Annotated in this window: 38 protein-coding genes (2 of these 38 cut by a window edge); 27 read left to right on the top strand and 11 right to left on the bottom strand. The window is 26.9% G+C overall.

The features are described from left to right. The 3 genes from ACXYRR_RS01550 to ACXYRR_RS01540 all read left to right on the top strand — a co-directional run. On the top strand, nucleotides 1-779 hold the 3' portion of the coding sequence (locus ACXYRR_RS01550) for a hypothetical protein (RefSeq protein WP_458597491.1). The gene continues 532 nt to the left of window position 1, outside the view; the window shows 779 of its 1,311 coding nt (coding positions 533-1,311); the start codon falls outside the window, past its left edge; its stop codon occupies nucleotides 777-779. 458 nt (nucleotides 780-1,237) lie between these two features. Beyond that, on the top strand, nucleotides 1,238-3,226 hold the full coding sequence (locus ACXYRR_RS01545; protein WP_458597489.1) for a S8 family serine peptidase: 1,989 nt from the start codon (nucleotides 1,238-1,240) through the stop codon (nucleotides 3,224-3,226). Then, nucleotides 3,210-4,499, top strand: a complete 1,290-nt coding sequence (locus tag ACXYRR_RS01540) for a hypothetical protein (RefSeq protein ID WP_458597488.1) — start codon at nucleotides 3,210-3,212, stop codon at nucleotides 4,497-4,499. Before ACXYRR_RS01545 ends, ACXYRR_RS01540 begins: the two co-directional genes overlap by 17 nt. A gap of 156 nt (nucleotides 4,500-4,655) precedes the next feature. Here ACXYRR_RS01540 and ACXYRR_RS01535 read toward each other — a convergent pair whose 3' ends face one another. Continuing rightward, nucleotides 4,656-6,533, bottom strand: a complete 1,878-nt coding sequence (locus ACXYRR_RS01535) for a ribonuclease J (protein ID WP_458597487.1) — start codon at nucleotides 6,531-6,533, stop codon at nucleotides 4,656-4,658. A 189-nt stretch (nucleotides 6,534-6,722) separates the two neighbouring features. Here ACXYRR_RS01535 and ACXYRR_RS01530 point away from each other — a divergent pair, with 189 nt between their 5' ends. The 17 genes from ACXYRR_RS01530 (at nucleotide 6,723) to ACXYRR_RS01450 (ending at nucleotide 26,533) form a co-directional block, all read left to right on the top strand. Beyond that, the gene (locus tag ACXYRR_RS01530; protein ID WP_458597485.1) at nucleotides 6,723-7,424 is read left to right on the top strand and encodes a hypothetical protein; all 702 of its coding nucleotides are present in this window, start codon (nucleotides 6,723-6,725) and stop codon (nucleotides 7,422-7,424) included. Between the two features lie 208 nt (nucleotides 7,425-7,632). Beyond that, a complete protein-coding gene (gene rpmF / locus ACXYRR_RS01525) occupies nucleotides 7,633-7,836 on the top strand; it encodes a 50S ribosomal protein L32 (protein ID WP_435128492.1) in 204 nt (67 codons plus the stop codon). Nucleotides 7,837-7,910: 74 nt separating this feature from the next. Then, the gene (gene ruvA, locus ACXYRR_RS01520; protein WP_435128490.1) at nucleotides 7,911-8,504 is read left to right on the top strand and encodes a Holliday junction branch migration protein RuvA; all 594 of its coding nucleotides are present in this window, start codon (nucleotides 7,911-7,913) and stop codon (nucleotides 8,502-8,504) included. Next, complete coding sequence (gene ruvB, locus ACXYRR_RS01515; RefSeq protein WP_458597482.1) at nucleotides 8,485-9,438, top strand: Holliday junction branch migration DNA helicase RuvB; 954 nt, start codon at nucleotides 8,485-8,487, stop codon at nucleotides 9,436-9,438. The genes ruvA and ruvB overlap by 20 nt, the downstream gene beginning before the upstream one ends. Before the next feature lie 60 nt (nucleotides 9,439-9,498). Next, the gene (secDF, locus tag ACXYRR_RS01510; RefSeq protein WP_458597480.1) at nucleotides 9,499-11,991 is read left to right on the top strand and encodes a protein translocase subunit SecDF; all 2,493 of its coding nucleotides are present in this window, start codon (nucleotides 9,499-9,501) and stop codon (nucleotides 11,989-11,991) included. Between the two features lie 89 nt (nucleotides 11,992-12,080). Next, complete coding sequence (locus ACXYRR_RS01505) at nucleotides 12,081-13,106, top strand: glycosyltransferase family A protein (RefSeq protein ID WP_458597478.1); 1,026 nt, start codon at nucleotides 12,081-12,083, stop codon at nucleotides 13,104-13,106. Continuing rightward, nucleotides 13,106-13,759: an RDD family protein gene (locus ACXYRR_RS01500; RefSeq protein WP_458597476.1), complete on the top strand. Its 654-nt coding sequence runs from the start codon at nucleotides 13,106-13,108 to the stop codon at nucleotides 13,757-13,759. The genes ACXYRR_RS01505 and ACXYRR_RS01500 overlap by 1 nt, the downstream gene beginning before the upstream one ends. Before the next feature lie 9 nt (nucleotides 13,760-13,768). Continuing rightward, nucleotides 13,769-15,946: an ATP-dependent helicase gene (locus ACXYRR_RS01495; protein WP_458597474.1), complete on the top strand. Its 2,178-nt coding sequence runs from the start codon at nucleotides 13,769-13,771 to the stop codon at nucleotides 15,944-15,946. 1 nt (nucleotide 15,947) lies between these two features. Next, nucleotides 15,948-17,561 (top strand): MHO_4530 family protein, encoded by a 1,614-nt coding sequence (locus tag ACXYRR_RS01490; protein WP_458597472.1) that lies wholly within the window; start codon nucleotides 15,948-15,950, stop codon nucleotides 17,559-17,561. A 130-nt stretch (nucleotides 17,562-17,691) separates the two neighbouring features. Then, nucleotides 17,692-20,646, top strand: coding sequence for a DNA polymerase III subunit alpha (gene dnaE / locus ACXYRR_RS01485; protein ID WP_458597470.1), 2,955 nt, complete (start codon nucleotides 17,692-17,694; stop codon nucleotides 20,644-20,646). Continuing rightward, nucleotides 20,639-21,526: a 5'-3' exonuclease gene (locus ACXYRR_RS01480; protein WP_458597468.1), complete on the top strand. Its 888-nt coding sequence runs from the start codon at nucleotides 20,639-20,641 to the stop codon at nucleotides 21,524-21,526. Before dnaE ends, ACXYRR_RS01480 begins: the two co-directional genes overlap by 8 nt. Further along, complete coding sequence (locus ACXYRR_RS01475) at nucleotides 21,502-22,083, top strand: dephospho-CoA kinase (protein ID WP_458597466.1); 582 nt, start codon at nucleotides 21,502-21,504, stop codon at nucleotides 22,081-22,083. The genes ACXYRR_RS01480 and ACXYRR_RS01475 overlap by 25 nt, the downstream gene beginning before the upstream one ends. Before the next feature lie 45 nt (nucleotides 22,084-22,128). Next, complete coding sequence (locus ACXYRR_RS01470) at nucleotides 22,129-23,118, top strand: replication initiation and membrane attachment family protein (protein ID WP_458597464.1); 990 nt, start codon at nucleotides 22,129-22,131, stop codon at nucleotides 23,116-23,118. Then, the gene (locus ACXYRR_RS01465; RefSeq protein ID WP_435128458.1) at nucleotides 23,118-24,047 is read left to right on the top strand and encodes a hypothetical protein; all 930 of its coding nucleotides are present in this window, start codon (nucleotides 23,118-23,120) and stop codon (nucleotides 24,045-24,047) included. The genes ACXYRR_RS01470 and ACXYRR_RS01465 overlap by 1 nt, the downstream gene beginning before the upstream one ends. Continuing rightward, nucleotides 24,047-24,883 carry a methionyl-tRNA formyltransferase gene (gene fmt / locus ACXYRR_RS01460; RefSeq protein WP_435128455.1) on the top strand — a complete coding sequence of 279 codons (837 nt, stop codon included), beginning with the start codon at nucleotides 24,047-24,049 and terminating at the stop codon, nucleotides 24,881-24,883. The genes ACXYRR_RS01465 and fmt overlap by 1 nt, the downstream gene beginning before the upstream one ends. 17 nt (nucleotides 24,884-24,900) lie before the next feature. Then, nucleotides 24,901-25,281 (top strand): S1 domain-containing protein, encoded by a 381-nt coding sequence (locus ACXYRR_RS01455; protein ID WP_435128452.1) that lies wholly within the window; start codon nucleotides 24,901-24,903, stop codon nucleotides 25,279-25,281. Beyond that, nucleotides 25,268-26,533: a hypothetical protein gene (locus tag ACXYRR_RS01450; RefSeq protein ID WP_458597461.1), complete on the top strand. Its 1,266-nt coding sequence runs from the start codon at nucleotides 25,268-25,270 to the stop codon at nucleotides 26,531-26,533. The genes ACXYRR_RS01455 and ACXYRR_RS01450 overlap by 14 nt, the downstream gene beginning before the upstream one ends. A gap of 26 nt (nucleotides 26,534-26,559) precedes the next feature. On the opposite strand, the gene pgsA is transcribed toward ACXYRR_RS01450, so the two are convergent. From pgsA to ACXYRR_RS01420, 6 genes are read right to left on the bottom strand one after another with little or no spacing between them, the layout of a single operon-like run. Continuing rightward, the gene (gene pgsA, locus ACXYRR_RS01445; RefSeq protein ID WP_458597459.1) at nucleotides 26,560-27,210 is read right to left on the bottom strand and encodes a CDP-diacylglycerol--glycerol-3-phosphate 3-phosphatidyltransferase; all 651 of its coding nucleotides are present in this window, start codon (nucleotides 27,208-27,210) and stop codon (nucleotides 26,560-26,562) included. Further along, a complete protein-coding gene (locus tag ACXYRR_RS01440; protein ID WP_458597457.1) occupies nucleotides 27,197-27,841 on the bottom strand; it encodes an MHJ_0274 family protein in 645 nt (214 codons plus the stop codon). The genes pgsA and ACXYRR_RS01440 overlap by 14 nt, the downstream gene beginning before the upstream one ends. An 8-nt stretch (nucleotides 27,842-27,849) precedes the next feature. Then, nucleotides 27,850-28,200: a hypothetical protein gene (locus ACXYRR_RS01435; protein ID WP_458597455.1), complete on the bottom strand. Its 351-nt coding sequence runs from the start codon at nucleotides 28,198-28,200 to the stop codon at nucleotides 27,850-27,852. A gap of 2 nt (nucleotides 28,201-28,202) precedes the next feature. Next, the gene (gene mgtE, locus ACXYRR_RS01430) at nucleotides 28,203-29,789 is read right to left on the bottom strand and encodes a magnesium transporter (protein WP_458597453.1); all 1,587 of its coding nucleotides are present in this window, start codon (nucleotides 29,787-29,789) and stop codon (nucleotides 28,203-28,205) included. Between the two features lie 2 nt (nucleotides 29,790-29,791). Further along, nucleotides 29,792-30,373, bottom strand: a complete 582-nt coding sequence (locus tag ACXYRR_RS01425) for a diadenylate cyclase (RefSeq protein WP_458597450.1) — start codon at nucleotides 30,371-30,373, stop codon at nucleotides 29,792-29,794. 9 nt (nucleotides 30,374-30,382) lie between these two features. Then, nucleotides 30,383-30,604: a hypothetical protein gene (locus ACXYRR_RS01420; protein ID WP_458597448.1), complete on the bottom strand. Its 222-nt coding sequence runs from the start codon at nucleotides 30,602-30,604 to the stop codon at nucleotides 30,383-30,385. Nucleotides 30,605-30,919: 315 nt separating this feature from the next. On the opposite strand from ACXYRR_RS01420, the gene ACXYRR_RS01415 reads away from it, so the two are divergent. The 5 genes from ACXYRR_RS01415 (at nucleotide 30,920) to ACXYRR_RS01395 (ending at nucleotide 36,616) form a co-directional block, all read left to right on the top strand. Then, entirely contained in the window at nucleotides 30,920-32,128 is a 1,209-nt protein-coding gene (locus ACXYRR_RS01415) for a hypothetical protein (protein ID WP_458597447.1), read from the top strand. Further along, nucleotides 32,115-33,086 carry a DHH family phosphoesterase gene (locus ACXYRR_RS01410; protein WP_458597445.1) on the top strand — a complete coding sequence of 324 codons (972 nt, stop codon included), beginning with the start codon at nucleotides 32,115-32,117 and terminating at the stop codon, nucleotides 33,084-33,086. Before ACXYRR_RS01415 ends, ACXYRR_RS01410 begins: the two co-directional genes overlap by 14 nt. Then, on the top strand, nucleotides 33,077-34,051 hold the full coding sequence (locus ACXYRR_RS01405) for a DHH family phosphoesterase (RefSeq protein WP_435128423.1): 975 nt from the start codon (nucleotides 33,077-33,079) through the stop codon (nucleotides 34,049-34,051). Before ACXYRR_RS01410 ends, ACXYRR_RS01405 begins: the two co-directional genes overlap by 10 nt. A gap of 73 nt (nucleotides 34,052-34,124) precedes the next feature. Continuing rightward, nucleotides 34,125-36,110 carry an excinuclease ABC subunit UvrB gene (gene uvrB, locus ACXYRR_RS01400; protein WP_458597444.1) on the top strand — a complete coding sequence of 662 codons (1,986 nt, stop codon included), beginning with the start codon at nucleotides 34,125-34,127 and terminating at the stop codon, nucleotides 36,108-36,110. After that, nucleotides 36,110-36,616: a hypothetical protein gene (locus tag ACXYRR_RS01395; protein WP_458597442.1), complete on the top strand. Its 507-nt coding sequence runs from the start codon at nucleotides 36,110-36,112 to the stop codon at nucleotides 36,614-36,616. Before uvrB ends, ACXYRR_RS01395 begins: the two co-directional genes overlap by 1 nt. Before the next feature lie 13 nt (nucleotides 36,617-36,629). On the opposite strand, the gene ACXYRR_RS01390 is transcribed toward ACXYRR_RS01395, so the two are convergent. From ACXYRR_RS01390 to trpS, 3 genes are read right to left on the bottom strand one after another with little or no spacing between them, the layout of a single operon-like run. Then, nucleotides 36,630-37,079 carry a hypothetical protein gene (locus ACXYRR_RS01390; protein WP_458597440.1) on the bottom strand — a complete coding sequence of 150 codons (450 nt, stop codon included), beginning with the start codon at nucleotides 37,077-37,079 and terminating at the stop codon, nucleotides 36,630-36,632. Then, complete coding sequence (thrS, locus tag ACXYRR_RS01385; RefSeq protein ID WP_458597438.1) at nucleotides 37,072-38,820, bottom strand: threonine--tRNA ligase; 1,749 nt, start codon at nucleotides 38,818-38,820, stop codon at nucleotides 37,072-37,074. The genes ACXYRR_RS01390 and thrS overlap by 8 nt, the downstream gene beginning before the upstream one ends. Then, entirely contained in the window at nucleotides 38,807-39,820 is a 1,014-nt protein-coding gene (gene trpS / locus ACXYRR_RS01380) for a tryptophan--tRNA ligase (protein ID WP_458597436.1), read from the bottom strand. Before trpS ends, thrS begins: the two co-directional genes overlap by 14 nt. Nucleotides 39,821-40,218: 398 nt before the next feature. On the opposite strand from trpS, the gene ACXYRR_RS01375 reads away from it, so the two are divergent. Then, nucleotides 40,219-52,638: a beta-N-acetylglucosaminidase domain-containing protein gene (locus ACXYRR_RS01375; RefSeq protein ID WP_458597434.1), complete on the top strand. Its 12,420-nt coding sequence runs from the start codon at nucleotides 40,219-40,221 to the stop codon at nucleotides 52,636-52,638. Nucleotides 52,639-52,670: 32 nt separating this feature from the next. On the opposite strand, the gene ACXYRR_RS01370 is transcribed toward ACXYRR_RS01375, so the two are convergent. Beyond that, the gene (locus tag ACXYRR_RS01370) at nucleotides 52,671-54,998 is read right to left on the bottom strand and encodes an HsdM family class I SAM-dependent methyltransferase (protein ID WP_458597432.1); all 2,328 of its coding nucleotides are present in this window, start codon (nucleotides 54,996-54,998) and stop codon (nucleotides 52,671-52,673) included. 266 nt (nucleotides 54,999-55,264) lie between these two features. Here ACXYRR_RS01370 and ACXYRR_RS01365 point away from each other — a divergent pair, with 266 nt between their 5' ends. Further along, nucleotides 55,265-57,671, top strand: the 5' portion of a protein-coding gene (locus tag ACXYRR_RS01365; RefSeq protein ID WP_458597430.1) for an exonuclease/endonuclease/phosphatase family protein. The gene runs 365 nt beyond the window's last position; the window shows 2,407 of its 2,772 coding nt (coding positions 1-2,407); it begins with the start codon at nucleotides 55,265-55,267; its stop codon lies beyond the right edge, outside the window.

The raw sequence follows: 57,671 nt of genomic DNA, 5'->3' as shown, positions 1-57,671 counted from the left end.
AAATTCTACCTGGTTATTATTTAGATGTTAAACACCTTTATATTTATTATACAAGAAAGATATTTACAATCTTTAAGTTACCTAAAAACAAGGATTATGAAATTAAAGAATTTCCTAATGACCAAATAGATCAGTATATTAACAATTTATCTAATGAATTGCATTACAAAAAAGACGATTTTATTCTAGGGGACAAACAAATTGACATAAAGTCACTTATAAATAAGGCACAAATTAGACAAGATATAATATATAAACCTGTAGCATTTTTAGGTGATTTAACAAATGATATACTTGCTCTAATACCATCAACTACTGAGTATCTGAAAATAACCAATGAATTAGAATTTAACAATCAGTTTTTAGACAATATATATAATATTTCACAAAACTTACATCTTAATCTGTCTAAACAAGAAATTAAAAATATTTTTCAATCTCAATATTTAAAAGCAAAAGACCTTTCAGATATACTTACTAATAATAATTTATATATTCGTATTATAAAAGAAAAAGGTAATATATATCATTTTACTTATCCGTATCAAACAATTAAATATGATATTAATAGCAGAAATAAGGAAATGACATTAGCTAAAATATCAGAAAGAGTGTTTGAATTTAATTCAAGAAGAAGTGATGATCAAAATAAGGAAGCAAGTGATGTTAAAGTAAATCTTATTTTAGAAGTTTTTCAAGCACCAAAAGATTATAGTATTAAATTTAAAGGTGTGTTAAATTTTAAAGAAACTAATGACTTTTTGGTAAAGCAAAGATAAAATAACAAGAAAACCTTGTTATTTTAAATTTCATCATCTTCGTCATAGTCATCAGCGGAGCAAACATCAACAAAAATTTCTTATCTCAAATAATTAAGCATTTTTTGTGTTTTTTTGTTATTTTTAATGATTCCTGCTTTATTATCTCCTTTGCATTGTCTATTTTCATTTTTAGTGTTTGTGAAACTAATCCTGATTTTCTAAAACAAAACATTTTTTGTCAGCAAATGATCTAGGTATGATGAATTAACATCTGATAATTTATAGTTAAAAAGAATAAAAACAGGAAGCGAAATTTTCTTGGTTTTTTTAACGAATATAAAAAATTTTGTAATTTTACTTTTTATGCTAATATAATTATAGATAAGGTTAAAAAAGGATGAAAATCTTATATGGTATTTAATTGTTTTGTTATAAGAAAAAATGCCTTATCAATTTAAAATTAAAAAAGGAGCATAATGAAACATAAAAGAAAGTTCTTATGTGTACTAGGTATAGCATCTACTGTTGTTTTTCCTATAACCATTGTATCAACACCAAGGAATGTAACTAATGTTCAATGATATGAAAATTCAACAAATCCAAAACTACAAATAAGAGAATCTTTTGCTAGAAATTATAGTATTAATTCTTCAACACCACAACCTGATAATCATTTTGAATTAAAGGTTCTATTAAATCATAATTACAAAAATCAAAATCAAATCAATGATGAAGATTTTATAAAAACAGAAAATCAAAAATTTCTTGAGCATATGAAAATGTTGAAAATAGATTTTTTAAATTCTGTTATTAGCAGAATATCACCTATTGTATGATTTTATTTCAAAAGCGAAACAGATCGCAAAGAATTTATTTCAAAAATAAAGGATAACAAACAAGTAAATAGATTTATATTGTATAAAAATAATCCAGAATCAAATATGATGCTGATGACAAAATTTAGTGAAATTGATACTAGAATATTAGGTGGTGGATCTTATTATAATCACCATAATTATGATATTAAGAATATAAATGATGTTTATAAAACCGTTAATTTTCTAAAACAAAACGAAAAAGATCTTAATAGTCATGGTGGATATAATTTAAATAAAATAGGTATTTTGGAAGCAAATAGAGCACTACAAAAATGAAAAACTAATAATTTCGACAAAAACAAAGTTGAAATACTTAACGAATATAATGTGAACAATGATCATGGTTTAATTTCGACAATAATAGCAGCAGGAAAAGAAGGTTTTGACAAAAAAGCTAGCATATATTTTTCATCATTTTATAATACAAATTCTGATTGACAAACAAGATTAGAAGAAATGGTAATTGACAAAAAAATAAAAATCATAAATCACAGTTACGGAAGTTTTAATGAAGAAAAATATAAGTATTATGATGAAGAAAGTTATATTCTTGATTATTTATCAAGAAAATATGGTGTATTGAATGTAATTTCAGCTGGAAATGGAAATGATAATCAGAAAATGATGAAGTGAATAAATCAATTTGGTTTATCATATAATTCAATAGTTGTTGGTGCACTAGATAAAAATTTAAACGATAACATAAAAGATAATAAAATAGCATCATATTCTAATGTTTTAATTGATTCGAGTCACGGTGATATAGCTAAGCCTTTTATAGCTGCACCAGGCTCATATACATTAGCTAACGGACAAACCTGACAAGGAACAAGTTTTTCATCTCCTGTTGTTGCGGGTATGCTATCAACATTATTACGAGAAAAACCTTTATTAGACAATGATTTATATAGAATACCAGCATTAAAAAGCATCCTTAGTGCATCTGCTGTTTCAACAAATGATAGTGATCAAAAAATAAAGACTAGCGGTTTTTCAAATAAATATGGAGCCGGAATTCCTGATTATGAAAATATGATAAAAGCATCAAATCATATTAATTATGCAACAGTTAAATATAATAATTCAGCTGGTGTAATAAAATCTACTAATTCTTTTTTTACTTCAAAAGGAAAAACAATAAAAGCATCTTTATCATGGATGTTTAATGCAGGTTTATTAAAAAACAAAGAAAATCAACCAGCATATAATCCTAATGTTAATTGATGATGATTTTTAGGACCTATTGGTGGAATAGTTGCTAATTCTATTGAAGTTGACAGATTAAATAAAGAAAGTGAAAAATGAAGCATTGAGCATCGTTCTAATGATTGATTAAAACATAAAGTGGTATTGAATAGACAATCAGAAAAGTTTTCTGATTATGATTTGTATTTAGAAAAATATGATAAAATTCAAGGTTGAATAACAGTAGCATCTTCTAAGTCTATTTCATCAAATGATGAATTAATAGAATATCATACAACAGAAGATGGTGAATATAGATTAGTAGTGAAGAAATGAAAATCAGCTTTGTTTGAAAATTCTGTTGATGATGTTTTAGCGTTTACATATGTCATTCAAGAGTAAATTATTAAAATCACTACTTATCTCTACACCAATATTCACTGCTATTGCAGTTTCATGTTCAAATAAAAAAGATTATTCAGAAACTGTTTCTACTGATACACCATATTTAATGGATTTGCTACGACTTAAGCAAGTTCAACAAGGAATTGTTATGAATAATTCTGAGCTTTTTGATCAATTTATAGATAAAAATAAGATTTCAACTACTCCGATTTATTTTAGCAAGCCTACATTAATTAAATCTAAATCCGAATTTAATGATACTGTTATAAATGTTATCAATCAAACATACCAAAAATTTCATATGCAAAAATTATTGTCGGACAATGATATTTTGCAAATTTTTGAAAAAGATTTTTTAAATAACCAAAGCTTAGAAAATGTATTAAATGATAATAATATCCTTATATATCAAGATGGTGATTTATTTGGCACTGAATATTTAGAATATCTAATTTTTGATCATATCAGCAGCAACAAAGTAAGTATACTAAAAACAACTACAGGTATGGATTTACCTGTTTGAACTGCTCTTTCACCTTACTTACCTATATTTACTGTGTTAAAAATACCAAAAAACAAAGATTACACAATAACTGAACTTGATAAAACACAACAAAAAGTGTTAAAAAAAAGATTGTATTATGAACTTAATTATAAATTTACAGATTTTATAGTTCGTGAATCGTTTGAAAGTTTAACAAATCTGATAAATAATATTCAGATAAAACAAAGTATAAATTCTAAAAAAATATTATTTTTAGGAGATTTAACAAATCGATCATTATCTAATATCGAGCAAACAAAGCAGCCATTGATAATTAACACAACAGAAGAATTTAATCAAAAAATTCTTCTACCACTATTAAATACAGCAAAAGAACAGTCATCTAATTTAACTCCATTAAATATAAAAAATAATTTTGAAGAATTATTTTTATCTGGGAAGAAAATAGAGAATGTTTTGAGAAAAAATAAACTCATAGTTCATATAAGTAAATCACTTGGTCAAATATTAAACTGAAATTTTCCTAATCATCTAGTGATAAATAAGGAGAAGAATAATAAAGTCCATATTTCATATGTAAGTCAACGAACCTTTAATTTCAATTTTTCAAAATATGATTTTTTTAGTATACCAAATGCTTCTGAACAAAAGGCAAGTCTAGTTTATGAAGTATTTTTTGTTCCAAAAGATAATGAAGTGCTATTTGATGGAGAAATGAATTATAAACAAGCAAATGATTTCCTAGTTTTACAAAAAAAATATTAATGTTAGAATAAATTAATCAAATATTTGATTTAAAAATTCTAAAAAATATAAAAATAAATATTGATAAACATAAAGAATTGCGAAAAAGATTAATATAATTGGTTATTAATCTTTTAGTCCAACTCCAAGATAAAATAACAAGAAAACCTTGTTATTTTAAATTTCATCATCTTCGTCATGATCATCATCTGCACAAACATCACCAAAAATTTCTTGCTTTAAATCATCAAGCATTTGTTTTTGTTTTTTGTTGTTTTTTATTATCTGTGTTTTGTTTTCGATATGGCAAAGTTGTGTATCTGATTTAGAATTAGTAAAATTAATTTTACATTCTTTTATCCTTTCATCAGCTGTTTCTTCGGTAAATATAATTGTAGGAATAATAATTGGTTTACGACGTTTTTCTTTATAAAACAAATTAGATAATCTATCGATAATAACTTTTTCTAAATCCTTGGTGGTTCAATTATTCGAGTTTTTGATTTGATGTAAGATTGCTCCGTGACTAATACGTCGAGCTTCATCTACTAATTCTTTGGATGTTTTAACAAAGAAACTTCCACGAGTGATAATATTAGGTCTACCAATAATCATATTTTTTTCTTTATCTATTAAAAATACTATATTTACAAAACCAGATTCTTTCAGCATCTCCCTTTGTTTAATAATATTTGCATTAATTGTTAATACTTTATTACCATCAATATAAACTGGTCCAAAATCAACTTTCTCATTGGTTTTATAGATATTTTGATTCAACATATGATATACATCACCTTTTTCTAAAATCAAAACATTCTTTGGATTTATACCATTTGATATGGCTGTTTTTCCATGTGCAACACACATTCGGTATTCACCATGATAAGGAAGAAAGTATTTGGGTTTAGTTAGTCTAAAAATTTTGTCATGCTCTCATTGATATGCATGACCAGACGTATGTAAATAACCATCAATACCATTTTCTTTGATTATTGCTCCTAGTTTATAAAGTCGGTTAATAAGTAATTCTACAACCATACGATTTCCAGGAATTGGACTTGAGGAAAATATAATTACATCACCTTTGGTTATTTTTATAGTAGCATGTTTACCATAACTCATCCTTGATAAAGCTGCTAATTGTTCTCCTTGTGATCCGGTGGTTAAAATTAGTAAATCCTTATTAGGTGTGCTTGCAAGTTGTTTTTTATCGATTAAAACATCATCGCTAACATTTATATAACCTAACTTGCGGCCAATTTTCACTCCTTGTATCATTGATCTTCCGAATGTAATGACCTTTCTACCTAACTTTTGAGCTAGTTCGATAATAACTTTAACTCTTGTAAGGTTTGATGCAAAAGTTGTAACAACAATTTTGTGTTTTGCATCAGTAATAATACGTTCAATGTCAGTCAAAATATCACTTTCACTTGGTGAGTGATTAGGACGCATTGCATTAGTAGAATCGGATAAAAGTGCTGTAAGTCCTTGTTTTCCGATTTCATCGAGGCGGGCAAAATCTGTGTAATTACCAATTGGAGTATAATCAAAACGAAAATCTCCAGTACACATTATTGAACCATTTGGAGTTGTAATTCTGATACCAAAAGCATCTGGAATTGAGTGTTGTGCAGTTCAAAAATCAACTTTACAATTATTATCAAAGTAATGTACATCTGATTTATTTATCTCGATAAATTCGATATTTTTATTAATTTTATGTTCATCAAATTTTAATTTTAAATATTGAATTGCAATTCTTGGGGCAAAGATTTTTTTAATATTAACTTGTTTTGCTAAATATACAACTCCACCAATATGATCTTCATGCCCATGAGTGATAAAAACACCTTCAATTATTTTATTAGATTGCTTTAAATATTCATATCTAGGTACAATCCCTTTGATACCAGTATTATAAGTATCAGCGAATTTAATTCCTGAATCAATGATAAAAATATGATTTAAATGTTCTATTATAAGGGTAGATTTACCTATTTCAAGTAAACCACCTAAACCTAAAATTTTAGTAGGAATAGTATTGTTCATTTATGCTCCTGCATTAATTTGATAAGTTATTTTTAAGGAAATATTATAATTTTGTAAATAAGAATAATAATTATTAATATTTATATCATAAGATTTATAAAATAAAAGTAATTAGACTAAAAATATCAAAAATTTAGTGAATTTATATCAAATGATATAATTATAAAAACAAAAAGATTAAGGAAGAATATGATAGGTATAATTTATTCGATGATTTGATTTCTGATACCTTATAACAAATTTGTATCAGATTATATTAGTTTTAGTTTATATCGACTTAAGAATGCTAAAGCAAAGATTGATAACAAAGTTTTTGATTTCTTGTATCAAAGAATTAAATTATATATTAAAATTCTAATTTTTATAACAATAATCAGTGTAATTTCGTTTATTTCTATTTTGCTCTTATTTATACTGTTAAAACAAAAGATTAACACAAATTCATACGATACTTTTAATGCAGTTATGATAACTTTATTGATGCTTTTTGGAATTGATTTGTTTTTATACACGAATTCATTTTTTACCTTTAAAAGAATGCAAAAAGACTTAAAAAAATATCGTGATTATAATAATAAATTAGGAAAGAGCAATCTTTTATATCATAAAATACTAGATAAAAGAGAGAACACACAACTTAATTTCCGAAGCAACGGAATATTTGTTTATGCAAAAGATTATGATATGCAACAGAAAAAGTCAGATTATTTTTACAAGATACCATTATCTAGGCATTTTCATTATCCAGCCAAAATATTAACAAAAATCAAAGATATTCAAACCCGAAATTATGTGTTTATTTCACAAGATTATAAAACTTTATTTTATAAAAACCAACCCGTTGTCTCAGGGATGTTTTACGATTTATATCAAGATACATTAAAATACTAACTATAATTATCTTCCAGTTGTATTTTTACAACTGTAATATAGTTAAAAAAGTAAAAGTTAATGTTTTTGAAAGAATCTATTAAGTATAAATTTCATTAGATAAAAAACATAATTTTTTATTTCTATTTATAATCTTTTTTAATATAATTAAAAAGCTTTCAATTATTAAGATAATTTTTATTAAAAAAAACCACAAAGGAGGAAAACCATGGCTATTGTACCAAAACGTAAAACATCTAAACAACGTAAACACAAAAGACAAACACACAGTGCTTTAACATTACCTAATTTAGTAAAATGCAGTAACTGTTCAGAAGCAATTGAACAACATGTTGTATGCTGAAATTGTGGTTTTTACAAAGGTGTAAAAGTTAAACACTATGTTGCACAAAGTGACAGAATTCAGAAATAGTAGCATTTGCTATTTTTTTTCGCCTTTTTTAGTTTGTAATTAGTTCTTTTTTTATATATATTGTGGAGGAAAAAATGATACTTTATAAAATTGGTGAAATAGTTCACAAAAATAAAAATAACTTGATATTTGAAAACAAAGGAGATGGCTACATTGTAACTGTTCCAAGTATAAATCGCTTTGAATTAGGACAAAAATTGAAAATATACATTTATGAACATTCAACAGATTATCTACATAATTTCTATGGGTTTAAGGAATTTAAAGAAAGAATCCTATTTATGGATTTACTAAATGTAGATAAAGTAGGACCAAAAGTAGCGATTATCATCTTAGATAAAGGTTGAGAATTAATAGCAAATGCAATTGCACAAAATAATTGAGAAGAAATTGCAAAATGTCAATTTGTAAGTGAAAAAACAGCACGACTTATATGCTTAGAATTAGGTGATAAATGAAGAAAAATGGTTGATAAAAGCATTCAAACTAATTCTGAATCAACTGCAATGATTAATGAATTATCAAACACATTATCAACATTAGGATTCAAGAAAAAACAAATTGATTATGCGCTTTTAAATATTACTGAGAAAAAAGACTTTGATAAGATGCTTGAAGAAAGCATTGGTTTAATTACTGGAAATAAAGATGGAGAAATTAGAGCTTAGACCTCAAAATTTTGATGATTTTATAGGACAAAATCATTTAAAAAATACACTAAAAACAATTATAGAAAGTTCAAAAGTCCAAGACAAAGTACTTCCACATATACTTTTTTATGGTTCACCCGGTATGGGTAAAACAACATTAGCTACAATTATAGCAAATGAATATGGCAAAAGCATTCATTATGTTCAGGGAGCAAATATTGAGAAGAAATCTGATTTAATCAGTATGCTTTCTGTAATTAACGAAGGAGATATATTATTTATTGATGAAATCCATAGTATTAATAAAGCAGTGATTGAATTTTTATATAATGCAATGGAAGATTTTGTTTTTGACTTAATCATAGGTGTAGATGGTAATTCTCGATCGATGCGTATGAAGATAAAACCATTCACTTTGATTGGAGCAACTACTAAAATTAATGAAATAATCCAACCACTTAAGGATCGTTTTGGCTATATTGGTAGAATTATTAATTACACAAAAGATGATATTATACGAATTCTTGAGAATACATGTACCAAATTGAATATAAAAGTTGCAACTGAAATTTTAGAAATTTTATGTGAATATTCAAGGTTAACACCTAGAATTGCAAATCACATCATTCAACGTGTTCACGATTTTGCTATCTCTCATAATAATGGTATTATTGATAAAAAGATTACTAAGAAAACTTTAAGAAGTTTGGAAATTTATAAATACGGATTAACAAACGAACATATTCAGTATTTAGAAATTCTAAAGGATGGTTTTGATCAAAATAGTGTGTCATTAAACACTATTTCAGGTCTAACTATTCGAGAAAAAGGCGATATCCTAACTGAAATTGAACCGATTTTGCTTTATCTTAATTTAATTGAAAAAAGTTCACGAGGAAGGAGAATTACATCTAAAGGGATTGATTACTTAATTTCACAAAAAATATTATAACAAATACTAAATCTTACTAAAAAAAACCATAAATTGTGGTATATTATATTTATGAATAATATGAAAAAATTATTATTTTCAAACAAATTTTTTAGATCCATAATAAGTATTTTTATGCTCATTTCTGCAATCATTACGATTGTGTTTGGTAGCATTTTTTATATTGGTAAATCATCGAACACATCCATAGATTACACTAATGGGATTAAAACTGTTATATCGGTGAAATATAATGGTAATTTAGCAAATGCTTCTGAAACAGAGAAAGTTAATGTAGATATTGCAAAGAGAATTAGTGGTAGCAATGTTACAACATTATCCGATGGTTATTTGTTGATAAATAAAAGTGGAAACTTTAACGATGATGAAAAATCAGAATTTGAACATCAATTGGTAGATAAACCAAGTTTATTAATTACGGATTCTGATTTAAAACCATTATTCTTAGAAGGTAAATATAATTCTAATCTTAGTTTAGATACTGCTGATTACGATAAATTATTCCCACCATTTAAAAAAGATGGTGCTAGTTATACACCTTCAAATTTTGATAATTCAAACTTTATATCTATTGCTGTTTCAGAAAATTCAGAATGGGCACAAGCAACTGAGGGTGTATTAAGATCGAAAGATAAACATATGCTTTTTTGACTTAATTATAAGGATTTAGAATTAATTGCAAAAAATGATGCATCAGGTTGACAAAAAGCAAACAAGAATCTTTGAAATTATGTGCATGTTAATGAACGTGTTAGGGAACCAAATGCACAAAAAGATAACTTGATTAAAGAAAACCTTAAAAAATATTTTATCGGTAGTTTATTGATTAACCAAAACGGACAACCAATTCGTCTATCAAATAATTATACAAATAATCAAGCTACAGATTTGGCAAATGAGATTAATTTTGCACTTGATGATTATAAATTAGATCTTGTTTCAAGTGTATATGCTCATCAAGAAATTGATAATTCTACAATGTTTTATACAATGATTGCTGCAATTACTATTTTTGTAGTTCTTTCTATCTTTATGATAGTTAATTATGGTATTTTAGGAGCATTAAACACTATTTCTGCAGCGTTATATATTTTCCTAACATTATTAATCTTTACAGCATTACGAGGGGAATATTCACCATACACCTTTATTTTTGTTATTTCTAGTTATTGATTCTTTTTGGATACTAGTATTTTACTTTTTGATCGAATGAAGCATCGGATAAAAAAAGGAGATACTCAGAAAAAAGCAATCAAAAATTCATATCGCGATTCAGTTAGGTCGATTGTTGATACGAATATTTTAATCTTAATACTTGGTATATTTACCTATTTCCTTGGACAAAACACATTTAATATTGCTTCGGTAATATATGTAATCGCTTCAGTCTTTTTAGTTTTTGTTGTTTTAATATTTAATAAATATACTCTTGAATTTATAATAAATAATGGTTTTGAAAAAAAGAATTGAATTTATGGAATTTATCGAAAAACAGACACATTACCTAAATCAAACTTTTCAAAAGTTAATTGAATAAAAACATCTAATTACTTAATTATTTTTATTTTCATTATAATAGTAGTTGGATTAATTGTTTTTATTGCTTTATCTACAGTTTATAAAAATACATTAGCATCATTTAGCATTGATACAAATTCAGGTCGTGGAACAATGTTTTTTATTACTGATAATTATAATAATTCGCATTTAGGTTTATCCAACTCAATTGCAAAAGAATTAGTAAATAAACTAAATGAAAATTCAGAACTGAAATCTTATAACATAGTATATAACATAGCAAGAAATTCAAATTATGATTACTATAGCATCATTGCAACATCTAAGCAAAATTTATCGGATCAAGAAGTTATCCAGATTCAAAAAATAATAAAAGGTGCAACCGATGTAAGTTTAAAAATTGATTTTATCAAACTTTCTAACAAAGAACTCAGCAAATCATTAGTTATTTCAATTATTTTATTTGCTATTTTCTCTGCATTAATTGTAATTTACTATATTATCCGAATTGGTATCACATATGCTGTAGCAGGTTTATTAGGATTTATCTTATTGTTTTTAAGTCTATATGCAATTTTATTCATTACTAGAGTACCATTAAATAATTATGTTCTAGTAGCATTCTTAATCTTGGAATCAATATATATTTATATTACAACTAATTTATTTGCTAACATCAAAGAAGTAATTCGACATAGATACCATCAACACAGTTTGTCAAAAACGGATGTTAAGTTAGTTATAAACGATGTAATTAGCAAATCGATTACTAAGTTTATTTATCTGCTCATAATAATAATGATCACTTTAATCATTTTAATAGCTCTTAATAAAACAACAAACCTATGATTTGGTGTCTTTATGTTGCTTGGATTATTAATATTACTTATATCAAGTTTATTTGTTACAACAAGATTTTTTGTATTCTTTGAACAAATACATCAAAGAATTAAAATCAATCGTGATGCAAGTGGTTATTGAGAAGTTAATAAAACAGAAGAGCAAGTCTTCAATGGGATTAACGATTATAAATAAAAATGACTTTTCACAGTTTGAAAGGTCATTTTTAATGAATTTATGCATAAATATGATAAAATTAATGTTATAGTAAATAAGGAGTTCAAATGAAGCTTTCATTGATTTCGCTTGATAATAAATATAAAAAAGATGTTAAAAAATATTTAAAAGATTTAGTTGAACAAGATAACCAGGATTTTGAGGTTATTTTATGCCTTAATCATAGCAATGAAGAAGCACAAGTTGTGAAGGTAATTAGTGAATATTACGACTTCTTTAAAGAACGCTTAATTGTTATATATAACAGTAAAATTAATTCATATCAGTATAACTTACTTAGTGCTTTTAAACTCGCTAAAGGCGATTTTATCGCTGTAATAAATAGCAAAAGTCATTTAAAGAAAAATTATGTTTCTGAAATAGTCAATCAAGCAAAATTTTATGATGTTGATATATTAGAACTTAAACCAAGAATAATTGGTTCTATTAGTTGAAAACCCAAACTTCGACAACAAATTGATAAGTCTGTTTTAATTAGCAAAAATAAATCAGTAATTGCATATGCTTTCCCTTTTATTTTTAATAAAATTTTCAAAAAACAACTAGTAAAAAAGGTAATAAATTATATTCCTGCAAACAATTATGATACTAAAATGTGTATTGAAATAAATTATATTTTATTATTAGAAGCAAAAACTTATATGTATTTAGATTACAGAATATATTGTGAATATTTTGATTCTGATATTTGATTTAATACCAAATATTTCCTTGGTAGTTTTAATGGAATAGAAAAATGAATGCTAAATAAACCAATTGAAGATAGATGTGCTGAAGAATTTATATATGCTAAATCCTATTTTATTAAGTTGCTTTTAACTGGATTTTTAACTGGTACTTCTTTAATGTATCGTACAATTTTCTTTAATGAAAGAAGTATAATTAAAGAAAAAAGAAGTAAATTTTTACTTGATAAACATTTTGAGTTATTAACGAAGTTAGAAAACCAATTTTGTGCAAATAATTACGATTCATCAAATCCGTATATAAGAAAAGCATCAACTGAAGCTTCACTGATTTTATCTGATAGCAAGAAACTTCGCAAAATACCTATTTTGTCAGCATTAGAATAATGTATCAAAATGTTAATTTTTTAAGAAGATTTACAATCGATTTAATAAATTTTATTATTTATGCAATAGTTATTTATTTAATCTTTTGAGGATTTTCACATAATTCAGTTATAAAAGAAAAAATAAATGCTTTAAATTACTATTTAGCATTTGTTATCGCAATATTTTGATCAAATTTATATTATTTCTTTTTCCCTTGACTAACAAAAGGAAAAATGTTCGGTGAATATATTTTTAAATGTAAAGTAATTGACACCCACAGTAAAGTATTTAAGATAAAAATGCTCTTAAAGAGAAATATTATTGCTGCATTTTTTATATCATTTATTTTTTTATTTTTTCTTGCGACCATTTATCCATCTGATATAAAAGTTACAGATAAAAAAATCCCACAACTCAATGAAAGTATCAAGAATGATATTGCTATTAAAGTTAGCACTACCTTATTTTCTATACTTGGTTTTACTAAATTTGCTAATTATTTTTTATTAGTTTTTTGAAAAAAAAGACTTTCATTAACTGATTTTTTAACTAACTCAAGAGTGGTTTTTAATAAACAAATTGAAGCAACTTCAAACAATCAATATATATTAGAACCATTTCGCTATCAATGAAGACAAATATATCGTAGTGATCAATTTAACTTACCATAAAGGAAGCATATGAATATAAATAAGAAGATTAATTTGCTTGCTGATCTTAATGAACATCAAGCACAGGCAGTTAAATATTTCGATACCCCTTTACGTATTATAGCAGGAGCCGGAACAGGGAAAACTAAGGTACTTACTCGAAAGGTATCCTATTTAATCAATGCATATGGAATTTCTCCAAGTAAAATCCTAGCTGTAACCTTTACTAACAAGGCTGCACAAGAGATGTCGGGTAGAATTCAAAAATACTGTAATGAAAGCAAAGATAAGCTTAACATTATGACATTTCACTCCTTTTGTGCTGGTATTTTGAAAAAAGAAATTCATTTATTAGGATACAAAAATAATTTTATTATTATCGATGAAGCTGATAAAGAACAAGTTCTAGCAAAAATATACAAAGAATTTGATATTACAACAAATGAAGTAAGTTATAAAAGTGCATTGCAACATATTTCTCACATAAAAAACTTTAATAAAAACATTTCTGATTTATATAAAGAAGAAGGTGAAAAAAGTATTTTAAACAAAATTTATGTACAATATACTAATTATTTAGCGCAAAATGGAGCATTAGATTTTGATGATTTAATTTTACAAACTAATAATTTATTTACATTACGTCCCGATGTTTTAACAAAATATAAGAATAAATATGATTATATTTTAATTGATGAGTTTCAGGATACATCGGTGCTGCAATATCAAATTATTAAGAGTATTATTACACCACATACACATTTAACAATTGTAGGTGATCCAGATCAAACTATATATAATTGACGAGGAGCAGATGTTAATTTAATTTTAAATTTTAACAAAGATTTTCCAAATGCTAAAACAGTTGTTTTGGATGTTAATTATCGTTCTACAAAGAAGATTTTAGATGCTGCTAATAAGTTAATTAAACATAATAAAATTCGTTTTAATAAAGATTTAGTTACTGATAATGAATCGGGAGTAAATATTAAATATATGCATAGTTTCAACGAAGAAGCAGAAGCTCGATGAGTTGTAAATGAGATAAACTTACTTAAAAAAGAGAAAAATCAACTTAAATCGATTGCTATTTTGTATCGTTCTAACTTTTATTCACGTGCTTTTGAACAAATCCTTATTGAAGAAGGAATTCCACATCGGATTATGAATGGGACTAAGTTTTATCAACGTAGTGAGGTCAAAGACACAGTTGCATTTTTAAGAGTAATCTTTAACGGTCATGAGTTATCAATGCAGCGGATTATTAATGTTCCAAATCGTGGTTTAGGTGAAAAAAATCTTCAAATCATTAAACATTTTGTTGATTCAACTAATGAAAACAGTACCTTAACAGCATTGATGAAAAACTGAAGTAGATTTATTAAGGAACATCGCTATGTTTCGGAAAAAATTAAAGGTTTTATCGGTTTAATTGCCAGATATCATAAAGCCTTGATTAAACCAAAAGCAAAAATTGCACAAGTCATTGAGTTTTTCTTAAAAGAAATACAATATTTTAAATTTATTGAAAAAAACAAAAACCTACGTGGAACTGCCGAAGAAAATGTTAATGAATTAATTAACTCAATTGCGATTTGGGAAAAGAAAAATCCAGATAAAACAATTGAAGATTATTTAAATTATATTAATTTCTTATCTGTAAATGATGATTCAGATGGTAATACCAATTTTGTTACTTTGATGACTATCCATTCAGCTAAAGGATTAGAATATGATAACATCTTTTTAGTCGGGCTTACTAAAGGAGTTTTTCCGACTCAAAGATTGTATGATAAAGATAACAAAATCCTTGATGAAGAGATGCTTGAAGAAGAACGCAGATTAGCATATGTTGCTGTAACAAGGGCAAAAAAGAAATTATTTATAAGTTCATCACGAGGCAAAATAATCGGAACAAATTTAGATAAGGAACCATCTCAGTTTGTAAATGAAATAGGAATTAATGTGCAAGATTCGTTGATTGCCGGCTCAAACTACGGATTAGATTTAAGCATTACAAATGAAGATGAAATCAAATCAATTAATTCAAAAATGATTATAGGGGATAAAATTTCGCATACAATGTTCGGTGAAGGTGAAGTAGTTGATTTAGGTGATAACAATGACGCTGTGATAAAATTTAAAGATGGAGAAACGCGAACGTTAAATAAAACCCATCATTCTATTCGGATTTTAAAAGAGAGATAAGATGCTGCTTTGAATTATTTTAGCTATTATTTGTGCAATTTTAATTTTAATTATCATAGTTGTTTTTGCTTTGGCTATTTTTTATCTATATCGCCGAAGTGCATCTGGTGTTATTTTGTTTAAAATTGATTATAACAATAAGCGAGTAATACGATTAAATCCAAGGTTTTATTTTCTATCAACAATTTTTGATTCTAAAAAAAGTGATTTTAAAATGTATAAGTATATACCATTAAAAAAATTTTTAGAATATTTTGATTCAGAGAGTATAAGCGAGATAGAAGTTATCTTAGAAAATCAAAATAATAATTTTTCGTTGCAAGATTTACAGGTTTTTATAAATAATAAAATTCGTAATGACTTTAGTTTTATTGACAAACTTATTTTTAGATTTGATAGAAATTTTACTCACAAAAAACCTTATCATATGCAAGTTACAAACAACCAAAAAGGTGAATTTTTTTGTCAGATTAAATGAACAAATTTTAGAGAAAACAAACCATTAAATATCATAAATAATTCATATGAAGAAAAAACAAATATAAGACTCGGTTCATATATAGTTTTGGGTTTTGCTTTAAAACCACATACCTTAATTTCAAATCATATAAATGATACAGATTTAAGTAATATTGGTTATTTATTTAATTTTAATATAAAGAAATCATACTTTTTTAATAAAGATGGAATGATTTATTTTCTTATAAAAAAGAATTTTTTAACTAAAATAGAGCATTATATTAATAAAGTAAAAAACATCAATGAATTATCATTATATACACAAATATTACTTGCAGCAACGGTATTTGAACGTAAAATTGATTCGCTAAATCAAATATCAGCAGTAGAAGAAATTTTAAAATTTTCATTATATAACATTGTTGCAAAACCAGATTCATACAATGAATTTCTTAATAAAAAACTAATAGAAAAAGATAAAGAGTTTTTGAAATTTAAAACAGATTTATCGCAATATTTATTTATTAATAATAATTTAGATGAAAATTTTGATATTAGTAAACACAAAATATTAAAATATAATTCCAATGATGTCACAAGATTATCAGTAGCAGAATTAAAATGCAAAAATAACTTTGAAAACAATAAAAATTTTATAATATTTAAAAATAATCCTTACTTAAACTTTATTTTCCAACCAAAATGAAATGATTTTTTATCGCAAAAATTAACAAAAAAATCAAAAAATAAGTTATTTAAAATTTCTCAGGAAGTTTTTTTGCAAGATAATTTTTTTATAACACAAGAATCACCAATCCCACTAGTATATAGCGAAAAAAATATATTTGATGTTCCAAAACTTAAACAGAAAATATCGGAAAATTTAAAAAAGCGTATTGCAACAACATTATATGTTAATACAATTGACAAAAATTTATTTAATATAATAAACGATGTTAAATTAAAAGCTATTGTAATAGGAAAGGATATATCAAAAAAAATTCATTTAAACAATAACATCTTCTTAGAAGTGTTTTCATTAGTTACATTAGCAAAGAATCGCAACATTCTTATAATATATGAAGATGTTATTAAAAATATTGATACATATATAATGCAAAAAGCAGAAGTAGAATATTTTTATACATCTGAATAACTAATTGTAATCTACCTTTTTCTCCTTTGTAAAGGTGGGAAAAGGTATTTTTTATATATATAACTTGTGAATAAGTATGTTAATAATATTATTATATTTATTTAAAAAATAAATATAATAGAATTTAAATATGAGAAAAAAAATCTATCTACATACAAATACTGAATATTCATTTTTAAATTCTACAATTAGGGTTGCTGATTTGCTGCATTTAAGCAAACTAATGAATCAAGAATATATCACCTTAACTGACTTTCAAAATTTTTATGCTTTGCAGTATTATTGAGAATTTATGGATGAATATGATTTTAAACCTATCATAGGAGTTGAATTAGAACTTATCCAAGGTTTTAGAGTTATTGCTATAGCAAAAAATAATAATGGATTAAATTACTTATATAAAATCGTTACAAATATTTCACAAAGTCAAATCCCTGATTATTATTACCTTGATAATAATGATATTTACTTAATTGATCATGATGAATATGGACATATAGCAAAAGAAATTAATTTAGATTATTATTTAGATAATTTCTATCTTAATTCAAAAAAAGTATTACATCATCAAAGTGTTTATGCTCCAACCAAAAGGATTCTACATTTTGATGACAATGAACTATTACCTATCTTAACTTTTATAGCAGGCAAAAACGAAACAATAAGAGTATATAATGATTATTTTGATGATAATGAATTTGAAGATATTGATGAGATAGTTTATCTAAATATGCTAAAAATAGTTGAATCAATATCAATTAGTAAACCTGATTCAAAAATCAAATTAGCAAAGTTTTCCGAAAATTCCAAAGAAATATTTCAGTCAAAGGTATTAGGTAAACGCTACCAGCAACTAATTAAACATTATGATAAAGAACAAGTTATTCAAAGAATTAAACATGAAGTAAAAGTGATTGATTCGCTTGGATTTATTGATTATTTTTTAATTATTCATGATGCACTCTCTTATGCCCGCGAGCATAAGATAAATATCGGACCAGGTCGGGGTAGTTCATCAGGTTCCTTGGTAGCATATTTATTAGAAATTACATCGATTAATCCACTTGAATTTGACTTACTTTTTGAAAGATTTTTGAATGTCGATCGTGTGTCATTACCTGATATTGATATTGATATTCAAGATAACCGTCGCGATGAAGTATTAAGTTATTTAAAACAAAAATATGGAAGCGAAAATTTTGCATTAATATCGACTTTTCAGACATTGGCTAGTAAAAATTCAATTCGCGATGTTGCTCGTTATTTAATTTCAAAAAATTTAATCAATATCAGCAAAACTGAAATAGATAACATTGCATCAACACTAAGTTTAAATGATAAAAACCTTTTAGATGCTTACGAAAATAATTCAAAATATAGATTACATATTTCTAAATTTCCTTTATTACATCAACTAGCATCAAAAATTGAAGGACTGCCACGACAGGTTGGTTTACATGCTGCTGGTGTAGTGGTTGCAAATCAACCAATTAATCAATTAGTAGCAACTCATTATAATGATAATAGTTTTCAACAAATAGAAATTACAATGAATTATTTAGAACGTTTCGGTTTAATTAAGATAGACTTTTTAGGACTAAAAAACCTTACTTTTATACAAGAAATTGAAAACCAACTACCTGAAGAAAACCATTTTGATAATATAATGAATCAATCTTATTCACTTTTTAATGATAAAATAACATTTGATTTATTAAACAAACAATATACTGATGGAATTTTTCAACTTGAATCTCCTAAAATGAGACAAACTATAAAACAAGTGCATGTTGATAGTTTTGATGATATTTATGCAATTATTTCACTATTTAGACCAGGACCTGCAAAATATATACCGATATACGCTAAAAATAAACAGAATATTCACTTAATCGAAAAAGTACATCCGATTTATGATGCTATTGTGAAGCAAACATATGGGATTATAGTATATCAAGAACAAATTATGCAAATAGCTCAAAAATTGACAGGGATGACTTTTTCACAAGCAGACCTTTTACGTCGTGCAATTTCTAAAAAAGATGAGCAAGAGTTACATAAATTAAAAGGTTTATTCTTTGAAGGTGGACTAAAAAATAATATTCCAGAAGAAAAGCTTGAAGAAATTTATAGTAAAATAGAAAGTTTTGCAAATTACGGATTTAACAAAGCTCATGCTGTCGCATATGCATTGATAGCATATAAATTAGCCTATTATAAAACACGCTATCCACAAATTTTTTATCAAGCATTATTATCAGATGCAGGGATAGATTCATCAAATATCAAAAGATATTCAGAAGAGGCTTATATGCAAGGTATTTTAGTTGTAGCTCCTGATATTAATATCTCTGGTGCCTCAGCAGTGTTTTGAAAGGATCGTATTTATCTTTCCTTGCAGATTATCAAAGGTATTGGTTCGGTTGCTGTAACTAAGATTATCAGTGAACGCAGTAATTACGGATATTATCCTGATTTTATAACTGCTATTTTAAGATTAAAAAGGGTAGGTATTGGTGAAGCAGTTATAGATATTTTAATTAAAGCAGGAGTTTTCAGAAGCTTTGGTGGAGTTAAATATTTACTTACTATGATTCCAACTATTAATGAACTTTTTGCCGCCTATCAGATGCAAGTAAAAAGAAGTTCGGAAAATTTAGATGATTTTGATTTTTTATTAACATATATATCAAATGCACAGGTCTCACAAATGATATTTCCACCAGTTACCGAAGATTTAACCGAGCAAGAAGCATATGAAATTAAATATTTAGGGGCCAAATATACAACGGATAATAAAGAATATTTAAAAAAATTAAAAGATGATCATATTCCGTGTCTGATTAATGTTAATGAAGTAGGTTTATGAATCGATGTTGAGATTTTATCAGTTAAAAACGGAAACAATCCTAGACACACAAAGGTAAAAGTTAAAGATATTTCAGCGGTTGTAGAACTGCAAGGTTGAAGTCAAAATATAAAAAATTTATTAAATCGAAAACCAAAAACACGAATTCGAGCATTTGTAAAAAAGCGCAACGGATTTTATAATCTTATCGAATACAAGGAACTAATCAATGACTAAGCAAGAAATTTCATTAGTAATAGATGGAAATTATTTAATTTTTCAATCTTTTTATGCATCATATCGAGGCGATTTAACTAATATTTTAAGAAACGATGAAGGTTTTCCAACTAATGCATTACAACTATTTTTAATGCAAATGATTAAGTTAATTAAACACATAAAACCAAAATACCTTTTCATCGCTTTTGATGCACCAGGAAAAACGAAAAGACACTTGCAATATAGTAAGTATAAATCAGGTCGTGCTTCATCTCCGAATGAGCTATATTTGCAAATTGATAAAATCAAAGAGATTTTAAGTGTGTTAAAATTACCATGATTTCAGCAATTTGGTGATGAAGCAGACGACCTTGTTGCAACTTATGTCACAAAAATACCAGGTAAAAAGTTTATTTTTTCAGCCGATAAAGATTTATTACAATTAGTTAGTTCAGATGTTGAAGTTATATTGAATAAAAAAAATGAATATCTTCATATTAATGAGCAAAATTTTGTTGAATTTTATCATATAAAACCTAATCAAATAGCTACATATAAAGGTTTAAAAGGTGATCCATCGGATAATCTACCTGGAGTATGTGGAATTGGTGATATAACAGCAATTAAGTTAATTAAGGCTTTCAATGACTTTGATAATATCTATAAAAATATCGTAAACAGCAATCTCTTTACCAAATCAATTAAAGAAAAACTTTTAGCAGGTTATAGTGATGGAAAAATGTGCTATGAACTGGCAAAATTAAACACAGATGTAAGTGATTTTGATCTGAATATCCAAAAATATCTGCTCAACATCGATTTAGATGCTGCAAATGATGTTCTTGATCAACTACAACTTAATACGGTAAAATCATGACTAATAAAACTAAAAAAATAGCAATTGTAGGTAGAATCGCCTCAGGAAAAAGTTATTTTCTTAACACATTAGCTTCCTTGGGCTATAAAACCATAAATATGGATGAATATGTATTAAATATATATCAAAATGATTTAGCCTTTATCAAACTGATACAATGCAGCATCGGAGAGTTTTTAATAAAGGATGGTAGAATATCAAAACAAGTTTTAAAAGATTGATTAGCACTTGATTATAACAATTTTGAAACTCTTGAAAGACTTTTATATCCATATTTAAAAACAAAATTACTACAAGAAACATTTGATTTTGTTGAAATACCAATTTTATTTACTCAAATAACAGATTTTAGTGACCTTTTTGATGAAATTTGAAATATGTCTATATGTCCGAAAAAGCGCAAGGAATTTGTTAATAAGCGCTTTGTGGAAAAGTCATTTTTTGAGTATTTAGATAAAAAAAATAACTATAAATGAACTAAAAACGAATTTTTTAGAAACAAAAGGGTTGTGAATATCCCTATGAGAAGTCGTGATACTAAGCAAAAAATTATGAAAATTCTGCAAAAATATAAATAAGTATTTAAAATTATTCTTACCTGATTATCTAAAAAGGAGTACCAGATGAGTTTAATGCAACATTTGGAATATAATAATTTTGTTATTTCTAAAAATTTTAATATCTCTACAGATGATTTACATAACCTAAGACAATTTTATGGAAGTTTTTTAGGCCCTGAAGGAGTATGTTTATACGAGTATTTACTGGATTTAGCAGGTGGGCAAGATTATAGTGTGGTTGAATATGATTTTTCAACATTAGCAATTTTTATAAATATACACGAATCACAACTTCAATCGGCTCGTGTCCGTTTAGAAGGAGCTGGTTTGATTAATACATATAAAGATAATAAAAAAGCCTTAACAATTTTTGAAATTCAAAAACCACTTACACCTGAAAATATCCAGCGAAATACCTTTTTGACTAATTTAATTGTAAGTAAAATAGGGAAGATAAATTTTGATAAGTTCATAAAATCCAGAAGGCAAAAAATTGTGTCTTCATATGAATTTAATTATGAAGATATTACATCAGATTTTTTTAGTGTTTTTTCAACTGTAAATCAAACAGAATCAGAGCAAATTGAAAGAAAATTAATTATGAATCAAGGTGCTACTTTAATAAGTGATCAAGAAATTAAGGTTTATACTAAAAAACATAACCTTCCTATTCCATTAGAAATAGGAAATGTACAATATTCTAATGCATATGAAGCAATTTTAAAACTTACACCACAGGCTTTTTTTAAACAACTAAGTAATGAAGAAATTTCATCAGCTGATGAAATTTCATTAAAAACATGAACAGATAGAATTCCAGAAAGCAAATGTTTAAACTTAATTATGTATATAGCACGTTTAAAATATAAAAGCGATAAGTGACATAAACACATCTGAACAATGATTTTAGAAATAAGTTCACAAAACTTGTTTAAATTTGAAGATATTGAAAAATATTTAGATGGTAAATTAAAAATTGATAAGAGATACACCCATATTTTTGAGCAAAAAACTGTATTAAAACAAGATTTTCTCACTAGAAAGACTAGTTAATGTTTGATTTTTCAAAACCCAGATCTAATTTTCAAAACCCACATCTTTCTTTAACAAATTTACCATCAAAACAACAAGTTATTAATGAAATTAAACAAAATCCAATATTATCACCTATTTTTAAAACATTAGCATTTACAGAGAATGATATTATTAATTCATATGCCAATTTAATTGACTATGTTCAAGAACAAAATGACCCGAATCGTTTATTTATTACAAATATTAAACGTGGGTATAATGGTCAAATAAATTTTACCAAGACACTTAATCACAAATCACCTTATATAACTGACTATAAATTATTGAATAACATAAAATTTAAATACATTTCTTCACCGATGACATCTGAAAGTTTGTCACATTTACAAATTACCTCAGAATCAGAAAGTGGATTTAAACATATGATGGAAATAAATTCACCATGATTAATTAATGAAAATAAATTTCGTGGGTTTTTCTTATACGGTGATGCAGAAAGTTCACGAAATCTAATGTTATCAGCTTTGACTAACGAATTTGCTTTAATGAATAAAAAAGTTGCCTATTTAAATATTAATAATTTAGATTCATATTCAAAAACTTTCATAAGACGTAATAGCGAAGATATAGTAAGTGAAATTAATGATTTTTTAACCAGTATTTTGTACTTAGATGTAATTATTTTTGACGAACTTGGACTAAAAAAGTTTTCAAATTGATTTTTAGAAACTTTTTTAGAACCTTTATTAACAGAATGTGTAGCGAATAAAAAAATAGTTATTTTCGGTTCTTATTATACCCCTGAATTACTGGATAAACAGTTTTTCAAAGACGGGTATAAAGATGATCGAAACGGATTAACACCGATGGCTAAAAAAATACTAATGCTTATAAATAAACTATCAAACTATCGTTCCTTATGAATTGGTAATAAAAAGGATAAATAATGAAAATTATCTTAGCAGGAACACCTGAATTTGCTGTTAAACCCTTTGAACAAGTGATAAATAACTTTGATGTAGTTGCCATTGTCAGTCAGCCAGATCGTCCAGCATCACGTGGATATAAAGTAAATCCTACACCAGTGAAATTACTTGCAAAAAAATATAATATTCCTTTATATCAACCCCAGAAAATATCGCAAATCTATGAGCAGTTAGCATCATATCAAGTTGATATATTTTTAACTTGTGCTTTCGGTCAATATATCCCAACAAAAATTCTTGATTTACCAAAAATAGCATCTATAAATATTCATGGTTCTTTACTTCCTAAATATCGTGGTGCAGCACCGATTCAATATAGTTTGTTAAATAACGATTCAGAAACAGGAATTTCACTAATATATATGACCAAAGAATTTGATGCAGGAGACATTCTGTTTACATCAAAAATTGCTATCTTACCAAGAGATACATCACAAACAATGTTTGAAAAACTTTCAAATTTAGCTTCTGAAAATATAGTAAAATGACTAAAAGATATAGAGTTGAATAAAATAAATCCTATAAAACAAGATGTATCCAAAGTAGTTTTGTCTCCTAAGTTAAGTAAAGATGATGCACTTTTAACTAGTTATATGAGTAAACAACAAGCATTTAATATCATACGTTGTTTTTCAAGCAATCCGGGTGCATATATAATTTATCAAAATAAACGCTTGAAAGTATATTATGCTTATTTTGAGCCAATTAAGAATGCAATAAAGTTAGATTTTAGTGACGGTTCATTATATGCTAGTGATTATCAATTCGAATCTAAAAGACGGGTAATTTTAAAATAATAAGATATAATTATATAATGAAATACAAGGTCGGTGATATTGTTATAGCAAAAGTGTTTAAAGTAGGTCCACAATATGTTTCATTGCAAACCAAGGATTCTACTAAGTTTTTTATTTATCGCGAAGATATTAGCGATTATAAACCTTGCAAAATTTACGATATATTCAAAATAGGAGATATCGTAAATTTTGTCTGTTTATATTTTAATATAAACAAAAACTATGGATATGGAAGTTATAAAAAAAATCATCCTAATGAATTAAGAACATATGGAAATTATTGATTAAAAGAAACTTCAAAAGGTTTTAAAAACTTAATTAATTATATGAACATACGCATCAAGGAATTTGCAAAACGAGAAAACAACCAGGATGTAAATAAAGATGTCAAAGGTTAAAATAAATACTTTATACAAAGCAAAATATCTACAAAAAGAATTATACATTTTTAACACTAATATTATCAGTAAACTTAAAAGTTTAAATTTTAAAGGTTCACAACACCTAGGATTTGATGATATAGCAATAAATTATAGTGTTAAAGGATTTAATAATATTATTAATTTTTGTAATTTATTATATAAAAATAATATTAAATATTTGCTAGTAATAGCATCAAAACAGACACAATTGATGCTTCAATCAGCACTTGAATTTATTTTTGGTAAATATGATTTTTATTCTGATGTAAAGATAAAATTAATTTTTATTAATAACGAAGATACAAAAGTTAACATTGAATCTAAGATTTATGCATATTTTCATCACTGTGATATAAAACATACAGGAATAATGTTTTTAGATGTATTTGATAACATCAATAAATTAAAAAGTAAGTGGCTGGTTGAATTAGTTCTATCAAAATTTAGCCAGCATGCAAGTGAATTTTTTGTGCAAAAACTTATTTATTTTATTGGTAAAAAAGAATGGTTTGCTAATTTAGCAAAATATAATATCCCTGATTCTAATATATTGTTTGTCTCATCATCAGTTCATAACCAATTTTCTTTTTTCTCAGAGTTATATTTAGTATTATTAGCTACACAAGGAGTAAATTTAAATAAATTAATTCACGGGTATAAAAACATTTCTGAAAGCATTTATGCAAACGATTCATATTTTAACAAAGCACTAGGTTTGTTTTTACATTTAGTTAATTTTTATAAAGCAAACAACACAAAAAAAGATATTTCATTAAATATCTTTGTTGGTTATGATGATTTTTTAGAAAATTTATCAAAGGTGTTTGCTTACCATTTTAATATGCTTACAGTAAGAAAAAAAGTTTTTAATGATAGTTGTGTTTTTTCTCGGGATATTTCTAGCATAGGTCAATCTATTTTATCAAACGGTTTACCAAAAACTTTATTTTATTTTGTATTTAAACGTAAATATTTTGATTATCAATTATCTTCGAATATTGATTTTGATGATTTATTATCAAATCTTTCTAATTTTACCTTACATGCCTTTAAAAATACCAGTCTTAATTCTTTTAATAACTATTTTATTTCATATATTGATGATTCTAAATCTGTTGAGATAGAAATAGCTAATAACGATGAAGAAGCATTTGGAGAACTAATTGGTTTGTTATATTGAAGCAAAATATTATATGCAATTTATTATGATTTAGATTTATTTACATAAAAAGTTGGTAACACCAACTTTTTGTCTTAAAAGAAAAATTTTGTTGCTAATTTTATATAAATATATCCAGAAAATAACGAGAATAATTGTGCTATAAATAAAGGAATGTTTATTATATAAATTCAGTAATATAAATAACTATGATAATATGAAATATTAGGTATAAATTGCATAATAATTACAAATAAAAGTAATATAGGTATAGCAAAACTCATTAATAAAGTCTTTAGTTTACCTCAAAAGTTTGCTGAAATTTCCTGATTATTTTTTATCAATAACGCACGACATCCATCAACAATTATGTCACGTAATATGAATAATACTGTTGACCAAATTGGCGTATAAGAAATAACAGAAAGATAAATTAAAACAGAAGTTGTCATTATTTTATCAGCTAGAGGATCTCATAACTTACCAAAAGCAGTAATAATACGGTTTTTGCGTGCTATTTTACCATCATAATAATCAGTAATCATCGCAGTGATAAAGATAATAAAAATAAGGATGTTAAAAATTAAATATATAATAGCTAATAGTGAATTAGTTTGATTTAAAATATCTTTATTTGCAAAGAAAATCGTTGCATTAATACTGATAAGGATAATAATTGGTATAACTAAAATAATTCTTATTAAAGTAAGTTTATTAGGAACATTTAATGATTTAATTCATTGCATTACGTTTTTCTAATAATCTTTCTTTATATTTTTCTTCAAAAGCAGATTCGATTTGTTCAGGTGTTTTTAAATCATCTACATTTGATCGTGCAGCTTCCGTTGCTATTTTTTGTGCTTCTGGTACATATTTTTTAAAGTCAGCAAGCAGAATACCAAATTTCTTTTCTCAAAGATTAGAATTTAAATCTCTTAGCATCTGTATTTCTTGCACTTCTTTTTGAAATTTAGGATTTTGAATAATAAAATTTTTAAATTCATATTCATCTAAGATATCATTAAGAAGGCTTTTTGTAGCCATATTGATATGTGACATTTTGTATTCACCAATACTTACAACAAAATTTTCATGTGTTTGGTGATTTAAATCAATCAATTTATTTAACTTAACAGTAGTCTCATACCAATATAACTTCGAATTTCGTTCATATTCAGCAGCAGCAGCCTTTGTTCTTTTGTTTTCAACCTTAGTTTTAATTGATTGATAAACAAAATAACCTATTAGTGCAAGAATAACTACACCAAAAATAACTCAAATAATAATCCCACTACCACCAAACGGAGAAGCAGTGGTATTAGTTGAAACTGAGCCTTGGTTTGCAGTCGGGGTTTCTTCAAACCTAATAATATTCATATATCTCCTTATTTTCTTTTAATTTGTAATCTTCATTTAAATGTTTTTTCAAGTCGACAACCTAAAGCGATTTGAGTTTTCAATTCTTCAATGTTTGGAGCTTTCTCTAGCTCACCTTTACTTAAGCGCATAATTATATCGATAAGCATTGCATTTATTAAGTTTTTACTAATCACTTCTTTGTTTTCAGGTTTTTCATATATTACGAATCCACCATCAGAAAGTCTTTCGTGAATAGCAACTTGAGTACCAGATACAAGTTGATTCATCTCCTTTTTTATTTCTTTTAATTCATCATTAATTTCGTTATAGTGTTCTGCTAATAACTTTAATTTTTCAATATCTACTGTATTATCCATAATTAAACTCCTAGATTTGGTAAGTTAATAGGTGTATAAATATTCATATTTTGAATTATCAGGATGCCGATGTCTAATAATTCTTTGCTATGATGTTCGTTGTGTGATTTTGATGATATGATACCAACTTTTCAGGCAAATCATAAAACAAATAAATTCAGTCCAAAGAAAACCAAGGTTGATAAAGCATCAGAAAGAGTGGTTAAAATAGGTGCTGACATAACAGCAGGATCTTTTTTGAAGCGTATCGCTAAAAGTGGAATAGTAGTTCCTAAAAACTTAGCAAAAATTACTACAAATCATAAAGATAAAGAACTAGCAATAATGATAAATGATAATGTTGCTCAGTCACCAATTTCATCTTTAAATTTTGGTGAAGCACTGTAAATACCATAATAAACATATAGACGCATAACATTTACCGTAAACATTATTGCACCAATTATCAAACCTACATTAAGTTCTTTGAAAATTACCTTTCGATATTCTTTTTTAGTAAAGTCACCTAATGCAGCAGCTCTGGTAATTGTTGTTGACGATTGTGAACCGGCATTTCCGGCGGCACCTGAGATAATAGGAATAAGTGAAACTATAATCGCTGTTGATACTGTAATACCAAGTCCTTTTATGACATTTTCAGAAAGATTTGTAAATTCTTGAATAATAAATTGTGATGCAGTTGCAGATAGCATAAGGATAATAAGTCATAAAACACGGGATTTGATAATTTTCAAAATTGATGTTTTTAAATAACTTTCTTCTGCTGCATCAGCATTAATACCAGCCATTTTATAAATATCCTCAGTTGCTTCATCTTGAATAATATCAATAACATCATCGGAAGTGATCATCCCGATAAGTCGGTTATCACTCGTTACAACTGGTAAAGTTGCTTTATCATGGTTTGAAAAAACCTGTGCTGCAAATTCTTTATCATCAGTAGGTTTAACACTTGCAACAGCATTATATATATCTTCAAGCAAGACATCTTCATCGGAAAAAACAAGTTCTTCTAATGTTACATCACCTAATAAAAAACCATGTGGATCAGTTATGTAAAAATTATAACCCATTAAAATATTTTGATTATAATCTCTTTTAATTTTAGCAATCGCTTTTTTACAAGTTCAATTGGATTTAAGGATTGAAATATCCACGCTCATGTAACTTCCGACTTGATCATCATTGAAAGAAAGAATTTGATTAATTTTTTCTCTTTTTTCCTTAGGTGTCTGTGAAAGAATTTTGCGAGTTAAATTTGCTGGTAATTCTTCTAAAATGTCTGCTAATTCATCAGTTTCGATTTCTTGTAAAACTTTTTGTCCTAAGTCATCAGTAAATAAATTAACAAGTTTAATTTTTACATCATCATCTAAGTATGAAAAAACCTCAGCAGCTTCTTCAGTTTTTAAAATACGCAAAATATAAATTTGATGTTCATCAGGAAGTGATTCAACCGCTTTGGCAAAGTCAGCATGTGGTGTATCTTCTTCAAGATCACGAATTTTCTTAACACTTTTCTCTTTTGTTAAAATTCGAAGTTTACCAATAAGAGTCGCAAGGGTAATTTCAACTGTGTTGTTTTCCATAATTACTCCTTAAGATACTTAATCAATTGTTCTTGAAATTCATTCATTTTGATTACTTCAATGCTACTACGTTTCAAAATCCTTATCGAACCATTTTCTTCAGAAACAACAATTGTAACTGCATCAGATTGTTCAGAAATACCAATTGCAGCACGATGACGCGAACCGTAATCTGCACTTACTGATTTACTTGTAATTTTATAAAATGTAGCAGCATAAAATATCCGATTTTCACGTATTACTACTGCCCCATCATGTAAAGGAGATTCTTTGTTAAAAATTGAAATAAGCAGAGAACTAGAAATATTTGCATCTAAAACAACACCATCAGTTCTCAAATTATCAATATTTTCTGTGTTCTCAATGGTAATTAATGCACCTATTTTATGTTTTGATAAATATTCAACTGTTTCTCGCAACTGATTGATTAAACGGATTTGACTACTTTTACCGAGTTTATCATATTTATTCTTTTTTAATTTTAAACTAAAAAATGTGTGTATGGTAGGTCATAAAATTATTATTATAATTACAGTTAATAAAATTAAAATAATTATTAATAATACTAAAATTGCATCATCCAAGATAACTTCCTATAAGGTTTTACCGATAAAGAATGCTATTAATAATAAACCAATAATCAAAATTAAAACTAAAAATGAGATAAATAAGTTTTTTGTTAAATCACGTTTAATTCAAGGGAGTTGTTTTTGTTGTTCTTTATAGATTTGTTTTTGTTGTTTCTGTTTTGCTTTTGCTATTGCGTATGCAATTTCTTCTTGCCTAAATTGCACAAATTTATCTTTTTTATCCATAAATCCCCCTAATTTTTATAATCATATAGCTTTACAATTATATATTTTTTTCTTTCTTTTGTTATTAAAAAATAAGCGAAAATAGTCACTTTAGATAATAACTTGTTATGTATTATGTTGGAATGACATATATAAATATATATCAAAGCTTATCAAAGTATAATTAATAATGAAATAACAAAAAGGAAAATTTAGCAGAAGTTATATAAATTTCACAGTTAATAAGATATAAGTACTAGAAGTATTCATATTCTAGTTTGTTAATTTAGACAAATTCTTAATTAAAAAAACCAAAAAATGATAGAATTAATATATATGTTTAAAAAGAAATTTAAACTGCTTTTATGATTTTCACTCCCATCAATTTTTTTGACTGCTGTTTCATGTAGTTCGATTAGCACGGAATCTGAACTAAAGGATTTTCATAATTTTTATCTTAATACAAGAAAAGAAAATAATCCGAGATATAAATATTTACTTGCCTTAGTTGCCTATTTTGATAATTCTTTTAAGCAAACATTTGAGCAATTAAGACAAGGAAGCGGAGAAGTTGCAGCAAAAGATTTAACAAAATTTGCAGCATCGATACAGGCAAAACATAAATTATTTAATCTTTTAAAGAACGAATTATCTATAATCCCACTAGAGAAAATAAATGATTCAAACCAAGGTATTGCTTCATTAACTTTTTTAGAAAAATATAAGTTTATACACGGAGAAAACGAGAATCGTTTTCGTTCTTTAAAAGACACAACCAATGATTTTTTATATCTTGGGGATTTTAATTTATTATCACAAGGATTATTGTATAATCATTTTATATATATAAATTCACAATATTTTCCAAGAGATATTAATTCTGATATATATATTTTTTATAATCAATTCCAAAGTTTTATCGCACTTGCAGACCAAGGAAAAAAGAATTTATTTTATAATTTAGCAAAGGATGTAAATTCTAATAATCACCTTGATAAAAGATTGCAAAAATATCAGCAATTGATTAGTCAAAATGTTAAAGAAAAATCTAATTTGACTAATATACAGTCAAATTGAGAAAAACTGTTAAAAGTTCAAAAAGGACTTATAGCATATTTTGGACCATTTTTTGATGATATGAGACAAATATTCCAGGCAATTGATACATCGTTTTTTAAAACATTATCATTTGAACCGATTTTGGATGAATCAGATTTTCTAAAAATAAAAAATTATTTTAACTTTTTAACTACATTTTCAGATGTGTATTATATAACTATGAGTGATTTAATGCTTTTAAAACAGGATATAAATGATAAAATTAATAACTTGATTTTAAATATGCAAAATTCAGATGTTTTTAATAACACCGAATTAAATAAATTTAAAAACAACTTAAATAATCTATCGAATGAACAAATTTATAAGAAATTATTAAATATATTTAATGATGGATATAATACTAATGAATTTAAAAAACAGATGATGAAGAAAATAAATAATTACATAAAAAAGCACAGTAAGGAGTTATATGAAGATAGGTAATTCAAAAGTAGCAATTGATGCAATTAATAAATATGAAAATATAATTATTTTTCACCATATTCGTCCTGATGGTGACTGTTTAGGTTCTCAATTTGGTTTAAAAGAACTTATTAAAACAAACTTTCCAAATAAAAAAGTTTATACGGTAGGTGATAATGTAGGCGTTTTTGATTTTATGAGCTATGATTTTGATAAAATTGAAGACATCGATTTTAACAATTCATTAGCAATAGTTGTTGATGCATCAAGTGGAGATCGGATTCAGTGTGCTGAACTTTTATATCAAAAATTAACTACTGCAAGATTAAGAATTGATCATCATCCAAATGAAGCAGATATTGATTATGAATATAATTGAATTGATGAGCATTATGTAGCGGCTGCTGAGATGATTGCGCAATTAGCTTATGATGCAGGTTGAAAAGTATCAAAGAGTGCATCAGAACATATTTATTTAGGTATTAATACAGATTCAGGACGCTTTTTATTTCCTGACACATCGCAGCGAACATATCAACTTGTAGCATTTTTAATGCAAAATGGGTTCCATCCACAAAACATTTTGAGACAACTAAGTAAGAGAAGTTTAAAAGATATAAAAATAATTGGTAAAATTCTTTCAGAATTCAAACAATCAAACAGAGTTTTATATTATGAAATCAAACAAGATTTTTTAAATGAATTTGAAATCAATTCCTTACAGGCAGCATTATATGTCAATGAGTTAGCAAATATTGAAAATAATTTATGTTGAGCTTTATTTATCCAACTTGAAGATGGTAGAATACGTGGTAGATTACGTTCAAGTGGACCGTTAGTAAATGTTGTTGCAAACAAATATAATGGTGGTGGACACGATAATGCAGCAGGAATTACATTAGAAAACTGAAACCAAGTTAATGATGTTTTAAAGGACTTGAATCAAAGCATAAGTGATTGAGAGGAAAAATGCGAGTAGGTAATTTAACAGATATTAAAAATGCAATTGAAAAATATGATAATATAGTTATTTTTCATCACATTCGTCCCGATGGAGATTGTCTAGGTTCACAATTTGCACTAAAAGAGTTAATTCAAGATAACTTCCCACATAAGATGGTTTATGCAATTGGTGACCATCAAGATGCTTTTAAGTTTATGAATTTTGAACACGATTTGATCCCTAATGATGAAATCTTGGCAAAATCACTTGGGATTGTTGTGGATGCTAATTTCAAAGAGAGAATTGAATTTAGTGATGTTTTAGATAAAAACTTGTTTGCTCAAGTTATTAGGATAGATCACCATCCTAATGAAGATGATTTAGCGGAAAATGCTATTAGATGGGTTGATTCAACATATGTAGCCGCTGATGAAATGGTAACTGAATTAGCAGTTGAAAGCAATTGAAAAATAACACCAAAGGCTGCTAATTATTTATATTTAGGGATTTATACCGATTCAGGACGCTTTTTATATAATAACACTTGTGCAAGGACTTTTAATTTAGTTGCACATTTATATCAAGCAGGATTAGATGCAGATTTTATTCATAAGAATTTATCTCAAACAACCTTGGAAGACTTAAAATTTAATGCCTGATTGATGTCTACTTTAAAAACTCGCGAAGGGGTAGCATACATTCAAAATGACTTGCTTACCACAAAAAAATATGGAAAAACTTCTCAAGGTTCATTGCGTGTAAATTCGATTGCGAATATCAAAGGGTTTCCGATTTGAGTGCAATTTTTAGAAGAAGAAGATGGTAGGGTGCGTGTTGAATTTCGCTCAAATGGTCCAATAGTTCGTAATGTAGCCTTAAAATGAGGCGGTGGTGGTCATGAACGCGCCGCTGGTTGCATTATTGATAGTTTTGATCAAGTTGAATCAGTGATTGATGATTGTGCTTATGAAGTTGAAAGATATACAAGTGAGCAAGAATAGCAAAAAAGTGCATTTTTATGCATTTTTTCTATGCTAATTATAGTTTTTAGCAAATGTGATATAATAAAATCATATGAGTATCTTCAAATTAAATGCACAGTATCAACCATCTGGTGATCAACCACAGGCTATATCATTTCTTGTGAACGGCATAAATAAGCACCATAAACATCAAGTGCTTCACGGTGTCACTGGTTCTGGAAAAACCTTTACAATAGCAAATGTGATTAAAGAGTTTGATAAACCTGTTTTAGTTTTATCGCACAATAAAACCTTAGCTAGTCAACTTTATTCTGAATTAAAAAACTTCTTTCCTGATAATGCTGTTGAATACTATATATCATATTTTGATTACTTTAGACCTGAAGCTTACAAACCTAATACAGATACTTATATAGAAAAAGATTCGCGTACAAATGAGCAAATTGAAGTAATGCGATTGAGTTCAATAAACTCATTGATTACTCGCAAAGATGTAATTGTAGTAGCATCAGTTAGTGCGATTTATGGTGCATTAAATCCAGATGTATACCGCGAATCTTTTTATCGTTTCTATGTAGGATTGCAAATAAGCAAAAAAGATTTTATTTATAAACTTATTAAAATTTTATACAACCGAAACGATGTTGAAGCAAAGCCTGGTGAATTTTCTGTTAAAGGTGATGAAGTTATCATCAGACCATCAGATAATGAAGAAGTTGCTGTGCGAGTTAGTTTTTTTGATGACATTATTGAAGAAATAGCTATTATTCATGCTTTAAATAAACATGTAATTGAAAAAAAGAAAATCTTTGTGCTAGTTCCCGGAGATGCTTATGCAACCGATGATAGCATATATGATCAAATTATCCCTAAAATCCGTTCTGAATTACATCAACGGCTTGCTGACTTTTATAAAGAAAACAAACTGCTGGAAGCGCAAAGACTGAATCAAAGAATTAGCAATGATTTAGATGAGTTATCTGAATTTAAGATGTGCAAAGGGATAGAAAATTATTCAATGTATTTAGATGGTAGAACTTTTGGTGAGCGACCATACACACTTTTAGATTATTTCCCCCCTGAATCGTTGGTTTTCATCGATGAATCGCATATGTCTATTCCACAACTTAATGCAATGTATAAAGGGGATCATTCGCGAAAGCAAACCTTGGTAGATTATGGTTTTAGACTTCCATCTGCATTAGAAAATCGCCCTTTGAAGTTTGAAGAAACTGAAAATAATTTTGATTTTTTTAAAATCTATATTTCAGCAACTCCTGCTGAATACGAGCTAAATAAGGCACAAAATAATGTAACTAAGATGTTTATTAGACCAACAGGTTTAACTGACCCAGAGGTGGTGATTAAATCCACCGTAAACCAAATTCAGGACATTCATGATACTATTATTCAGCAACGACAAAGTGGTGGTAAAACTGTTGTAATTACTATTACTAAAGAAAGTTCAGAAAAGATTACGGAATATCTTATTTCACTTGGTATAAAGGCGGCATATATTCATTCGGAATTCAATACCTTTGAACGAAACGAACTGATTCGTAAATTACGTATCGGACAAATCGAGGTTTTAATCGGAATTAACTTACTACGTGAAGGAATTGATATTCCAGAAGTATCAAAAGTTTTAATTTTAGATGCTGGTGCACAAGGTTTTATGCGAACTGCCTCATCATTAATCCAAATTATCGGACGTGCATCACGGAATGCAAGTGGACAGGCTGTTTTATATACGGATAATATTACCGAAGCAATCCAAATTACTTTGGATGACAACAAGTTAAAAAGACAAAAACAACTTGAATATAATAAAATTCATAATATAACTCCTAAAACAATCACAAAAGCAATACCACCTTCTATTTATGCTGACGGGATGCAAGGAGCAATAGATTTAATTTTAAGAAAGAAAAAACAAACCAAAGAAAATCAATTTGCTAAAAAAGATGATGTGATTAAAGAATTAAGAAAACAAATGGAAGCAGCAGCAAAGCAACAAGATTATGAGCGTGCTATTCAGTTGCGAGATATGATGTTTGAGCTGCAAAAAGGAGAATAATGTATACATATCAAGATATTTTAGATGACATTGATGTCATCCGAATCCGCTCTGTGGATGTTGTTTCAGTATACAATGCTTTTTTAAAAGTGTTTGCTATCGAAGTTGATAAAAATAATCCAGTTTATCACGAAGTAACTTGAAATAATTACCGTTCAAATGCAGGTTTTTCAAAACCGTTATATCGTTTCATTTTTTATATGTTTTATTATTTGAAAGACTTTAATTATATTGGTAAAAATCTCACAAGAGAACAAGCATTCGTAAAGATAAAAGAGTTGTTTGAACTCGATGCTACCTTTGAGTATCAAGCAAATTCACAAGCAGAAAACATTCTAGAGCAAGCAAAACAGATTTTTAGACTTGCTTATGTTGATGGTTCAACAAAAGATTTGTTAGTGCTAGTAGAAGAATTTGATATATTAAAGGATACTGATAAAAAACAAGCATTAAAGAAGATTTATTTTGATTTTGAACCATTTAATGGGTGTGATATCCCAGATTAAAAACATCGTAATATTACGATGTTTTCTTTTGTTTATTCAAGTATTTATTACGAAGTTTTTCAATGTTTTTAGGATTTATATAATAAGAAGCTAAAAAGTAAAATAAAACATAAATAAAGAATACAGGAATAGTATCATATTGGTATAACGATCACTGCAAATCCTTATTTTCATTATAAGCACTTGGAACTCATGCTATTGTTAGAGAAAGACCTAAAACCATAACTAAATACTGAAAATGATATGCTTTATATTTTTTATAAAAAATAAGTAAAAATACAGGAATTAAGGTAAAAATAGTTACCAATGTAGAAAGTACAATTAATGCTCATCCTGGAACGACAAAATTAGTTATTATCCTTCAAGGAACCACTTTACCACTAAAAATAACTATAAAAATAATTATTGCAACAAAATAAATGTTAAAACCTAATACTCATCAATTACGAGTCTTTTTATTCACGGTTTTCCTTTAGTTTAAAAAGCATTTGCATAAATTCTTTTAAACCTATTGTAATAGTTTGTTCGCTTGCATAAGAGCGATAAGAAATTTGGTTGGTGATTCTTTCTTTTTCACCTACTATTACTTGGAATTTCGATTTAGACATTTGTGCTTCGCGTACTTTTTTAGCTAATCTTTCATCTCTTAAATCTACTTTTGATCTGATGAAGTTAGCAAAAAGTTTATCATTTATATCTTTTGCATATTCAATGTCATCATTATGGTTTGTTGCAGGGATTACAGTAACTTGCTTAGGTGCCAGTCAAAAAGGTAAAACTCCTTTTGTTTGCTCGATTAAAATAGCAACAAATCTTTCATAGGTTCCGATTAAACCACGGTGAATTAAAACAGGTCTTTCTTCTTGATTGTTTGAATTAGTAAATGTGATATCAAAACGTTGTGGTAGCAAGAAGTCTAGTTGCAAGGTAGAAACTGTTATTTCGTGTCCTAGTGCTGTAAAAATTTGAATATCCATTTTTGGTCCATAAAAAGCAGCCTCACCAACTTTTTCGACATAATTTACACCTAAATCATTAAGCACATCCCGTAATTGTGCTTCTGCTTCATCTCACATGTGATCATCATTATAATATTTTTGAGTATCAGTTTTATCACGAAGTGATAATGAAACATAACTAATTTGGATTTTAAATGCTTGTAATGTTTCTTTAATCAATGAATACATTGCCTTAAATTCTGATGCTATTTGATCTTTTCTTACAAAAAGATGTCCTTCAGTAAGTAGCATTCCACGAACTCTTTCTAATCCTGTTAAAGCACCTGATTTTTCATAACGATAAAGTTGTGATTGTTCACTATAACGAATTGGTAAATCGCGATATGAGCGTTTTTCACTGCTATAGCATATGATATGATGTGGACAAGTCATCGGACGAGCAATAAGTTGCTCATTTTCATCCATATTAATAGGTTTAAACATATCATCTTTGTAGTGTTCTAAATGACCAGAAATTTGGTAAAGTTGTTTTTCTCCAAAATGTGGTGTTAAAACTTCGGTAAATCCATATTTTCGATCATTTTGTAATACTAAATTTCTTATTTCATTATGAATATACATTCCATCTTCCAATCAAAATGGTAATCCTTGTCCACCAAGTTTATTAAACATAAACAACTTTAATTCTTTACCGATTTTACGGTGATCTCTTTCTTTGCGATCTTGTAAAAGGGCTAAATAATTATTAAGTTGTTCAGCATTTTCTCACGATGTACCATAAATTCTAGTAAGCTGGATGTTATCAGAATTACCTCTTCAATATGCACCAGCAAGGTTTAAAAGTTTAAAATGTTTGATATTTTTAGTATTTTCAATATGTCCACCAGCACATAAATCCACAAAAATAGTTTCATTATTTTGTGGGTCCTTTAATGCATAAAAAGTAATATCTTTTCCTGCTGCTTTTAATTCATTATATAACTCTTTTTTATATGGTTTATCTACAAAATCATATTCATCAATAGATACCTGCTGCATAATTAAATTTCTTGCTGCGAGCTTTTTCATCATTTTTTCAACTTTAGCTAATTGAGTATCTGAAAAAGGTTCTAAAAATTCAAAATCATAATAAAAACCTTCATCAGTTGCAGGACCAAAACCTAATTTAGTATTTGGATATAATTTTAAAATTGCTGCTGCTAGTAAATGTGATGTAGTATGGTTTAAATGTTTATCTGCTTTCATCGTTTTCTCCGTTAAATCCCATATTTTGCATTAGTTTGTTTATGATTGGTTTTGCTATTGCTTTAGCTTGAATTGCTCCTTGCTCTGCTACTAAATCAACTTTCATCAAAGCATTGTGATAATTTGTTTGAATTTTAATTAATAGATTTTTCACATCTAAAGCCACAGCAGATTTAAATTCTTTGTAATTCGCATTTTCAAACATTTTTGCACTTTCTTGCAAAGTAATATTATTTAATGCTGCATGGATGTTTAATAAGTTTAATATTCCAGGTTTGTCTTCAGAAATATATACTTTGTTTTCTGAGTCAGTTACAGCTTTTAGAACTTTATTATAAGCGCTTTGTGGATCTTCAAGCAAGTAAATAACACCTTTGTCACTTTCACTTTCAGATTTAGACATTTTTACATTTGGATTGCTTAAAGATTTAATCCTTGCACCAACTTTTGCGATATATGCATCAGGGATTTTAAAATCCATTTTATAGTTTTTATTAAGTCTATCAGCGATTTTGCGTGTTAATTCAAGATGTTGTGTTTGATCTTCACCAATAGGGACTAAATCAGGGTTATAAAGCAAAATATCAGCAGCCATTAATGTAGGATACATCAAAAGTCCTGATGGGATTTTTTCAGTACCATTACCTTGTTTAAGTTTTTGTGATTTATCCTTAAATTGAGTCATACGAGATAGTTCACCAATTGTGGTTTCAGAAGTACAAAGTCATTGCAATAAGGTATGTTCATAGACATCCGATTGATAAAATATAATAGTTTTATCAGCATTTAATCCACATGCTAAATACATTGCAATAATACTTTTTCGTGCTTGACGTAGTTCTTTTGGATCAACTGCACCAGTTGTTAAAGCATGTAAATCTGCTACAAAAACCAGTGATTGAAATTCATTTTGTAGATTAATAAAATTTTTTATTGCACCGATATAGTTTCCTAATGTTAAATTACCTGTTGGTTTAATCCCACTTAAAAATCGCTTCATCGTTCTCCTAAAATAATATTATATTTTATTTTCTTATTATAGTTTTAAATAAAAAGAGGATTATATTGTTAATTTTCTTAGTTTAAAATCTTATTTAAAATGAAGAAATTTAATATTAATTCATCAATAAAAAAAGTAAAAAATACAAGAATATTTAACTGGTTTTTTTATGATAAAAATAAATATATTTTTGTATATATAAATGTTGATATTTTTTTCATAAAAAATTATTTTTTTTATTTTTATTATAAATAAATTAAGAAATTGTGATATATAAATTTAAATTATTATATAATATTACATATTATATACAATGAAAATTTTGAAAATAATTAAACACCTTAATTTAACCAAGAAAATAATTTTGGTGTTTTAATTATCTAACATAGAGGTAATTTATGCGATTAAAGAAATATAAACTTGTTTTAACAGCAACAGCTGCTGCGGCAGTAGGATTAACTGTATCTACTGCTAGTGCAACAAATCAACAACCAAATAATTCAAGCAATCATAAAATATATCAAATTTTTCCAACTGTTAAATCTATAACATATGTAGATAATAAAAAATATTTATTATCTAAAGAAGTTAATTTAGTTTTTGAAAAAGGAATTGATGAAGCAGTTAAATCAAGAATTAAAGAAGCTTTACAATTAAGAAATTTAACTGTTACTGAAAGTCGTTCGTTTAAAGATAGTGATGGTAAAACAAACATTTTAATTGGAACAACCGACAACACCGATACATATATTGATAAAAAAGCAAGTTTATTAGGGCTTGATTTTAACGCATCTTTAAAATCACATAATGATTCATATATTTTATCTTCAAAACGTAATTACATTACTTTGTTAGCAAAAAATAACACAGCAGCATTTTATGGTGCCACAACTTTTTGACATATTCTTAATCAACTTGATGGTGATCAAATTGAAACATTTAATATTCAAGATTATTCAGATGTAAAACTTCGTGGAGTGTTTAGTTATAATAACGGGACACCATGAGATTTAAATGCAAAAATAGATTTTATGAAATGAGGAAGTTATTATAAACTTAACTCATATCTATACTTTGATAAAGATGATCAAAAAACAAAAGATCAATGAAAAACAGAATATACATCTGATGAACTTACAAATAAATTTTCAAAGTTAATCCAAGAATCCAAGAAAACTAAAATAAATTTAGTTTATATGCTTGATCCTTTTGATTCAAATGATAAAATTACAGTTGCAAACTACGATGAAAGTTTATTAAAGATAAAAACTAAATTTGAACAACTTATTACAGCAGGGATAAGAAAATTTGGTTTATTTGCAGAAAATCAATCCTTTTCTGAAAATACTTCGCAACAAGTGACATATGAAACAAAAATACTAAATGATTTAATTATTTGATTAAAAGAAAAACAACAAACTACGAGTGACTTAAGTACTAATTTAATTTATGCACCTGCTAATAGAAATTCTACTATAACATCAAACCCTTATGCTAATTTTCCGTCAGAAGTTGAAATAATTAATTCAGCAACTGGCGCTTATGCAGGGGTACATAATACATCTTTAACAACATTTAAAACTACAACCAACAAAACCCCTGTTGCATGAGTTAATTGACCAAATAATTCAGATGCACCTGCACAACTGATATTAGGTGGTTATAAAGAATTTTTTGGAACTGATGTAACAGCAGACAACTTGCAAGGTGTATTAATTAATCCGATGCAACAAGCACAAGCATCAAAAATTTCTGCATTTGCTGCTGCGAATTTTGGATGAAAGATCTGAAGAAATGATACTGAAATAAATAATATTTATCAAGCAGCATTTTCTAATGCACTTAATAAAAGCAATATTTTTGATATTGAAACTCAATCATATTTAAAACTTTCTAAACATATTAAAAAACCAGATATTAGTAATTATCCAAGTATCAATGAATCCGAAGAAATCCAAACTAAAATAGATGCTTTTAAAACAAATTTAGCATCGAATCATTTTGATAAAACAAAAGCAGAAGCATTGATTACAGATTTTCATGATCTTGAAAAAGCAGCAAGTATTCTTAAAACATCACAAAATGCTGAATTTAGCAAGGAAATGTCGGTTTATCTTGATACATTTATAAATCTTTCACAAACAGCAAAAGTTCTTCTTTTATCTGTGATTAAAAAACAAGAAAATAGCAGCAAAGACTTTATCAGTTATTATAATCGTGGAATAGAATTACTTAATGAGTTGAAAACTACTCATAAAATTACTTATAACGGACAATCATATGATGCTATTGTGGGTAGTCAACATTTGATGCCTTTTTTAGAATGATTAGTTTCTTGATTGAAACCAAGAATTGAATCATCACTTTTTATCCCGCCTATAAAATTGACACAAACATTTATAACTAATTTACAACGTCAAGATAGCCTGGGTAAAGGTGGAACCGATACAGTCTTTTATAAAGGAAACCCGTATCAAGTTATTTTAAAAAATAGTAGTGGGCAATTGCGTCAAAATGATTATTTTGGTGTTGAATTTAATCAACCAATCACCCTTAAATCATTACAAGTGAAATATTTAGGACTGCGTGAAGATTACTTTATAAATGCAAAAGTTCAATATCAAACATCAACAAATAGCAGTTGAACCGATGTAAATGGTTGAAATGTAAATGTTACATCTGCAAATCAATATAATCCAATTGTTTTAAATAATCAAAATATAGCAAATGTAACAAAAGTAAGATTAATAAGTAATGATACTACTCCTAGACAAAAATGAGTTCGTTTACAAGAATTCGTTATTAATTCAGGTGAATTAACATCAAATAAAACATGAGAAAGATATTCACATGTTAGTTATAATGCTGATAATACTACTAATTTAATGTATCTTGTTTATCAAAACAAAAGCACTGATAAAATGTTTGATGATTTAGATTCAACAGGTGCTGCATTTACCAAGGTGGTTCAAGGTAAACAAGGAAGCAGTGATGTTAATGTTGGTGCAAACATTCCAAGGGATGCTACAGTAGGTTTTAGTTTAGATAAAAAGCAATGAGTTTCACATATTTATATCAACCAATCATTCGATTCTGCAACTGATTTACCACAAGATGCAATCATCGAATATAAAGATGAAGATGAAAAAGATACCAGCAGACAATGAAAACAATTTGGTTCAACTCATTTAAAATGAGGTGAAAATTCAACAGTTGTAACAGGATATGCACATGCAAAAGATTTTAGAATTAAAAACACATCAGAGGTTCAGCATTGATGACGTATAGATGAAATAAGAGTATTTTTAACTAATAATGATAGATACAACTATACTACTGCTGATATTAATCGTTTGTTAATACACGATAATAAAGGTCCTAATTTAATGTTTGATGGTGATGATCACACATTCGCTTGATTAAAAGCGACATCAACAGGTGGTTCATTAAGTCAAAATGATGGTTTTGATATTAATTTTTCAAATCCAAAAAATCTTAAATCAATTCGTCTGTTATATAAATATGTCAATGATCAAAATCCAGGAGCAGGAGATCGCACCAGCCAAATAAGTATAGAAAAGAAAATCAATAATGTTTATATTCCTTGAAAAACATATGATTTATCTGGTGATGATATTACAATTAATATTTCAAAAGCAGATAATTTTGGAACCGTTACAGGACTTCGTTTAAGAACCTTAAAAGCAGAAAATTTTGGATTTAATATTAATACCATTGCATTCACAGAAAATAAACAAGACAGTACTGATTATGTTTATAGTGAAAATGCAGCAGTTAATGATTTGCTTGCTAAATATGATGGATACGATACATTTGAGTTATACCATCAAAAAAGTCCTGAAGAAAAGCAAGATATTACCTTAAAAGCAAACGAGAGAATCGGTTTAGATTTAAGTAAAATTCAAAATATTCAGACATTTAATAAAGAATATGACAATTCAACCGCTAATTCTAATGCATTAAAATTACAATATTCTGATAATGGTTATGAATGAGTTGATGCTGCATCAGATACTATTGCTGCAAACACTAAAGCCCGCTATATTGCTTTATTTAACTCAGGAAGTTCGGATTTAACTTTAAGTTTTAAAAAGATAACTGTTACAGTAGAAAACCTTGCTTTAAATCCAAAATTTGATTCAACAGATATCACACAAAATCCACAAACAGAACGAAATAATGAACTAGATGGTTCGGTTTTTACATACGATCAATTTGGTCCAAATATTAATGCAAATAATTATATTATTTACGATTTAGGGCGTCAAACAGACATAAAATCTCTACGTTTATATACTCAAGATGATACATCTGATTATCCAAGGGATATGGATGTGCAAGTTTCATCTGATAAAAGTTCTTGACACACTGTTTTTAGTATTGGAGATACTACTACCGATGCTGATTCAACAACAATATTAAAAAATGTCGCTACTGGTTCTTACGATTCTAAATATGCTGTGAATCCTAAACTTATCAATGACCATCGTTATCCAGGGTTTAAATATTGAGGAAACGATTCGATTTCAAATCAAAAAGCTAGATATATCAAGATTTTAATAAAAGCTAATTATCCAAGCAATAAAAAACTTAAAATCAATGAAATAGTCGTAAATCATAATAAAATCCAACAACCTAACTATACTAGTAACTATTTTTTAGGAACTAAATATGAACCAACCGATGATAGTAAATTAGATTTTCTTCATGATAAGGATTTAAGTACTTATTATCAACCAAAACAAGAAAACGGTGAATTAATTTATACCATCGATGATAAGTCACTTATTAATAAACATTTACGTATTTTAACCATTGAAAGCAATTCGCTTGCAAAGGTATATTATCGTAAAGAAAATGAAACAAACACCTTCCATCTCTTAGGAACATTAACTAACAACCTTAATGAATTTATCCTACCTCAAAATCAAAAAGTTGTGCAAATTAAAATTGCTTGAGAAACTAAAAGACCTAAGATACTAGAAGTTTATGACTTTGATCCAGTGCAAGTTGCATCGGTATCTACAGATAAAACAGCTTTACAAAATGAAGTTAATAAAGTTGATCCGAGTGATTATAATTTATGAACTGAAGCATCTAGAAATGAATTTTTACATTGAAAAACTACTGCTACTAATGCTTTAAAACAAATTACCGAAGCAAATCAAAGTAAAGATCAATCATATACACAAGCAAGTTTAGATGCTATTAAAGATGCATTAATTTATGCAAGAGATCACTATAATAAAAAGGTTGATCTTACTTTAGTGCAACACGAAATTACCAATAAAGCATTAAATAACCCGATTGTATATACATCTGAATCATATCAAGAATATGAAAATAAAATATCAAGTGTGCAAAGTCAAATTACACACCCAGAAAATCTAAGTCAACACCAAGTTGATGCATTTTATCGTGATATTTTAAATAAAAAAGCAGCATTAATAAAACAAACTTGATTAACTGATTTGAATAAACAAAATGAATTGATAAAGAAGATTAAAGAAGAATTGGCAAAATTAGAAGATATCCCTGAGTTAGTTAAGTTACATAATAAATTTGATGAATTTGCAGATACAAATGTCTTACAATCTTTATATAATGAAATTAATGCTCAATATACAAGAGAAAATAATCAGAAGACACAACTAAAACAACAAATTGAACATAATAAAACATTATTTGAAGATCCTGAACATATTAATACATTAACTGAAAAATTACCTAAAACAACTTTATTATATAGTCTACAGCATCTTAAAACTCAATCTGATGAGATGTTAGCTCAAGAACAGAGAGAAAAAACTGATTTACAAACACAAATAAAAGATCTTTTAAGTCATTTTTATGATAGCGAAAACTCAAAACCATTATCAGAAGAATTAAAAACAACAACTAATTTAGTGCAACTTCGCTCTTTGAAAACCAAAGTAGAGCAGCAAAAACAAATCGATGAACAAGAAAATAATTTAAGAACTTTAATCAGACAAAATATTACTAACCTAGAAGATTTTTCAAATTTAATTTTATATAATGAAAAAACCTTAAAGAAAACTCGTGGTGTGTCGGCACTTGAAAAAATGTATACTAATTCATCTGCTGCTGTAAATAATGAAAGTCATTTAAAACAAGAGTTAAAAGTTCAAATAGATGAAAAAATTATACAACTTACCAAACAAGAAAACATTACTTTATATACTGATAAATTTAATAAGTTAAAAACCACTGATAACCTTAACTTCTTTATCGGATTAGAAAAGAAAATTCAAGAAACTATTGAACAAGAACAAAAAGAAAAGCTAAAAGCACAAATTAATGCTGTTTTAACAAATTTAGAACTAGAAACTCATAAAAATGAAATTAATACAGGCTTAACTAGTTCAGATACTGTTGCAGCACTAGAGCAATTATTACAAAAAGCTAATGAATTTAAAACTAGTGAAGATAATCAAAAAGCTCAACTTCGTTCAGATATAACTCATACAGCAGGTTTATTGGAAATTCAAAATAACCAAGATACCATTAATAATTCTTTACCTACTTCACAAACAATTGCACAATTGCAAAGTTTAAAAATACAAGCTGATAATCTAAAAGCACAAGAAGATGCTAAAAAAGTAGCATTAAATACTGAATTAGATAATTTAGTTTCAAGATTACAACTTGATAATCATATCAATCCTATTACTAATCAAAGACAAAATGCAACTATTCCTACATTAGAAACACTAAAACAAACTGCTGAACAATATCTTCGTGACGAAGAGCAACAAACTCAACAATTAAAAAATGATATTAATGTTTTAATTGATCAATTAGGAAAAGATTCAAACAAGGAATTAATTAGAAATAATTTATCATCTACTTCTCAAATTAATGCTCTTGAAAACTTGAAAACACAAGCAGAAAATTTAGTTAATACAGAAAAAACTGAATTAAGAAACCAAATTAATTCAACACTTGCATTATTAGAATTACAAAATCATAAATCAGATGTTCAAAATGAATTGAATAATGCTGATTTATCTGTTGCTCAGTTAACTGCATTAAAAAACAAAGCACAAGGATTTTTAAATAATGAAAATCTACAAAAAGCACTTTTAACTAATCAAATTCAAGCAATTAAATCTAAATTAGAGCAAACAAACCATATCCAAGAAGTTGATAATGATTTAAATTCATCACATACTATTAATTCTTTAGAAACACTTAAAACTAAGATAAATAACTTTAAACAAGAAGAAGATAATCTAAAATTCGATTTAAAGAAACAAATTCTTAATGCAATCACTAAATTAACTTACCCAGAAAATCAAAGTAATTTTCAAAATAAACTTAATACCACTAGCAGCATTGCTAATTTACAAACTTTATTAAATGATGTAAATTCTGCTGTTGCAACTGAAGCTGAAGAACTCGCTTTAAAAGCACAAATTAAGCAAGTTGTAGCGACTTTAGAAGATCCGACAAACAAAAATCAAAGCAAATATCAAAATAAAGCAATCGATGATCTACGCGGCAGATCAACAATTGAAAGTATTTTACAGCAAGCACAAGAAGCGAAAGCTTCCGAAATACATCGTCGCGATCAAGCAAATAATAATATTAAAAAACTACTTGCTAATATGCATAATCGAAAGATTGCTGATGAGCAAGAAGCAAAATATCATCCGATAACTGATTTATTAAAACTCGAAGAATTTAATAACCAATTAATTGAAATTGCAGATGAAGATCAAAAACGTTATGATATTACACAACTACTTAATTCGCTTCAAGATTATAATAATGTTGTCAAATATAATGACAAGTTATTAGCAGCAACTCAAAAAGTCGGACTTGATCAATTAAAAATAAAAGTTCAAGCTGCAGTGGATAGCGAAGAAAATGCTCGTGCCACATACACTTCTACAAAACTTCCTAACTTACTAGCACAAATTCAAGATGTAAATAAACATTCTTATTTAGATGCTAAGTTGCAAAAACTTAAGAATTTATATAATACCAAGAATTTAAATGTTAACTCTGTTTATGCATTAGAATCAGAGATGAATGATCAAATAGCAGCAGAAAATCACGAAAAACAAGACACTGAAAACAAAATAAGAAGCATTCTTTCAAAATTAGAGAAATCTGAAAATCAAAGCTTTGTTAATGAGTTTTTAAATAATTTATCAAGCAAAAACTTAAATGATTATCGCAATTTTTTACCTCAGGTAGAAGCTCGCTTAGATGCTGAAAATGCCGAAAAAGCACAACTTCGTAGCGAAATAGAGCAAAGTGTATCGCAACTTGATTTATCAGAGCATCAATTACAAGTTAATAATATGTATAATCAAAATAGCACAATTGAACAACTTAATAATGCTAAAAATCAAGCACAACTTCTAATAAATAAAGAAACACAAGAAAAATCTGAATTGAGAGCAGAGATTGCTAAACTTAAAAATCAACTTGAAGATCCTGAAAATCAAAATCAAGTTGATACTGATTTAGCAAACACATCTAATAATTTAATTAAATTAAGAGAAACCAAAAGTGCTACTGAACAAAGAATAAAAGATGAGACATTCGAAAAGAATTCATTAACAAACCAAATTGATCAGTTATATAACAAGTTAGAATTAGATAATAACCGTCAAGAAATAGAAAACAAAAAAACAACTGATACAAAACTTCCACACATGCGTGTTTTAAGAGAAAGAGCACAAGAACTTTTAGATCAAGAACACGCTAAAAAAGAACAATTAAAGCAAGAAATAAAAGATAAAATTAATCATTTAATGTATCCTGATAATCAATTATCAAATCGTGCATCATTAGCAAATTCAAACACCATTGCTGAATTAGAAAAACTAAGCAAACATATTGATGCAGTTAAGGCAGAAGAAGAACGACTTGAATCGGTGCGTGCAAAAGCACTAGAAGAGGCAAAAAAACTTGAGGACCCGATTAATCGTTCATTGTTAAGTGATGATTTTATTAAAACTACACAGCCAAAAGATCTCGATGAGTTATTTGTTAATGTTAAATCACAAGTTGCAAAAGAAGAACAAGAAAAAGAGCGGCTAAAAGCAAAGATTAAAGAAGATTATGATAAATTAACAAATGCAACAGAAAAGCAAAAGTTGAAAGCTAAAATGGATTCGGCTAAAAAACTTGTTGAATTGCGTAATTTAGACAAAGAAGTTTATGCACAATTTGCTGAAGAAACATTACAACAACACTTAATTTCTGAAATTAAAACAATTGAAGTTCCAAAACTTAATGATCAAAATACTATAAATAGCATTTATGATCAATTAAACGAATATAAAAATTCAACTAGTTTGAAAATACTCTTAGATCAAGTTAAACAGGAAATAAAAGAAGAAGCAGCACAAAAAGAAGCTCTTAAAAAAGAATTAGAAGAAAAAATAAAGAAATTACAAGATAAAAACAATTTAGATACTTATAAACACCAATTTGATTATGCTAAGAAAACAAATAATTTAAACGATTTTAGAGCATTAAAAACTGATCTTGATCAAGCATTGCAACAAGAAGAACAAATGCGTCAGCAGTTATCAAATAATATTGATACACTTGCTAACCAACTTGAAGATGCAACTAATAAAACGACTATAACAACCAAAAAACCCAATGTTACATCTGATTTAAATAAATTGCGTGAATTAAATAACGAAGCACAAAATTTAATTAAAAAAGAAGATGAAGAAAAGGATAAGTTACACAAGGAAATAATAGACGAGTTGTTAAAATTCTATGATTTTAATAATGCGATTAATTTAGCATTAAAACGTAAGAATACAACTGAGTTAAATGCTTTAAGAGCATTGAAAACCCAGGTAGATAATGCTAAAGCAGAAGATCAAAAAGAGTATGATTTAAGAGAAAAAATCAAAAAGATTGTTGAATCACTAGAAGACTTTGATCATATTAGTAAATATAATATGGATGTTTTATCGCGAACAAACGGACAAAGCAACTTACAACAATTATTAAATAAAGTAACAGCAGCTCAAACTAAGGAGAATTCAGAAAAAGAAAAATATAAAAATAACATAAAGACTAATTTAACAAAATTAGAAGATCCTGATAATATCAAGAGCTTCAATGATTTAAATACAAAAGTTGAAAAAAATCCTAATTTAAATAGTTATTTTGGTTTAGATTATAAAATAGATCAAGCATTAAAAACTGAAGAGACTGAAAGAAAACAGTTGAAAGCAAAAATTAATGAGATTTTAGCAAAATTGCAAGATCAAGGTAATATCAAGAAAGTTAAAGATAAATTGCAAACTGCTACCACTTTAACCCAACTTCGTGAATTATTAAAAGAAACAGATAATATGTATGCTGAAGAAACACATGAAAAACAAAAACTTCAAGATCACATTGAAACTGTATTAAGTAAGTTAAGATTATTTGATCAAATTGCTACATTAAACACTGAATATCGCAGCATTAAAAACTCTAAGGAATTAAATGATTTAAGATCGTTTAAAACCAAAATTGATGCTGAATCAGCAGTTGAAGAAAGTGAATTTAGCAAGTTATTTGGACAAACAGCAGACAAAATTGCTAAATTGCACGATTTTGACACCTTTATCAAATGAGCTCATAAATTAAATCAAAATACACATATTGATTCGTTGCATGCTCTTAATGATGCATTAGTTGATGTTATCAACGAAGATACAATTAAGTTTAACATCCGTGAAGAAATTAAAGAAAAATTACCACACTTAGAAGAAGCGCAGCATATTATTAAATTAAATGCTAAACGATTGTTTACAACTACCAGTAAGAGAGATTTACAAAATTTCTTAGATGAATTAAATATAGCACTTGCACAGGAAGCAGCAGAAAAAGCAAGAATTAAAGCACAGATTGATTCACAATTAGCAAAGCTAGAAGATTCGCAAAATATACAAACATATACAGAAAAATATGCTAATTCGCAAAACAGCGATTTACTCATAAATTACACTCCACTTAGTGCTAAACTTTCTGATATTTTAAAACAAGAAGAACAAGAAAGAGAGCAATTACGAATTAAAATTACATCATTATATCCACAATTAGAAGACTTTAATCATATAGTTGTTTATAATGAAAACAATTTATTGAAACTAACTAATTTAAATGATTTAAGAGAGTATTATACAGATACCTCTAATGCTTTACAAAGTGAAAAACAACGAAAAACAGAATTAAAAACCTTAATTGAAAATAAACTAAGAGGTTTAGAAGATAACTATAACATTATTTTATATAACAAAAAATACCATCACAGCAACCAAATCAATCAACTTAACTACTATGAAGCATTGTATGCAAAAATTTCTGAAGTATATGATTCTGAACACAGTGAAGTTCGTTTGTTAAAAGAACAAATCAGTGATTTATTAAATTCATTAGAAGACTTTGAGCATATTTTTACCTATAATACCAAGAATTTCGCTAACATCGATAATCTAGAAGATCTAAGAGTTTATAAAGCAAAAGTTGCAGCAGCAAAACATAGTGAAGATGTGCAAAAGGAAAATCTAAGAAAACAAATTGCTGCTAAGGTTGCTTTATTAGAAGAACCAAAAAACATCAAAATATATTCTGATAAGTTTTATAAAACAACAAATTTAAATTCTTTAATCGCTTTAAGTGATAAATTAGATGAAATATTAAGCAAAGAATCGGTTGAAAAGACAAAATTACAAACTCAGATTCATAACTATATGCCACTTTTAGAAAACCTTGATCACATCAGTTTATATAATGAAGTAAGTCTTTTGAAAGCAAACAGCATACCAAAATTAAGAGTATTCTTAGCAGATGTTACAGATGCATATACATCCGAATCAGAACGTAAAGAATCGTTAAAAGAATTAATCCCAAATATGCTAAAAAAACTTACTACACCTGCATATATTAAAACATATACAAGTTTATATAATAAAATCGAGAATTTAAATGACTATGAAGCTTTATATCGTTTGCTTAACATCGCTCTAAGCATCGAATCCGATGAAATAATTTCATTAACAAATCAAATAAAATCAACTGTTAAACAACTTGAGCAACCACAAAATATTGTTAAATATGATAATAATGAATATGTAGAAATTAAAAATGTCATCGATTTAAGAAAATATAAAAATGAAGTAGTTCAAGCAAAAGCATCAGAAGATAAATTAAAAAATGAATATCGTTCTAAAATCGAAGAAAGTATTAGTAAGTTAAGTGATCAAAAAAACATTGATACATATACAGACAAACTGGATTCAACATCTTATTTAGATTCATACCAAAAGTTATATGATGATGTCTTAGAAACCTTAAAACAAGAAGCAAGTGAAAAATCAGTTTTAAATAAAGCATTAGAAGATGTTGCTGCAAGATTACAAGCAGTTACTCATATTTCTGAATTAAATTCAGTAAAATACGATGCAAATGATTTAAATACATTAAGAGAAAAACTCTCATATGCAAATAATGCATATCAAACAGAAACACAACGTAAATCATACTTACAAACTTTAATAGAAAGCAAGTTTGATAGACTTAAACCAACAAATGAAGTAGCAGCATTAAAAGAACAATTTAATTCAAATGATAATTTAAATGGTTATGAGTTAATTAATAGCAAACTAGATTCATTGATTGATTCTCAATCAATTGTTTCAGCAAAACTAAAACCATATATCCCCCTTGCAAGTATTTTGACCTTAGGACTTATTTGAATTATCATCCTTGTTGTTTTAAGACACAGAAGAAGAAAACAAACTAGCTAATGCTAGTTTATTTTTATTCCTATGATGCAGTGTTATCCACGTACTTTAATGCATTCATCGAATACTTTTATCATTTGTTTTACTTGGTTGATTTCTTCTTTATCAAGTAATTTAAAACGAAAGTCTAATATCCGTTCTTCGATAATATTGGTTTGAATGTGACCAGTAGCAAAAGCTTGAAATTGGATTTGATAACTTTGATCAAATAAAAATTTAAAAAATGAATACCTTACCTTTTCGTCATTGATATAAATTCGATAAAAACCATTTGAGATAATGACATCTGAATTATCCAAATTAAAATAAAAGAATTTATCATATGAACCATATAAATAAGGTAAATAAATGCTGTCTTTGTGACCTATTTGCTTCGCTCTTGAAATATTTTGAATTTGTCATCCACGTAGCTTGTTTGAAAGTGTATATAAACCTTTGCTATGTGTTTGAGCAATCGGGATGTATGAATAAATTTTGCTTTTTATAATTGATTTTTCAAAGTTTTTTGTCTTTTTTTCAATAATTAATCCGTTTTGATTATTTTGTTTATATTCTCGCAGAGAATATAAACTTTTATCATTTAAAATTAAAGAAATTTTTGTGTTTGATAATTCTGGTTTTAACTTTAATGAACTGTCTAAGTCTTGCATATAGGTATATCCGTAATTTATCGAGTGATTAACCTGTGACAATCCAATGATTTTTTCATCATAAGCAAACTGCTGCATTCTTTTTAGAATTTCAGGTAAATCAGTGTTTAAAATTGCTTCATTATTCGCATCTTTTAGAATTTCACCATTTTCATCATTTATTTTATAAATAGGAGGTAAATTTTTTGTATTAAAGTCAAAACCGATGTTTTTGACTACATCTGTAAAAATTTTATAATTGTGTATTCGTTTAGTTTTCTTTACAAATAATACATCAGTTTTTACTCCTGTTTCAGCACCCTTAAATACCCCTTCTGGAAAAGAGATATCTGCTAAGATATGAAAATTATCAATTAAGTATTTTCTGATATAACTTTGTTGTTGATTATTTAAATAACCACTAGGCAGCACAATTGCTAAAATTCCATTCTCCTTAAGCAGATTCATTGCTCTTTCGATAAATAAAACCCCTAATTGTCCGTTACAATGTTCATTAAGTTTGTAATGTTTTAGAATACTTTGATTCCCCATAAATTTAACTTTGCTACCAAAAGGTGGATTTGTAATGACAAAATCAAAAAAGCTGTTATTTTTATTTCAATTTGCAATGCTATCGATTTGATGAATTTTAGTTCTACCATCACCGTTTAATACCATATTAAAGAATGCAACAGAACAAGCGTCTTTTGAAATATCTCAATAATATAAATTGTCTTTCATATCTTTATAATCTGGATTATTTTTGTATTTTTGGATAACCCCAGTTAAAAAATCTGCACTACCACCAGCTGGATCAATGACAGCTTGATAGGGTTTAATATCTAAAATATTAACTATAAAATCAATTATAGCAACAGGTGTATAATATTGTGCCATATTAATTTTATCTAAAATTTTTGAACTAAACTTCATAAAGAAATCTTGTGGTACGCTGGATTTACTTTTAATAAATGAATATGGTTGTAAAAGTTTTATTACTTTTTGCAAGTCATCATATTTAAAAATAAGTTCTTTTTGTACTTGCTGTCCTTGCACAAAATTTCTTTGATAATAATCATATGCATCTGCTCATAATTTTTCAAATACTGCAATATTTGTAGTTAATGCAGTAAATTTTAAATCATGTTTATGAAATTGTTCATCATAATATTTCGCTAATATCACCTGAAAAAGACCTTTATATCGTTCATTTTTTCCATAACCAAGTGAATGAATAATCAAATCTAACTCATCAAATAACACTTTTGCATTTTGTATTGGGACTAATTCATCAAATTTAAATAAAGCAGTTTTAAACTCTTCGCCATAATTAGGTAGCATTGATAAATTGTATTCATTGCCTTTATAAAAAAGTTTTTGATGACTACCATTATAAAAAATACCGTATTTGGCTTTCTTTAGATCTATTGCAGTTTGCAACTGATATAAGATTGCTTCTTTTATTTCTTTTTCACTGATATCATCTCTTTTAACTTCTGCTACTAATAAATATGAATCACCATCCTTAATCGCTAAATCAATTAGTTTTGGATGTGAACCTTTGCTACCTACTTGCATTTTTTCTTCTAAGTATATAGCATCTTTGTTATAATTTTTTGAAAGCAATATGTTTATTAAATCAATTCTTAATTTTTCTTCAGTTGATGTTTTACCATCTTTTGCTTTTTCATTGATATTTAATTGACCTCGGATTGGACATATTAATTTAGACATTTTTCTCCTATATTTAAATATTACTATAATAAATTGTATTTATAAATTTATTAGTTACTTTATTGAAATTTTTGCAATTTTTGTTTTATAAATGTAATAGATAAAACAAAAAAGCAGTGATTTGTCATTAAAAATCTTATAAATGGGAATTTTATTCCATATAAATGAAAACTATGTTATCAAAAATACAATTTTTGCAAAAAGTGATGTGATTTGTTAAAGTTTTAGTTATAAAAATTTATAATTATTATGATAAAGGAGTTGTAATGTCAAAGTATAAAAAATGATGATTTTCTGCTGTTATTTTAGCTTCTACATCGGTTGTAGTTGCTGTCGCTTGCAATGGTGAAAATAGCACTCAAAAAAGTGATGGATTTGATAAATCCACACCTAATAAAGATAAAAATCCTAATAAAGGTAGTACATCACCTGTTATAAATCCAAAAGAGCAATCAAAACCCCCTACTTCAACAAATCCAAGTGAAACTAATCCGATTAAAAATACACCACAGCAATCTAATCCAACTAAACCTACTAACAATCCAGAAGATGGTAAACTATCAGAAGATAAAAAAAAGGAGAAGTCACCTGAAAAAACAGATCAATTTGGAGAGAATAATAATCAACAAAAACAAGAAGATACAAAACCTATTGATAAATGGGCAAAAGATAATGCAAACAATCTTTTTAAACTCGTCTCAGTTGATAATCTTAAAGAATTAATTTCAAAGAATGAAAAACTTTTTTATAACTACGAAACAAGAAAATTAGTTAAACAACCAGTTGAAACAAAATATTTGAAAGTGAAAGAACTAGGCAGTGATTCAATTTTTGATGTTTTTAGTTTAAAAACCGATTCAGAATATCAGCCTGCAAATGCAAATGAACCAACAACAAATAATGGAACTAAAACATTTATCAATGGACAAATATATTATGTGATAAAAGGTAATGTTATTGCATTTTCTTATAAAATTGCACAATATATACCTAAACAAGAACCAATTATTTCAAATGATATTTATTGATCAAGTTTTAATATTGAAAATGGTCAACAAGTTGATACACCTGATTCGTTGAAACAAGAGCAAATTAATAAATCAGAGCAATTACAAACTATCAGCGAGCCTTTTAAAGTTTATTCTGATAATGCTGATGAATTTATGAATATGTTAGATGATTTAACTTCTGATAATAAACAACTTCCGGATTTAGTATATTCAGATGGTAGTTTTAGCTTTGATAAGCACAACGAAGACTTAGGAGATTATATTACTTTTAATAAAGATGATTATGCTAAATATATAATTGGTTCAGATGCATCAAAACCAACTCATTTTAAGATGAATTGAGATACAGATACCGAAAAAATTACCATAACATATAAAAATAAAAATAATCCAGATAAAATAGAGACTCAAGTTATTAACCTTGATAGTGATGATGAAAATAATCCAGTCGATAATTCAAAACAACAAACTCCTAATAAGCAAAAAGATAATAAGAATCCAGAACAAACAAGTGGAGTGTTTGTTTTAAATGTCAAAGAATTTAACAAAATAGCAGAAAAATATGATAAATCACAAGGTTCAAAATATAAACATAAACTTTATTTGTATAAAGGTAATTTCTTAGGTTTTTTTGGACAATCAAACGAATCAAGCAACCAAATATTGAATTTTAATAAAGGTTTTGATCAAACAAACATTGCTGGTGATCAAAATGATTCAAAATATTTTGCAACATCATTAGATAAAGATAAAAAAACCTTTACAGTAACTTACTTTAACAAAAGAACAAATCAAGAAGAAAGTCAAACATTTACATTAACAACAGATTCAAAAGATGATTATTCTGATAACTCACAAAGAAACTTAAATACTAGTAGCACTAAATTAGATAAAAATCAAACTGTTTTTGTAAGACCACCGTTTGGAGTAAAGTTTGAAATAAAAAATAACACCCAAATGCCACCGATAATAACTGTTTTTGATCACCTTGATTCACCTGGAGCGAAACTTAAAAACTCTAGCAAATATAGCGAATCGTTTGTTAAAACAACATCAGAATTATATAAAAGTCGTTTTAACAATTTGGTAGTTAAAAAGAACGGAGCTCAAGAATTTTCTGAATTTGTTGCTATCCCGCAGTTATTGAATTATTATAAAAACTTAGATAGCAACAATGAATCACTTGTAATTTTTGGAGGAGATACAAATATTGATTCATCCAACTTTAAAGTAGATAAATATTTCTCATCTGATGTTCATCGAGTACTTGTTTCAGATTCACCAAAAAACCCGGATTGATACACATCTTTAAACACAAAAAGTGGTTATGCAAATCCGTATGATAAAATGTATTATTTAAACGGCGAAGATTCATATTATGATACTATTACAACATCTGATGATGCTAATTTAAAATTTAAAGTTGACACTTATAAAGCATTTAAAGAATATATAAAAAATACTAATCAATACGCAGGTTATGATAAAGACAAAAATTTTAATTGAAATATAAGATATAGAATTTCTGATCATGCACCTGTTTTTACAGATGTAAAAGTAAAAAATATTACAGTAAATACAGCAAAATCAACTGATTCAAATTATCCAAAACCAGCAAATACTATAAGAATAGCACACTGAAATATCGAAAATTATGGTAAAA

The sequence above is a fragment of the Mycoplasma sp. 246B genome (assembly GCF_054353935.1).
The sequence above is the reverse complement of the archived record's forward strand: the minus strand, read 5'-3'. Positions and strand labels throughout refer to the sequence as shown.